The sequence below is a fragment of the Blautia sp. HCN-20427 genome, assembly GCF_037890365.1.
GTDB lineage: Bacteria > Bacillota > Clostridia > Lachnospirales > Lachnospiraceae > Blautia.
Map to the genome: position 1 here is coordinate 1 of NZ_JBBKBX010000019.1, position 57,671 is coordinate 57,671.

Annotated in this window: 48 protein-coding genes and 3 pseudogenes (1 of these 51 running past the window's edge); 6 read left to right on the top strand and 45 right to left on the bottom strand. The window is 44.0% G+C overall.

Features of this window, described 5'->3' with window-relative positions; genetic code table 11:
- Window positions 1-330: 330 nt before the first annotated feature.
- The 3 genes from WKT17_RS11810 to WKT17_RS11820 are packed head-to-tail and all read right to left on the bottom strand — an operon-like array spanning window position 331 to window position 3,540.
- Window positions 331-1,029, bottom strand: a complete 699-nt coding sequence (locus WKT17_RS11810; RefSeq protein ID WP_294542394.1) for a CvpA family protein — start codon at window positions 1,027-1,029, stop codon at window positions 331-333.
- A gap of 32 nt (window positions 1,030-1,061) precedes the next feature.
- A complete protein-coding gene (locus tag WKT17_RS11815) occupies window positions 1,062-2,234 on the bottom strand; it encodes a DUF5711 family protein (protein WP_173750259.1) in 1,173 nt (390 codons plus the stop codon).
- A 46-nt stretch (window positions 2,235-2,280) separates the two neighbouring features.
- A complete protein-coding gene (locus WKT17_RS11820; protein ID WP_173750258.1) occupies window positions 2,281-3,540 on the bottom strand; it encodes a LysM peptidoglycan-binding domain-containing protein in 1,260 nt (419 codons plus the stop codon).
- Between the two features lie 172 nt (window positions 3,541-3,712).
- On the opposite strand from WKT17_RS11820, the pseudogene yyaC reads away from it, so the two are divergent.
- Window positions 3,713-4,231: pseudogene (yyaC, locus tag WKT17_RS11825) on the top strand (spore protease YyaC); the annotation flags it as partial.
- A 26-nt stretch (window positions 4,232-4,257) separates the two neighbouring features.
- On the opposite strand, the gene WKT17_RS11830 reads toward yyaC, so the two are convergent.
- From WKT17_RS11830 to WKT17_RS11925, 20 genes and pseudogenes are all read right to left on the bottom strand, one after another.
- Window positions 4,258-4,965, bottom strand: a complete 708-nt coding sequence (locus WKT17_RS11830) for a phosphohydrolase (RefSeq protein WP_226853754.1) — start codon at window positions 4,963-4,965, stop codon at window positions 4,258-4,260.
- Window positions 4,966-5,083: 118 nt separating this feature from the next.
- On the bottom strand, window positions 5,084-6,022 hold the full coding sequence (locus WKT17_RS11835) for a transketolase family protein (RefSeq protein WP_173750290.1): 939 nt from the start codon (window positions 6,020-6,022) through the stop codon (window positions 5,084-5,086).
- Window positions 6,010-6,849, bottom strand: a complete 840-nt coding sequence (locus WKT17_RS11840; protein ID WP_173750291.1) for a transketolase — start codon at window positions 6,847-6,849, stop codon at window positions 6,010-6,012. The genes WKT17_RS11835 and WKT17_RS11840 overlap by 13 nt, the downstream gene beginning before the upstream one ends.
- Window positions 6,850-6,918: 69 nt before the next feature.
- The gene (gene fsa, locus WKT17_RS11845) at window positions 6,919-7,572 is read right to left on the bottom strand and encodes a fructose-6-phosphate aldolase (RefSeq protein WP_173750292.1); all 654 of its coding nucleotides are present in this window, start codon (window positions 7,570-7,572) and stop codon (window positions 6,919-6,921) included.
- Between the two features lie 231 nt (window positions 7,573-7,803).
- Entirely contained in the window at window positions 7,804-8,904 is a 1,101-nt protein-coding gene (locus tag WKT17_RS11850; protein ID WP_340272967.1) for a LacI family DNA-binding transcriptional regulator, read from the bottom strand.
- Window positions 8,901-9,500 carry a recombination mediator RecR gene (gene recR / locus WKT17_RS11855; protein ID WP_173750294.1) on the bottom strand — a complete coding sequence of 200 codons (600 nt, stop codon included), beginning with the start codon at window positions 9,498-9,500 and terminating at the stop codon, window positions 8,901-8,903. Before recR ends, WKT17_RS11850 begins: the two co-directional genes overlap by 4 nt.
- Window positions 9,501-9,530: 30 nt before the next feature.
- Window positions 9,531-9,887, bottom strand: coding sequence for a YbaB/EbfC family nucleoid-associated protein (locus tag WKT17_RS11860; RefSeq protein ID WP_340272970.1), 357 nt, complete (start codon window positions 9,885-9,887; stop codon window positions 9,531-9,533).
- Between the two features lie 11 nt (window positions 9,888-9,898).
- Complete coding sequence (gene dnaX, locus WKT17_RS11865) at window positions 9,899-11,551, bottom strand: DNA polymerase III subunit gamma/tau (protein ID WP_298060041.1); 1,653 nt, start codon at window positions 11,549-11,551, stop codon at window positions 9,899-9,901.
- Window positions 11,552-11,572: 21 nt separating this feature from the next.
- Window positions 11,573-12,652: a 6-phosphofructokinase gene (locus WKT17_RS11870; protein ID WP_173750297.1), complete on the bottom strand. Its 1,080-nt coding sequence runs from the start codon at window positions 12,650-12,652 to the stop codon at window positions 11,573-11,575.
- A 498-nt stretch (window positions 12,653-13,150) separates the two neighbouring features.
- Window positions 13,151-13,642 (bottom strand): annotated as a pseudogene (locus WKT17_RS11875) (TIM barrel protein); the annotation flags it as partial.
- A 37-nt stretch (window positions 13,643-13,679) separates the two neighbouring features.
- A pseudogene (locus WKT17_RS11880) lies at window positions 13,680-13,949 on the bottom strand (ATPase); the annotation flags it as partial.
- Window positions 13,950-14,120: 171 nt separating this feature from the next.
- Entirely contained in the window at window positions 14,121-15,770 is a 1,650-nt protein-coding gene (locus WKT17_RS11885) for a glycoside hydrolase family 53 protein (protein WP_340272973.1), read from the bottom strand.
- 22 nt (window positions 15,771-15,792) lie between these two features.
- Window positions 15,793-16,638, bottom strand: a complete 846-nt coding sequence (locus WKT17_RS11890) for a sugar ABC transporter permease (protein WP_173750299.1) — start codon at window positions 16,636-16,638, stop codon at window positions 15,793-15,795.
- Window positions 16,639-17,553, bottom strand: a complete 915-nt coding sequence (locus tag WKT17_RS11895) for a carbohydrate ABC transporter permease (protein WP_173750300.1) — start codon at window positions 17,551-17,553, stop codon at window positions 16,639-16,641.
- A 14-nt stretch (window positions 17,554-17,567) separates the two neighbouring features.
- A complete protein-coding gene (locus WKT17_RS11900; RefSeq protein ID WP_294459333.1) occupies window positions 17,568-18,794 on the bottom strand; it encodes a sugar ABC transporter substrate-binding protein in 1,227 nt (408 codons plus the stop codon).
- Between the two features lie 27 nt (window positions 18,795-18,821).
- Entirely contained in the window at window positions 18,822-19,943 is a 1,122-nt protein-coding gene (locus tag WKT17_RS11905; RefSeq protein WP_340272977.1) for a glycoside hydrolase family 53 protein, read from the bottom strand.
- 238 nt (window positions 19,944-20,181) lie between these two features.
- Entirely contained in the window at window positions 20,182-21,177 is a 996-nt protein-coding gene (locus WKT17_RS11910; protein ID WP_294459336.1) for a LacI family DNA-binding transcriptional regulator, read from the bottom strand.
- Between the two features lie 68 nt (window positions 21,178-21,245).
- Window positions 21,246-24,629, bottom strand: a complete 3,384-nt coding sequence (locus tag WKT17_RS11915; RefSeq protein ID WP_173749079.1) for an ABC transporter permease — start codon at window positions 24,627-24,629, stop codon at window positions 21,246-21,248.
- A gap of 10 nt (window positions 24,630-24,639) precedes the next feature.
- Window positions 24,640-25,344, bottom strand: coding sequence for an ABC transporter ATP-binding protein (locus tag WKT17_RS11920; protein ID WP_173749078.1), 705 nt, complete (start codon window positions 25,342-25,344; stop codon window positions 24,640-24,642).
- Between the two features lie 23 nt (window positions 25,345-25,367).
- Complete coding sequence (locus tag WKT17_RS11925; protein WP_173749077.1) at window positions 25,368-25,949, bottom strand: TetR/AcrR family transcriptional regulator; 582 nt, start codon at window positions 25,947-25,949, stop codon at window positions 25,368-25,370.
- 299 nt (window positions 25,950-26,248) lie between these two features.
- Between WKT17_RS11925 and WKT17_RS11930 the strand changes: the two genes are divergently transcribed.
- Genes WKT17_RS11930 through WKT17_RS11940 form a run of 3 tightly spaced genes read left to right on the top strand, consistent with a single transcriptional unit; the run spans window position 26,249 to window position 27,182 of the window.
- The gene (locus WKT17_RS11930) at window positions 26,249-26,701 is read left to right on the top strand and encodes a DUF6773 family protein (protein WP_291681153.1); all 453 of its coding nucleotides are present in this window, start codon (window positions 26,249-26,251) and stop codon (window positions 26,699-26,701) included.
- A 29-nt stretch (window positions 26,702-26,730) separates the two neighbouring features.
- On the top strand, window positions 26,731-26,958 hold the full coding sequence (locus tag WKT17_RS11935) for a putative signal transducing protein (RefSeq protein ID WP_291681154.1): 228 nt from the start codon (window positions 26,731-26,733) through the stop codon (window positions 26,956-26,958).
- Between the two features lie 44 nt (window positions 26,959-27,002).
- Complete coding sequence (locus tag WKT17_RS11940) at window positions 27,003-27,182, top strand: helix-turn-helix transcriptional regulator (protein ID WP_173749088.1); 180 nt, start codon at window positions 27,003-27,005, stop codon at window positions 27,180-27,182.
- A gap of 29 nt (window positions 27,183-27,211) precedes the next feature.
- On the opposite strand, the gene WKT17_RS11945 is transcribed toward WKT17_RS11940, so the two are convergent.
- The 21 genes from WKT17_RS11945 to dapF form a co-directional block, all read right to left on the bottom strand.
- On the bottom strand, window positions 27,212-28,375 hold the full coding sequence (locus WKT17_RS11945) for a ComEC/Rec2 family competence protein (protein WP_291681155.1): 1,164 nt from the start codon (window positions 28,373-28,375) through the stop codon (window positions 27,212-27,214).
- Window positions 28,376-28,548: 173 nt separating this feature from the next.
- Window positions 28,549-30,150 (bottom strand): xylulokinase, encoded by a 1,602-nt coding sequence (locus WKT17_RS11950; RefSeq protein WP_291681156.1) that lies wholly within the window; start codon window positions 30,148-30,150, stop codon window positions 28,549-28,551.
- A 77-nt stretch (window positions 30,151-30,227) separates the two neighbouring features.
- Window positions 30,228-30,386 carry a DUF2804 family protein gene (locus tag WKT17_RS11955; protein WP_226853558.1) on the bottom strand — a complete coding sequence of 53 codons (159 nt, stop codon included), beginning with the start codon at window positions 30,384-30,386 and terminating at the stop codon, window positions 30,228-30,230.
- 49 nt (window positions 30,387-30,435) lie between these two features.
- On the bottom strand, window positions 30,436-31,107 hold the full coding sequence (locus WKT17_RS11960; protein WP_173749072.1) for a V-type ATP synthase subunit D: 672 nt from the start codon (window positions 31,105-31,107) through the stop codon (window positions 30,436-30,438).
- Window positions 31,108-31,121: 14 nt separating this feature from the next.
- A complete protein-coding gene (locus WKT17_RS11965) occupies window positions 31,122-32,495 on the bottom strand; it encodes a V-type ATP synthase subunit B (protein ID WP_173749071.1) in 1,374 nt (457 codons plus the stop codon).
- Complete coding sequence (locus WKT17_RS11970) at window positions 32,495-34,261, bottom strand: V-type ATP synthase subunit A (RefSeq protein ID WP_173749070.1); 1,767 nt, start codon at window positions 34,259-34,261, stop codon at window positions 32,495-32,497. The genes WKT17_RS11965 and WKT17_RS11970 overlap by 1 nt, the downstream gene beginning before the upstream one ends.
- 20 nt (window positions 34,262-34,281) lie before the next feature.
- On the bottom strand, window positions 34,282-34,602 hold the full coding sequence (locus WKT17_RS11975; protein WP_173749069.1) for a V-type ATP synthase subunit F: 321 nt from the start codon (window positions 34,600-34,602) through the stop codon (window positions 34,282-34,284).
- Window positions 34,595-35,572, bottom strand: a complete 978-nt coding sequence (locus tag WKT17_RS11980; RefSeq protein WP_291681157.1) for a V0D/AC39 family V-type ATPase subunit — start codon at window positions 35,570-35,572, stop codon at window positions 34,595-34,597. The genes WKT17_RS11975 and WKT17_RS11980 overlap by 8 nt, the downstream gene beginning before the upstream one ends.
- 21 nt (window positions 35,573-35,593) lie before the next feature.
- Window positions 35,594-36,193: a V-type ATP synthase subunit E gene (locus WKT17_RS11985; RefSeq protein WP_291681158.1), complete on the bottom strand. Its 600-nt coding sequence runs from the start codon at window positions 36,191-36,193 to the stop codon at window positions 35,594-35,596.
- Between the two features lie 40 nt (window positions 36,194-36,233).
- Window positions 36,234-36,710: a V-type ATP synthase subunit K gene (locus WKT17_RS11990; protein ID WP_173749066.1), complete on the bottom strand. Its 477-nt coding sequence runs from the start codon at window positions 36,708-36,710 to the stop codon at window positions 36,234-36,236.
- A complete protein-coding gene (locus tag WKT17_RS11995; protein WP_291681159.1) occupies window positions 36,707-38,743 on the bottom strand; it encodes a V-type ATP synthase subunit I in 2,037 nt (678 codons plus the stop codon). Before WKT17_RS11995 ends, WKT17_RS11990 begins: the two co-directional genes overlap by 4 nt.
- Window positions 38,744-38,782: 39 nt before the next feature.
- Window positions 38,783-39,091: a hypothetical protein gene (locus WKT17_RS12000; protein ID WP_291681160.1), complete on the bottom strand. Its 309-nt coding sequence runs from the start codon at window positions 39,089-39,091 to the stop codon at window positions 38,783-38,785.
- A gap of 230 nt (window positions 39,092-39,321) precedes the next feature.
- Entirely contained in the window at window positions 39,322-40,566 is a 1,245-nt protein-coding gene (locus WKT17_RS12005) for an ABC transporter substrate-binding protein (protein ID WP_291681161.1), read from the bottom strand.
- A gap of 85 nt (window positions 40,567-40,651) precedes the next feature.
- Entirely contained in the window at window positions 40,652-41,704 is a 1,053-nt protein-coding gene (locus WKT17_RS12010) for an AI-2E family transporter (protein WP_291681162.1), read from the bottom strand.
- Window positions 41,705-41,750: 46 nt separating this feature from the next.
- Window positions 41,751-42,425, bottom strand: a complete 675-nt coding sequence (locus WKT17_RS12015) for an RluA family pseudouridine synthase (RefSeq protein ID WP_173749063.1) — start codon at window positions 42,423-42,425, stop codon at window positions 41,751-41,753.
- A gap of 1,105 nt (window positions 42,426-43,530) precedes the next feature.
- Complete coding sequence (locus WKT17_RS12020) at window positions 43,531-44,640, bottom strand: peptidylprolyl isomerase (protein ID WP_173749062.1); 1,110 nt, start codon at window positions 44,638-44,640, stop codon at window positions 43,531-43,533.
- An 86-nt stretch (window positions 44,641-44,726) separates the two neighbouring features.
- Window positions 44,727-48,281: a transcription-repair coupling factor gene (gene mfd, locus WKT17_RS12025; RefSeq protein WP_340272991.1), complete on the bottom strand. Its 3,555-nt coding sequence runs from the start codon at window positions 48,279-48,281 to the stop codon at window positions 44,727-44,729.
- Between the two features lie 4 nt (window positions 48,282-48,285).
- The gene (gene pth / locus WKT17_RS12030; RefSeq protein WP_173749060.1) at window positions 48,286-48,876 is read right to left on the bottom strand and encodes an aminoacyl-tRNA hydrolase; all 591 of its coding nucleotides are present in this window, start codon (window positions 48,874-48,876) and stop codon (window positions 48,286-48,288) included.
- Window positions 48,877-48,886: 10 nt separating this feature from the next.
- Window positions 48,887-49,840, bottom strand: coding sequence for a TIGR03943 family putative permease subunit (locus tag WKT17_RS12035; RefSeq protein WP_173749059.1), 954 nt, complete (start codon window positions 49,838-49,840; stop codon window positions 48,887-48,889).
- A gap of 36 nt (window positions 49,841-49,876) precedes the next feature.
- Window positions 49,877-51,010, bottom strand: a complete 1,134-nt coding sequence (locus WKT17_RS12040) for a CobW family GTP-binding protein (protein WP_291681164.1) — start codon at window positions 51,008-51,010, stop codon at window positions 49,877-49,879.
- Window positions 51,011-51,181: 171 nt separating this feature from the next.
- Window positions 51,182-52,021 (bottom strand): diaminopimelate epimerase, encoded by an 840-nt coding sequence (gene dapF / locus WKT17_RS12045; RefSeq protein ID WP_173749057.1) that lies wholly within the window; start codon window positions 52,019-52,021, stop codon window positions 51,182-51,184.
- A 135-nt stretch (window positions 52,022-52,156) separates the two neighbouring features.
- Between dapF and WKT17_RS12050 the strand changes: the two genes are divergently transcribed.
- Both WKT17_RS12050 and WKT17_RS12055 read left to right on the top strand, forming a co-directional pair.
- Entirely contained in the window at window positions 52,157-53,020 is an 864-nt protein-coding gene (locus tag WKT17_RS12050; protein WP_291681165.1) for an AraC family transcriptional regulator, read from the top strand.
- A gap of 53 nt (window positions 53,021-53,073) precedes the next feature.
- On the top strand, window positions 53,074-54,123 hold the full coding sequence (locus WKT17_RS12055; protein ID WP_173749055.1) for a threonine aldolase family protein: 1,050 nt from the start codon (window positions 53,074-53,076) through the stop codon (window positions 54,121-54,123).
- Window positions 54,124-54,141: 18 nt separating this feature from the next.
- On the opposite strand, the gene WKT17_RS12060 is transcribed toward WKT17_RS12055, so the two are convergent.
- Window positions 54,142-57,671 carry the 3' portion of a carboxypeptidase-like regulatory domain-containing protein gene (locus WKT17_RS12060; RefSeq protein WP_294542385.1) on the bottom strand. The gene runs 2,794 nt beyond the window's last position, so the window shows 3,530 of its 6,324 coding nt (coding positions 2,795-6,324); its start codon lies off the right edge, out of view; its stop codon occupies window positions 54,142-54,144.

Below are 57,671 nucleotides of genomic sequence, written 5' to 3' on the forward strand. Positions count from 1 at the left end.
ATTCTTTTTTCGACAGCCATACTAGATTATCACATCTGTATCGCTTTGTCAAGAACTTTTTAAAACTTTTTTCCATCGACCTAAGTCGCCTTTCTGTTGCTTTAAAGAACCCGCATCTGCTCGCCTGAGCGATAACCTCTGTTCTTTGCGAAAGCTATGTTAGAATATCATATCTGTCGACTATTGTCAACAACTTTTTTCATTTTCTTTTCCAACGCTTTTTTCTAAGCATCGGCTGGGTATTAATATATCATTTTCTTTCTTCTCTGTCAATAATAATAGCGGAAAAATTTTACAATTTCTCCGCTTATTTTTAACCTGCTTTTTCCTTTACCAAATTCCAGAAAGAAAATGCACTAATATATTGTTGTCATACAGCATTTCTGTCAATGGATTTGCCTGCAGCATCATAGCCGCTTCTTTCGCCCAAGCCGAATCCCAGAACAGCGTAATAATCAAAAAAATAATCCATACCACAAAAATCCCCTGCACTGCTCCCAGCACCGCACCGCCTGTTCTGTTAATCAAACTTAAAACAGGCAGAGAAAAAATACCATCCAGCAGACCGCCCAGAAGATTCATGACAATACTGATAATAACGGCCGTAAAAATCAAACTGACAGCCCCTATGGCCATCTGCGCAATGCTGCGGGAAAGATATTCCCAAAAGCTGTCCGCCAGCAGCTGATTATAACCTTCTGTATTATTATGCCCCACCAGAATTTTTGTAAGACTTTCCGGCAAAGGAAGACTCTGAATATACTGGTTCTGCTCTTCCGTATTTATTTTCTGATCCAGCTGCTCTTTCAACGCAGCAGAAATGCTCTCCTCACACTGTTCCTGTACCACCTTATAAACCGGTGTTTTTTCTCTCAGAAACTGGGTAATGTACGGGTTTAGTATAAATCCCAGAGCCAGTGCCAGAACAACGGAAAAAACAGAAAATGCCGTGCGGACCATTCCACGTTGAATCCCTTTAAAAATATACAGTACAGGAACTGCCAGTATCACAACACACAGCCAGTTCATAATCATCACCTTTCTTTCGTACTCTTTCTCTGCTATTTTAGTGTAATCGTATTAATTCCATTTTCCGAAATCATCATATAACGTTTGGAGGATACCTGGAAAAGATTTTTCACCGCGCCTTCCTCCATGGTTCCGTCAAACTTTTTAATGCCGCTTAAGTTGTACATCTGCACCTGGTCATCATGGTGCATAATGATCATTTCTCTGCTGATACTGATACTCTCATATTCCTGGTCAAATCCTTTTGAGAACCGCTTTCTTCCCGATGGGTCATAAAGTTCCATTTGGTATTTGTCCTTCTTGTCATCGCCTTTTAACACCAGTCCAAAGTATTTATCATTATAAAACGTACTGACAATCTCACTGTCCGTCTTTTCATTTACCTCTTCCTTCGGCGTTCCGGCTCCTCTGAAAACCGAATATCCATCATCGCGAATCGCCACTGCGGACTGGTTCGTCAAATAAATCAGCTGAGGTACCACTGTATTTTTATATGTAAACTCAGCCACAATATTATCCGTTTTGTTCTGTCCTTCATCTCCGAAATTGTAGAAAATAATCCTGCTGGATATATCACCATTATCTACAAAAAGATAACTGACAGCAATAATTTCTCCATCCGGAGAAACCGCCATGTCCAGCGGATAGCCGGGATTGTCTACTCTGGTCTGATTTTCGGCAATGGTACTTCCGTCTGCTGCATAATAGTTAATCCAGGTTTTTTCACCGTCCTCCAGGACTGCTGCCACAGCCCCTTTCTCTGTAATTTCTGCCTGGAGCACCGGAAATTTTGTCTCTACCGGACCTATGGGGCCGTCCTTTCCCAGAATGTACATGTCTGTTCCCTTTTTATCATAGATAACAGCTTTCTCGCCCCGGACTGCAGCGGCTGGATTGCTCATTTCAAATGTCTGATTCCACACCACCTTCTCCGATTGTGACAACAGGGAAGCGCCGTCATCTCCATATTTCAGAAGACCGTCTCCCAGCTGAATATAGCTGGCAGACTGCGTATCTTCATTTTCCGCTGAGGACACCACCTGGTATTTATGATACACATGATATTTGATTCCTAAAATTACAGCTACAGCCAGTAAAATCACTGCCCCGAAAATCAGCAGAGATTTTTTCACCCTGATTTGTGTGAAGCGTTTCCATTTGCCTGTATTCAGCTTTACCACTTTATCATTTTGTTTTAGATTCATAAATCTCTTCCTCAATGTATTTTTAGGCTAAGTATAACACAAATCTTTAAGGGAGTAAAATTTTTTGTCCCGGATAAATCAAATCTGTTTCCGACAGACTGTTCAGTTCACAGATTTCTCCTATTTTTTTTGTATTGCCATAGTTGCGGATACTGATTTTCGTAATGGTATCTCCGGGCTGAATGGTATAGGAACGGTGGGTTCCCACCGCAATTGTTTCGGTATCCGATACAGCCGTATCTGACGGCGTATCTGTGTCCTCTGCATCATCGGGAGTATTTTCCTGATGACTGCTGTCAGAACTCTCTGCCCCTTTTTCCTTCTGACCGGAATCTGTATCAGCTGCAGATGTTTCCCCGGATGTCTCTGCAGAAGTTTCAGTTTCTGTCTTTTTCTCTGTCTCCGCAACATTTTCCTTCGCGTCATCGCTTTTCCCGGTACTGTCCGCTGTGCCATTCACCGGTGTAACTTTCTGCTGCTCTTCCTTCTCCCGAGGTTCTTCCAGGCTCGCCATAACCTTCTCGGTGCTTCTCAGTTTCTGATAGTCATTCAGATACAGCACCCCAACAGCCAATACCGCTGCTGCCGCACAGACACTGGCGGTTCTGAAAAGCGGAAATTTCTGTTTTTGTTCTTCCTCTGCCGTCTTTTTTTCCACCTTTTTGCGGAATGTGGACACTGCAGAATCATCCACTTCCTCTGTTTTCCGTTCTGCCCTTTCATTCTGCGCAATGAGGAAATTCCGCATAGGCTCATTTTTCTCATAATACACGTAAAAGCCGGGCTGACGGGACATCCGGCCTTCTTCATAGCGGTAGAAGGCCTCTTCTTTTTCCAGCGGTTCCTGCACAAAGAGCACTTTGTCATTGCCGCCGAAATGATTGAGATGGGTCTGGCAAATGACCTCATGCAGTTCCATGGCGCAGCCGGGAATGGACAAAAACCAGCCTACCACTTCCTGTTCCGGAAAATATTCCTTGTTTTTCTCATACACATGATTCCAGATTTCCTGGGTAAAGGTCAGATGCTCCTCTGTCACCTCCATATCCGGCAGCGCTACCGCACTTTTAATGAACAAATAGGAGATTCCTTCTTTCCAATTGGCCTGTCCCAGCAGAATCGCCGCAATTCCTCTGTGCGAATTTTCAGAAGAGATTCTACAAAGGTAAGTATACGCATAATCTTCTATATAGATTTTCTGTGTTCCTCTGATTTCTCCTATCTGGCGTATATTATTGGGAATACGGAAAAATCCTTCATTCCCTTCGGGCTTTTGTTTTTCCTTTTCATAAACAATTTCTATCATAGAATCAGTCACCCCTTTTGGAAAGAGAATAACACACTTGTCCTGCGAAATTTATCATATTCCGGGCTCGATTCTATTTTTTTACCGACAAATTTTCTTAAAAATCCACAGGATAAAGGCAGAAAAAACGGACAGACTAAGACCATGAACGTCAGGAAAGGATAGAAATTGTATGCTGCAGACTAAAAATCATACTTACTATATAGAAAATAAAAGCACCGGAGCCGATACCCGGCTTGGCGCGATTCTCTTTGACCTGCTCACCTCCTGTGAAAAAAATTTCAGCGAACTGGTGATTCTCTGTATTGGAAGCGACCGCATTACCGGAGACAGCCTGGGACCTCTGGTGGGACACAGCCTGTCCAGATTTTCTTTACCCCATGCCCGGGTATACGGCACACTGGACCGTCCGGTACATGCCCTGAATTTAAACGAGACCGTGGAAATGCTGCAGCAGCAGCATCCTCACGGCCTCATCCTGGCTATTGATGCCTCTTTGGGCACCAGAAAACATCTGGGGTTTCTCACTATATCCCCGGGTGCTTTAGAACCGGGACTGGGCGTGCGGAAAAAATTAATGCCTGTGGGAGATATTTCCATCACAGGCATTGTAAATGTATCGGGAACTTTTGACAATTTTCTTCTGCAGACTACCCGGCTTGCCACAGTGGTACAACTGGCAGATTCCATTGTTTCCGGAATTCTGCTGGCCCATCATCAGTATTTTACGCCCCGCCGTTTTCCCGAAGAACCCTTTGTCCAGCGGCCTGTGGAACGGACTCTCAGCTTTGCAAAATTTGCGCCTCTGTCAGCCGCTGCCACCTCCTTGCCAAAAGGAAGAATGTAATCCGTATATTGGTAATCCGCACCAAAGACACGGCGCACCAGCCGCTTCATAAACAGATACGCGCCTCTCGGAAACCAGGCTTTGTAATAATACCGCCCGATTTCGCAGGTCCCGCAGTATTTGTCTGTCAGTGTAATAATCCAGGTCTCCCAGTGGGTGGGCGGTATGGGTGTCACCGGAAACATGTGCTTTACAATCATCTCCTCCTCAAGAGGGTTCAGCTTAAAGTATTTCTTTGCATTGTGCAGCGCCCGGTGGGGATGAGTCATGGCATGAACCGGGTCTCCCGTCTTCTTCCGGTGTCCCCGCCAGTCATACAGGAACAAATCGTGCAGCATTCCCGCCCGTGCCGCGCTTCTGGCATCTAAGTTAAAAAATTTGCAGATTCGGTAATTATAATATGCCACATTCAGACAATGCTGATAGCAGCTTGTCTCACAGTGATGTGGAAATTCCTTCATTTTCAGCACATAGGGGTGATGTACCAAATCTTTAATGTATTCGTAAAATTCTTCATTTCCAGGGTCTTTCACCGTATGTGCCCTCTTCATTCTCCCCTTATTTTTTCGTCTTGTCATACAGAATCTCCCCTTTTGTTGACCTTTTTTGTTGAGTTCGATTCTACCCTATTTTTCCTCATTTGTAAAGGGGAGACTGCACCACACAATACGCATGGCGCAGTCTCCCCGCAGGAACTTATACAAATTCTTTAATTTTCTTATAAATACCTTCTGCATCCAGTCCGTATTTTTCCAGCAGTTTTACTGCAGGACCAGATTCACCGAAGACATCGTTGACACCGATACGAAGCATTTTGGTAGGCGCTTTTTCAGAAAGTACTTCTGCCACTGCACCGCCAAGTCCGCCGATTACGGAATGTTCTTCTACGGTTACCACTTTGCCAGTCTCTTTGGCTGCTTTTACAACCAGTTCTTCGTCCAGAGGCTTAATCGTATGAATGTTGATAACTTTTGCGTCAATGCCGTCTGCTGCCAGCTTTTCTGCTGCCAAAAGCGCTTCATTTACACAGAGACCTGTGGCAAACACGGTTACGTCCTTGCCTTCTCTTAACACGATACCCTTTCCGATTTCAAACTTGTAGTCCGGTCTGTCATTGATAACCGGCACAGCCAGCCTGCCGAAACGCAGATATACCGGGCCATCGTGAAGGTAAGCAGCTTCTACAGCAGCTTTGGCTTCCACATCATCAGAAGGATTTAAAATCACCATTCCCGGAATGGTTCTCATCAGAGCCATATCTTCGTTGCACTGGTGCGTAGCGCCGTCTTCCCCTACAGAGATACCTGCATGGGTAGCGCCGATTTTTACGTTTAAATGAGGATAACCGATAGAGTTGCGAACCTGCTCGAAAGCACGTCCTGCTGCAAACATGGCAAAGGTACTTGCAAAAGGAACTTTTCCTGTAGTGGAAAGGCCTGCTGCAATGCCCATCATGTTAGCCTCTGCAATACCGCAGTCAATGTGGCGTTCCGGGAAAGCTTTCTGGAAAGTACCAGTCTTGGTTGCACCTGCCAGGTCAGCGTCCAGAACTACCAGATTGTCATATTTTTTACCTAATTCTACTAATGCGTTTCCGTAACTGTCTCTGGTCGCGATTTTCTTTACTTCTGACATAATGCTTCACCTACCTTTTCCAAATCTGCCATTGCAATTGCATATTCTTCATCGTTTGGCGCTTTTCCGTGCCATCCTGCTTCATTTTCCATAAAGGAAACATCTTTTCCTTTTACAGTCTTCATAATAATTGCAGTCGGTTTGCCTTTTACGGTCTTTGCTTCGTCAAAAGCTGCTTTTAACTGGTCAAAATCATTTCCGTCTTCCACGTTGATAACATGGAAATTAAATGCTTCAAATTTCTTGTCAATTGGGTATGGAGAACATACATCTGCGATGTTTCCGTCAATCTGCAGACCATTGTTGTCCACAATGGCAACCAGGTTGTCCAGTTTTCTGTGGCCTGCAAACATAGCTGCTTCCCACACCTGTCCTTCCTGAATTTCTCCGTCTCCCAACAGTGTATATACGCGATAGGAATCTCCGTCCATCTTAGCTGACAGGGCCATTCCCACTGCAGCAGAAATTCCCTGGCCTAAAGAACCGCTGGACATATCCACACCTGGAATGTGCTTCATATCCGGGTGTCCCTGCAGATAAGAGCCAAGATGACGCAGGGTCTTCAAATCTTCTACCGGGAAATAGCCTCTGTTTGCCAGAGTGGAATACAAGCCCGGCGCTGTGTGGCCCTTAGACAGTACAAAGCGGTCACGATCAGCTTTCTTTGGCTGTTCAGGGTCAATATTCATTTCTTCAAAATACAGATAAGTAAATAACTCGGCTGCAGAAAGTGAGCCGCCCGGATGTCCGGCTTTTGCAGAATGAACAGCAGTGACAATCCCTTTACGGATTTCATTTGCCGTCTTCTGAAGTTCTAACTTGTTCATTATTTTCCTCCTGAATGTTTTCGGTTCGATGTTATTATAACAGATGAGACCAGGTATGCCAACCTTGAATTATTCTCCAAATACAGCGATGTAGTCTTTCTGGAATTTTTCGATTCCGGCGTCTGTCAGAGGGTGCTGTGTCATTTTTTCCAGAACTGCGTACGGCACGGTCGCAATATCAGCGCCTGCCAGCGCACACTGTGTTACATGCATTGGATGACGTACACTTGCTGCAATGATTTCGGTTGGAATGTCAGCAACTGCAAACATTTCGGCAATGGTTTCGATAAGTTCTACTCCGTCTGTGGAAATATCATCCAGTCTGCCCAGGAAAGGAGATACATAAGTTGCTCCTGCTCTTGCCGCTAAAAGTGCCTGGTTCGCTGAGAAAATCAGGGTTACATTGGTCTTGATGCCTTCTGCAGACAGCACTTTCACAGCTTTTAAGCCTTCTACTGTCATCGGAATTTTTACCACCATGTTCGGGTGAATGGCTGCAATTTCACGTCCTTCTTTAATCATGCCTTCTGCGTCTGTTGTAGTAGCCTTTACTTCTCCGCTGATTGGTCCGTCCACGATAGAAGCGATTTCTTTGATAACTTCGTTAAAATCTCTGCCTTCCTTCGCAATGAGAGACGGGTTTGTAGTAACTCCACAGATAATGCCCATATCGTTTGCTTTTTTAATGTCTTCTACTTTCGCAGTGTCAATAAAGAATTTCATAATAAATACCTCCATTTGCCGCCTTTTTGCGCGCTTTTCTTTGTGATATTTACAGTGTACCCCTTAATTATTTACTCTGCAAGTGCCGCAGTTTTTATTAATCATTTTATTTATTAATAATTGCAGTTTTTATAAACAAATAGTCGGGTATTTTCTTTTATTTTCCATCTTTTCTGCTGAATCATATGGTTCACACACTACTATTATTATTAATATTTTTTCATTTTTTATTTAATTAAAATTCTTTTTGGCGCTCTGCTTTGCATAGGCTGTGGTCTTGCGGACAATGAGTTTTGGCTCGTACTCGATATGATACGTGCTGATAGGTTCTGTTTCGGAATACGCGCTGCCTGCGGACTCGATTTTCCGCATAATAATATCGCAGGCGTCTCTCCCCTTAAACGGGACAAAATGTTCAATGGTGGTAAGAGCCATGTGGGACATACCCGCAAAAATAATATTGTCACATCCAAGCACAGACACATCTCCCGGCACCTTATATTTTTCTTCCTGCAGAGCGTCAATAATACCAAAGGCTATCATATCGTTTAAGCCTGCAATGGCTGTGACCTCTATGCCCTCTGCCAGCAGTTCTTTTGTCAGATTGTATCCGATACGGTATTCGGAATCAATGCTGGGAAGCACCTCGTCCCAGTGGTCGTCCGCGGCTTTAATTGTCACAGACTCCCCAAGACCTGCCCGTTCAAATTCCCGCACAAAGCCCTCCACACGCCGGGAACGCTGTTCCTGCCGCTTGGTCAGAGGCGGGGCGATAAATGCTACTTTGCGGTGGCCCAACTCCAGCAAATGCCTGGCCATAAGCCGTCCCACCTTGGTATTGTCCTGATTAATGGCATCGACTTTCACTTTATCCCGGTTGCTGATAACCACCAGAGGAATTTTTTCTGCCAACTCCTCGACCTCTTCCATAAAGGCGTTGCTGGGATTGCAGGTATAAATAATTCCTGCAGGCGAAACGCTGTACATCATCCGAAGATACTGCTCTTCGATTTTCAGTTCCCGCTGCGTGTTGCATACAAAGACGCCGTATCCCTTTTCCTTTGCCACGGTTTCGATTCCCTGCAGAAGCATAACGTAATAAGGGTTGGTAAGCGTGGGACAGAACACTACAATCAGACGGCTATTTTTGCTGTTTTTCCGGTTTTTTCTTCCCGGAAGGGTATACCCCAGCTCCTGTGCCGCCTGCTCTACTTTCTGTATGGTTTCCTTGGAAAAGGACACGTTGTATTTCTTATTCAGTACCATGGATACCGTGGCCTGGGATACCCCGGCCGCTTTGGCAATATCCGTAGAGGTTACTTTTTTTCTCATAGTTCCACTCTGCCTTCCAGGGCTCTCAAAAGTGTGACTTCATCAATATATTCCAAATCTCCGCCTACCGGCACGCCGCTGGCAATTCTGCTCACTTTAATTCCCGTGGGTTTAATCAGTTTGCTGATATACATGGCTGTGGTTTCCCCTTCCAGGCTGGAATTGGTGGCAATGATGACCTCTTCAATATCGTCTTTGGTGATTCTCTGCATAAGCTCCTTTAACTTGATATCGTCAGGCCCGATGCCCAGCATAGGGGAAATGGCGCCGTGCAGCACATGGTAAACCCCGTCAAATTTCCCGGTTTTTTCATAAGCCGCCAAATCTCTGGTATTCTCCACCACCATAATAACTTTCTGGTTTCTTCGGGGATTCTTGCAGATAGGACAGATTTCCTGGTCTGTAAGGGTATAACAGCACTTGCAGTACTGTACATTGGCCTTGGCATTGACAATGGCGCCGGCCAACTGCTCTACCTGGTCCTTCGGCATGTTTAAAACGTGGAACGCCAGGCGCTGTGCGGATTTCGCACCAATGCCCGGCAATCTTGAAAATTCTTCTATTAATTTGTTAATATGACTGCTGTAATATTCCAACTCTTTTTCTCCTTTGGTCTGTGGCTTCCCTTAGAACGGGAAACCGCCGCCTAAGCCGCCCAGACCGCCTGTCAGTTTGGACATCGCTGCTGCGGATTCTTCTTCCATTTTGCGAAGAGCTTCGTTGGTGGCTGCCACAATTAAGTCTTCCAGCATTTCAATGTCGTCCGGGTCTACCACTTCCTCAGCCAGCCTTACTTTCAACACTTCCTTTTTACCGGAAACGGTCACTTCTACCGCCCCGCCGCCTGCTGCTGCTGTAAATTCCTTCTCTTCCAGGGCTTTCTGGTTTTCTTCCATCTGACGCTGCATCTTCTGCGCCTGTTTCATTAAATTATTCATGTTTCCCGGCATCATACCGCCTGGGAATCCTCCTCTTTTTGCCATGATAAATCCTCCTATTCATCCTCTTCCATATTTTCTACTGTAATTTCCATATGCACGTTCTGCTCCAGCAAATCGTCTACGGAAATCTCGGACAGGCCGCCCTGGCTCTTGCCGGACTCGCTGTCTTTTAATATCATTTTAATTTCTACATCTTTTCCTATTTTTTTCCTGACTGCGTTTTTCAGCATTTCCAGGTTCTCAGGATTATCTATGCAGGTCTGTGCCAGAAAATTCCGAAATTCCACATACAGCACAGGTTCTCCTGTATTGCCGTCGTATTTGGGGGTGGACTCCAAAAGCATTTGCTGCAGAAGTCCCCTGGTTTCCCGGATAATGGAATTCCAGTTTTTCCGTACATACTGCAAATCTTCCGGGGCTGCCTTTTCCGGCTTTTTCTCCGGCTGCGCAGTTTGAGAAAATCCCTCCGCCTGCATTCCTGCCCCAAAATCTGCCGGAATGTTCCCAGGATTAAAATTGCCCGGCGCACCTGGATTTCCCTGCACAAAAGCTCCGCTTTGCAGTTTTTCTTCCAGTACCCGCACCCGGTCATAAAGAGAATCCAGATTCGTCTCCATAACCGGCTGGCACAGCTTAATCAGCGCAATCTCCACCAGTACCCGCTTCTGGGACGCGTATTTTATCTGATTGGAAAGCTCAGAAAAAATCCGGATATAGCGCATCAGCGTCTCCGCATCTGCCATCTGGCTTTCTTCCTTCATGCGGGCCAGGGTTTCTGCCGAAGCGTCCACAGCTTCTTCTGCATTGTCCGAAGTGGCAATCAGAAGAAGGTTGCGCAGATACCAAATAAAATCTGTGACAAACTGCCCCATTTCCCTGCCCTGAATGATAATGTCTTCCAGGGTCTTAATGGCCCCTGCGGTATCCTGGGCAAGAATTTTGCGCAAAAGCCCGCTGAACACCTCTGTGTCCACAGCGCCCAGGTTTTCCAGTACCTTTTCATAGGTAAGCGTTTCTCCCAGATAAAAGGCAATACACTGGTCCAAAAGGGACAGAGCGTCTCGCATGGAACCGTCCGCTGCTTTTGCAATATAGCGGATGGCCTTTTCCTCCACATCATTGCCTTCTTTGTCCATGAGTTCCATCAGACGGGCGGAAATGGTATCCGCAGTAATCCTACGGAAATCATATCGCTGGCACCGGGACAGAATCGTAATGGGAATCTTGTGGGCTTCTGTGGTTGCCAAAATGAACATCACATAAGAGGGCGGCTCTTCCAGCGTTTTTAACAGGGCGTTAAACGCACCTGTAGACAGCATATGCACCTCGTCGATGATGTACACTTTATAATTTCCCTGTGTGGGACGGTAGGCCACCTCTTCCCGGATTTCCCGGATGTTGTCCACACCGTTGTTGGACGCCGCGTCAATCTCGATAACATTCATGGACGTACCTTCGTTAATGGCCCGGCATGTGGCACACTCGTTGCAGGGACTCCCGTCTACCGGATGCTCACAGTTTACCGCTTTTGCCAGAATTTTGGCAATCGTGGTTTTACCGGTACCTCTGGTTCCGCAGAAAAGATACGCATGTCCGATTCTATCAGCTTTTATCTGATTTTTCAACGTTGTTACAATATGTTCCTGCCCTTTTACGTCTTCAAAGTTCTGAGGGCGGAATTTACGGTAAAGAGCTGTATAGCCCATTTATAAAATCTCCTTTTTGCATTAATCTCCAAAACTGATACCGATACGCTTTGCATCTGCTACCAGCTGGTCGGTGGGAGATACCATTTTCAACTTGCCTGCACACTCTCCCAGAGGCACTTTTTTCACCTTGCCGTTAATCATGCCTACCATGTAGCCATAGTCCTCTTCCAGAATCAGCTTGGCAGCCTCAGAGCCCAGTCTGGTGGAAAGCACACGATCATAAGGACAGGGACTTCCGCCTCTCTGCATATGTCCCGGAATCGTAATGCGGACATCCAGATTCAGCTTTTTCTGCAGTTCATCTTCTAACCGGTAAGCAATGGATGGATATTTCTTTCTGTATTCTTCCTGTTTTTTCTTTAATTCTTTCTTTGTCAGCTTGGCGTCTTCTTTGGAAACAGCGCCTTCCGCGACTGCCAGAATGGTAAATCCTTTTCCAGCCCGGTTTCTCTTGTTAATGGCTTCCACAACTCTGTCAATGTCGTACGGAATTTCAGGAATCAGAATGATATCTGCACCGCCTGCAATTCCTGCATGAAGGGTAAGCCAGCCCACTTTGTGTCCCATAACTTCTACGATAAACACACGGCTGTGGGACGCTGCTGTGGTGTGAATACAGTCAATGGCATCTGTGGCAATATCCACAGCGCTCTGGAAGCCAAAGGTCATGTCTGTGCCCCAAATATCGTTGTCGATGGTTTTGGGGAGATGAATGATATTCAGTCCTTCTTCTCTCAACAGGTTCGCTGTTTTCTGTGTGCCGTTTCCGCCCAGAATAACCAGGCAGTCCAGACGCAGCTTGTGATATGTCTGTTTCATGGCCTCTACCTTGTCCAGACCTTTTTCGTCCGGCACACGCATTAATTTGAAAGGCTGGCGGGAAGTTCCCAAAATGGTGCCGCCTCTGGTGAGGATACCGGAGAAATCTCCGGAGGACAGCATTCTGTAATTGCCGTAAATCAGTCCTTTGTAGCCGTCATCAAATCCGTAAACTTCCAGTTCTTCCAGATTAGTGCTGAGCCCTTTTACCACGCCGCGCATGGTGGCATTTAAAGCCTGGCAGTCGCCGCCGCTTGTCAGTAAACCGATTCTCTTCATAAATTCCACTTCCTATTCTGAATTTTTATCTATGGGTGTTTCTAAGGTTCGTAATTTTCGTGCTGGAATTATTATATAATATTTTCGGGAGGGGAACAACTGAAAGTTTTTCTGCTTCATAATCACATAATATTCACTTTACCGAATATGAAAATGGCGAAGTGCTTATCGTAACACTTCGCCGAAAGCCTAATCGGTTTGAGCATGATATGCTTGATTAGGTCTGTTCTAATATTATATGCAGTCTAACTGCTCTTATATACTCAAATGTGCCTTCCAGTCTCCCGGCATATTCATTGCTGTAAGACTAAGCACACTGTCATGATTCTGAATCAACGTATCTAGTTCCTCTACAAATAATGACCACTCCCCAGCAGACGATTTCAGATATTTCATTGCCAGTAAAATCTGGTATAAACCATTATGTGCCGGTGAAGGTATCACTTTATCAGTATCCAGGATTTCTGGCGTAGTATGTATTGTCCGATTATATATTCTGGAATTATGAGCACACATATTTCTCAGTACAGAAACAGCCTGTACCCATGAAGCAAACATTTTCTGAGATGGATTTACGAAATTTCCTTTTTTTACTTTTTCCACGACTTCCGGACGTATATCTTTTAAATGTACATGTTTGATTCTTCCCACATATTTTCCGACCATCTCCAGAGGGTCTTCTCCGCAATAGGCAAAGTGTCCTGTGTCAAACAGAAGGTTTACATATTCCGGGTCTGTATGTTCCATCATGCGTTCCACTTCTGCAAAAGGTTTTGTCAAAAGGAGAGAAGAAAACCACTGATTGCAAATCTCTATTCCTCTCAGGCTTAAAGCCTTTTTCAAAACCTCTGGATTTTTCGGGTATTTGTTTCCCACTTCAGACCCTGTAAATCCTGCAAGAGCCATTTCGCTGACACACTGTTCAAAGGTGTTTTCACTTCCCAGCCCCCCTCTGACAGGTGGTTCTGACTGTAAGTAAAATCCCGGCAAACCAATCTTTTATCTATTGACATTTATGAGCTAAACTTTATTTCTTTTTCTGTTCCAAGGCCAATCCAATCAGCCAATCTGCCTTATCAGCCATGAACAGAGGAATGTTCAGTACATCATCATCCAGCTTCAAATTATCCAGGGAGAATCGAACACGGAGTTTCACCTTTTCCGGGAACAATTCCTTAAACTTTTTGAGGCTCTTGCTGGATGTATTGGCTTCGGATTGAACTTCAACAGGGAAAATATCATTTTCTCGCTGGATTAGAAAATCCACCTCATACGGAGGATTGCTCTGTGTCCAGTAGCTTTTTCAAAATAAATCGTTCCATAGGTTCACCCCTCACACTTTTATCAAAATAATTGTGTTTTATAATCACACTTTTATGTATAATGATAGCAAGAAAAGCTTTTTTCTGCGGTGCAAATGAAAAAGCGGCAAAAAGTCCCCTTTAACTTCTCGCCGCTTTCAAACAACTTATTTCTTTCTAAGCATTATATTGTCAATGTTGCACCAATCGCCTCCATTAGCTATACTATACACTCCAATTTCGCATTGTCCGTTTGTAACTTGAATATTGTCGATTACAACTTTATTCCAACCTAAATCACTCACTGGCAAAGTCTGAGTCAGCTCATCGCCACCATACTTTTTAGCATAAAGCTGATTTACCTTTTGCGCAGCATTCGTCATTACCCAGGCAGACAAGGTATAAGTTCCATCTTCAAGACCTGTTACTGTCTGATATACAGAGCACCCGTAATCTTCCTCATTCCAGAAGGTTAATTTATACTCTCCATCCATTCCTTTTGCTTCTGTCTTAACAGTTTCTGTACTGGTTCCGTCTTCCAGCCAAACCTTCCAACCAGTTGGAGTGTTTGTATATCCGTCAGTTTCAAATCCCGGATTTACCACTTGATTCTTTTCCGGTGCCTGAAAAACATCTATAGATTCCAACGCATTTCCTTCAAAATCAAACAGTGCCAGATTATCCCATGGATTAGATAAAATACCGTCATCTTCTATATATTCTTTTCCTGCCTCACTTCCCCAGTAGGCTCCTTCCACTGGTATCCATTCCGGTTCCCAATAAAAAAATCCAAGCCCACGGTTTCCCGGAACATTCAAAATAACAGATTCCAAATCATGGATAAAATCTTTTTGTCCCTGCACAGACGCCGGATAACCACCGATTACCTCATCATCCGGACTAAAAGAGCTTCCTAATCCATCACCATCTTCCAACGTAAAAGCATATGCTGTCTCAACAATCATTACATCCTTATCATAACGAATGCTAATATCATTTAAATTATACTGCAAATCCTCCATAGTTCCATGCCACATCGGATAATAGGTCAAACCGATAATGTCAAAATCCAAATCAAATCCGCAACTCGTTACTCCGTCAAACCACCAACGATATAGCGAATTGTTTCCTCCGTTATCCAAATGCAGAATAATCTGCGTTTGCTCCCCTACAGAATCTCTAACTCCTGTTATGGCCTGATTCAATAATTCTGCGAGCTGAGTAAAGTCTGTATAATTCCCTCCGATTTTCCCTTCATCCCATAGAATTCCCGACGAGGTTTCATTCCCAACCTGTATTATATCCGGAATGACTCCCTGACTCTTAAAATTATCCATTGTTGTTTTCATATAACTATATAAAGTTGTCTTCAATTCTTCATAAGATAAATCAGCCCATTCTTTTGGCTTTGACTGCGTTCCCGGATCTGCCCAATAATCGCTCAAATGAAAATCAATCAGAACCTTCATTCCTTTTTCTTTTGCACGCTTTGCCAATGTTAAAGTTGTATTAAAATCATTACTTCCTCCACCATAGCTGTTACCTTCGCTATCATAAGGATTCACCCATAATCTTAGCCTTACATAATTGGCACCATGATTTTTCATAATCTCCAGTGCATCATTTTCAACTCCATTATCGTAGAATTTTCCTCCAAGGTCTTCTATTTCTTTCAACATCGAAACATCTGCTCCTCGAATAAAATCCGAATAATCTTCATTGATCCGTTCTGCTTTTACTTCCTTACCTGTTCCGGATAAAAGAAACATTCCCAATACACATCCCAACAATATTTTATTCATTTTCTTTCTTCTCATAAACACTCTCCTTTTCCGCCCCTTATCCTTTCACCCCGCCTGCTGTTAAGCCATTCTGGATATACTTCTGCAGCATCATAAATATCAACATAATTGGAAGCGATGCCAGCACAGCCGCCGCCGCAAACAAGGTCCAGTGAGCCGCAAACTGATTTGTAATAAACGATTGCAGTCCTATGGCCAAAGTAAAATTGCCAGGCGACTGCAAAAATACGGAACTAATCACATATTCACTGTATGTTCCAATGAAGGAAAACAGAAAAATAACAACCAATTCCGGAGTAGCCAGAGGCAGCACAATTCTGAAAAAGGTGGTAAAGTGTCCTGCACCGTCTACAAAAGCCGCCTCATCCAGTTCTTTTGGTATCCCATCCATATAAGACTTCAAAAGCCATATATTAAACGCGCTGCCGGCTGCTAAAACCAAAATAATCGCTAAAAAATTATCTGCAAGTCCAAATTTGTAAATCAGTACATAGTATCCGGCCAAAGCCATACTGTTTGGAAATACCTGCAGTACCAACAAAGCCATAAGCCCCTTCGTTCTTCCCGGAAACCGCAGTCTGGAAAATGCGTATGCAGATAAGCTTGTCAAAACCAACTGAATCACGGCCACAATAAGGCAGAGTTTCAGGGAATTAAACACCCACAAGGCAAAATCTGTCTCTCTGAATAAACTCACATAGTTCTCTACACTCAGCTGTTTGGGGACGAGTGAAGTCATAAAAAAGCTGTCCCCCTTTGAAAAAGATGCCATGACAATCCATAAAGCCGGAAACAATACCATAATCAGCACTATCCAAATTACAATACGGCTAAGCCATAAAGAAATGTTTTCTTTCTGTGTGCTTTTACGTTTGCTCTGCATTTAGTCCACCTCCTTAAACGCACCGGACATATGTAGATTGACTAAAGTCAAGGTTCCAACAATTAAAAATGAAATTACACTCAATGTTGCCGACAATTCATAGCGGTTCGACCATGTAGTCATCTTATAAATTGTACTGGCCAAAATATCTGTACTTCCTGCAAACTGAGAACCCGTTCTTGCAGGACCACCTTGCGTAATCATATAGATATTTCCAAAATTATTAAAATTCGAAGCAAAGGTTGAGACAATGAGCGGAATAGACAGCTTTGTAAGAACCGGGAAGGTAATCCGGCAAAAACATTGCCACTTGGAAGCCCCGTCCATTTTAGCAGCTTCATAAAAAGTTGAATCTATGGACTGCAGACCTCCCAGACACACATTCAGCATATACGGAAATCCCAGCCAGAGATTTACCATAATAATTCCCACTCGCGCCCAGAATACATTTGTCATCCAGGGAATCCCCGGGATACCAAATATATGCAGCAAATTGTTGATGCCTCCATATTGTTCATTCAAAAGTCCCTGCCACGCCAGAATCGCAATGGTTGCAGGAAGCGCCCACGGCACAATCAGCAGAGATTTATAAATCTTTGCCTCACGCATACGGGGATTATTCAAAAGCACTGCCATCCCCATACCTATCAGATAAGCCCCCATCGTACTGATTGCCGCAAATACCAGAGTCCATCCCAGCACCGGGAAAAACACCTTACTGATGCTTCCCCGAATTACTTCCAGGTAATTGGCTATCCCAACCATATTAAAATCTTCCAGATGATACATATTATAGTTCGTAAAGGATATAAAAACGGTATATATAATCGGCACTACAGTAAAAACCAGTATAGAAATGATAGCCGGGGCAATAAATGCATATGCAATTTTCTTTTTCTTGCTGTTTTTGCGCATTTTGATTCATCTCCTTATTTTCCGGAATTCATCATTTCAATCCCTTCTGCAACCTGGGTTTCAATATAATTTCCTGCCTCTTTTGGCGTAACTTCTCCATTAAACATTAATTTCATGTTATCCGAAAACGGTGTCCACACCTGTCCCATTTCAGAGGCAGTAGGCATTGGCTCTCCATAAGAAATTTGTGTAATAAAACTCTCCGTTGCAGCATCTTTCTCTATTGATTCCTGCGCTGCAAGCTGCGCCGGAATCCTTCCGCCTGCTTTATACATATCCTCTTCTGAATTTTCCAACAAATACTGGTAGAATTCCCATACAATATCCTGGCTGTCTGACTTTGCACTTACAAAACCTACCTGTGTTCCTACCGGAGTCACAAAATCCTTTCCGTTTAACTTCGGCATAGGCGCAACCGCAAAAGGAGTCCCTGCACTGTTTAATCCTTCAATATCCCACGGACCTCCAATGTAGAAAGCGGTATTTCCATTCTGAAAATTACTTTTTGCAGTGTCACTCGTAATATCAGAAGTGACAAACTTGTATTCTGTCGCGAGTCTTTGCAGGAATGTATAGGCTTCTACCGCACCTTCGTTTCCCAATCCTATATCCGCCACGTCATAATTTCCATCTTTGTAGTTAAAAATATAACTGTCATACGCCCTCAAAAATCCCAAATCATAATAGATACTGGATGCTTCAAACTGAATCCCTCCATTATCTTTTGCCACCTCGAGAAGCTCTTCCCATGTGGCTGGTGCTTCTTTCATTTTCTCCGTATTATAAAAAAGCGCATTCGTTTCAACTGCAATGGGAACTCCATAGCGCTTTCCATCTGCATAGCAAGCCTGCACAGCCGCTGGGGTATAATCGGAATCCTGATAAATCTCTTCCGGAACTTCCTGTACCATACCCGCATCTATATATTGGGCAAGCTGGTCGTTTGCAATTCCATAAATGCCATCCGGTCCGTCTTCACTTTTAATCGCCTGCGCAAACTGCTGAATATCCGCGGTTTCATGGACAACTTCTACTTTATTTCCCGTTTCTTCTTCCCATTTCTTTGCATATTCCTGCAAAGTCTCAGCCTCATTTTCCAAATTTGTCCAAATGACAGCGGAATCTCCTCCCTTATCCGTTTCCTTTCTTTCTGCAGTTTCACTGTCCTTTCCACATCCTGCTAACACATTTGTCATTGCAAGAGTTCCAATTAACAGGCATACTACACACTTTCTTTTCATAACTTATTCCTCACTTTCTGACCTCGGTCATTTATTTTTATGAATATTTTTCAGCATTTCCAGAGCAGGTAACACATTTCCCTCATAGTCAAACAGAGCCTGATTGGCCCAGGTATTGCCCTCAGGCGCCATATCATTCATATATTTCTGTCCCTCTACAGAAGCCCATGTTGAATTTCCTCCCGGAATCCATGCGGGTTCCCAGTAAAAAAATCCCCGTCCCCTATTCTTTTTCACACGCTCAATGCACGCAATTAAGTCTTTTAAAAACTGTGCCTGTCCTTCCGGTGCAGGTTCATATCCACCCTTTTCTGCAAGTTCTTTTGAAAATACCAGACTGCATCCTTCCTTCTCCTCAAGGGTGAACCCATACGACGTTTCTGCCACCAAAACCGCTTTCTCGTATCGCTGACTGATATCCTGCAGATTTTCTTCCAGTTTTGTTAAATTTTCATGCCAGTATGGATAATAGGACAACCCGATAATATCATAGTCCAACCGATGTTTTTCCGCCTCATCAAACCATTCACGATAAAGTCCATTATCACCACCAAAATCTAAATGTAAAACAATTTCTATGTTACTGTCAACTTCTCTTACAGCCTGTATACCTCTCTCTAACAAGAAAAACATGGACTCATATTCTCTTTGGGGTTGCTGTTCTTCCAAATTTCGATAGGCTTTCAGCTGACCATCCGGCCATAAAAAACCATTTGTGATTTCATTTCCCACCTGAACCATATCCGGCAGTATGTCTCTCTTCTGCAACTCCTCTAATACCATTTTGGTATAGTCGTAAACAGCTGTACCCAGTTTTTTTCCGGATAACTCTTTCCATGCTTTAGGCTTTATCTGTTTTTTGGGATCCGTCCAAAAATCACTGTAATGAAAATCCAGGAAAAATTGCATTCCTTTCTCTTTAATTCTCTCTGCCATTTTCAAGACAGAAGCCAGGTCATTCGTTCCGCCTCCGTAAGGATTTCCCTTTTCATCATAAGGATTGTTCCAGATGCGAAGACGAATTGCATTGACTCCGTTTTCTTTTAAAATACCCAAAAGTTCTTCTTCTCTTCCATGGTTATAATATCGAATTCCCTTTTTTTCCAATTCCGAAAGCATGGAAATGTCCATTCCCTTTAAAAATTCCATCCTTACTCCTTTTACTTTTATTTTAGTTATTTTTTTATCTTTTTATTGATAAATTATTTATTAGTATATTAGCAACTTTTTACTGCTTTGTCAAGAATTTATATATTCTTTTTTCTTTTTTTACTCTTTTCAGGCATTTTACCCAATTTTCCTTTGCACAAAAAAGAAACCATTTCATTTGCCTACTAATAGCACAAATGAAACGGCTTCTTTTTATTATTTATCAGATATTCCGCTGTTATTCCGTACAACTGCGACGAAATACCGGTTTCCCGTTGATATATACTGTTTTTGTAATTTCTCTTTTTTTAATGATTCTTTCCGTAAGAAGGTCAAGTGCACTTTCACACATAGCCGGAACATCAATATGAAAAGTCGTTAATGGAGGGGATACATACTGAGCCACGTTAATATCATTAATACTAAAAAACTCTATACGTTTTGGAATCAGAATTCCCTTTTCGTTAAAAGCCTGCAACAGTCCTACTGCCAATGTATCACTTGCCACACACACAGCTGTAGGAAACTTCTCACCCAATTCTTCCAGCATCTTTTTCCCTATCCGATATCCTTCGTCTACGGTCAGTGCATCCGCTATATAAATATTTTTTTCCTCGTATATATTATAGTATTTCACGCTTTCAATAAACGACCATTCACGCACATCCATCACCCGTTCAAAGGAGTTAATATCGTAATCAAACGGACCTACAAATCCTATATTTCTATGACCCTTCTTATAGAAAAAATCTACTATCTGCGTCACGATAGAATCAAGATTCGGCCGAATAGAATCATACAAACTCTCGTCTGGAGATGTGTCCATAAAAATTCCCTGCCTTGTAATAGTTCTCAAAACGTCTATCTCCTTCTGAGAAAACCACCCAATTCCGATAAAAGCTCTGGTATCTTTAGGTACAGCTTGAATCCCCTGCTTTTTTGTAACGATTGTAAACTGCACATTTCTGATTTCAGCCTGTTTCTTTATCTCTTTATAAAGAGAGCGGTAATAGATATCTTCTAATTCCTCCTGATTCGATGCCCAAAACAGAAATGCCACCTTATCAATTTTAGGATAAACCACTTTCTTTTTATATTCTAAACGCTCTGCTGTCTCAAAAATAGCTTCTCTGGTTTCATCATTTACTGAAATTGTCTCATCGTAATTTAATACTCTGGATACCGTAGCAGTAGAAACCCCAACTTCCTGCGCAATATCTTTTATCGTTGCCATAAGTAACCTCCACACAATTTTCTAATAAATAATTTACTAATTTTTTTACTTTATGTCAAGATAATTTTTTATTCCACACTCTTCAACGATTCCACCATATCAATTTTCTTCAATTTAAAATACATCACGCAGTTTACAAACACGGAGAACACACAGGTCAGCGCTGCGCTGTACACAAAGCTGAGGGGTTCTATGATTCTGGTAAACATGACGTCATCAATTTCCACTGTGGTAATCACATACCGATGCAGCAAAGCCCCCAGTATCATGCCTACAATCACGCCGATAATCGTCAGCAGCACGTTTTCCCGGTAAACATAAGCGGACACTTCCTTGTCGTAAAAACCCAGTACTTTAATGGTAGCCAGTTCCCGCCGCCGTTCTGTAATATTGATATTGTTCAAGTTATACAGCACCACAAAGGCCAGTAATCCCGCAGACACAATCAACACCACAATGACAATGTCCAGACTTTCCAGCATATCATCCAGACGGCTCTGGAAATTGTAGGTATAAGAAACATTCAAAGCCGCACGATTATCCAGGATTTTTTCTCCTGTTTTTGTCAGCTGTTCCTTATCCGAGTCCTTCATTTTGAAGTAAATATTGTTGGAATCCATGGGTTTTCCATAGAGTTCTTCGTATGTATCCGGTGAAACATAGAGATAATGTTCCATATAGTTTTCACAGATTTCTGTAACTTTCAATTCTTTCTGTACGCCATTTTCCAATTCTACGGAAATCGTATCTCCCTTTTTCACATGCAGAAGTTTTGCTGCTTTTTCTGTGAGAAACACATCATCTTTCCCCAACTCATACGTCTTATGAGTTCTCCTGTCACGATAATGAAGAAACTTCTTATTTTCTTCCAGGCTCTGAGGCGCATACAGATATATCTCTTTCTCTGTTCCGTCCTTTTCTGCTGTTATTTTCTTCAGATATCCTTCCGAAACTGCTTCCACTTCTTTGTCCGTGCGCAGATATTCTTTTAACTCTTCTTTATCTTCCTTATCCGCATCCGTGTCCAGAATTACCATACCGTCATAAAGCTGCAGCTCTTCATATTGGATTTTAGCTATGGAAAAAATGGAATCTCTCAGCCCAAAGCCCACAATCATCAAAGCCATACAGCCGCCAATACCAAACACCGTCATAAAGAAACGCTTTTTGTAGCGAATCAGGTTGCGAATGGTGGACTTCCAGATAAAGCCCAGTCTTTTCCATATAAATGGTACTCTCTCCAGGAAAACGCGTTTTCCCTGCTTCGGTGCCGGGGGACGCATAAGCACTGCTGGCTGGGAAGCCAGTTCTTTATAGCAGGCCAGTGCTGCTGCCGCCACCGTACAGACCAGAGCCGCCGCAGTTGCCATAATGCCAAACTCCCAGTTATATGGAACTTCCACGTCCGGCATGTGGGTATACATAATTTTATAGGCAGTAACAATAATGTACGGAAAAACTTTTTCTCCGAATAGTACACCTAAAACACTGCCGCCCATAGTCGCCAGAAGCGCATAGTTTAAATACTTTCCAGCTATACTGAATTTGCCGTATCCCAAAGCCTTTAAAGTGCCTATCTGGGTTCTCTGCTCTTCTACCATACGGGTCATAGTGGTAAGACTGATAAGCGCTGCCACTACAAAGAACAAAATGGGGAAAACTGCACCAATGGCCCGCAGGCGGTCTGCATTGTCACCGTACCCGGTATATTCCGGCAGAACACTTCTGTCTTCTACATACCACTCTGCATCTTCTATATCTTCAATCTTGTCTTCCGCATCTTTGATTTCGTCTTCTCCGTCTTTTATCTTTTCGTCAGCCTCTTTTTGACCATTCTCATACTCTTTTCTGGCGTCTGCCAGTTTCTGCTCATTTTCTGCGATTTCTTTCTCGCCTTTTTCAATTTCTGCCTCTCCGGCGTAAATGCCACTCCAGCCTGCATCGATCTGCTGCTGTCCCTCGTCTGCCTGATTCTGTCCGGCAATTAGTTCCTGCTCACTTGCCGCAAGCTGAGCTCGGGCGCTTTCTATGGCAGCCTTTGCCTGTTCTAACTGCGCCTTTGCTGCTGCAGACTGCGCTTCTGCTTCCTGCTGCTTCTGATTTAACTCCGCTTCTGCTGCTGCAAGCTGTGTTCCTGCCTCATTCAATATAGGTTCCTGGGTAGAAATCACCTGCTGCAGCGCCTGTATCTGCCCCTGCACCTGAGCAATTTCTTCTTCGGAAAGCATACCGGAATCCAGAGATGCCTGCAAAGCTGCAAGCTGCCTTTTTGCTTCCTCTAACTGGGCCACACCAGCTTCATACTCTGCTTTCTTTCCGTTAAATTCCTCCCAGCCCGCTGCCAGAAGGGCTTCTCCTTCCTCTATTTGGGCCATTCCGGCTTCATACTGTTGATTAAATTCCTCTTCTTTGGCTGCAAATTCTGCTTTTCCCTCTTCCAGCTGTGCCCAGCCCTGAGAAATCTGTGTTTTTGCTGCATCTACTTCTTTCTGGCTGGAATAAAGCTGATTTCTGCCGTCCTGTACCTCTTTTCTGGCAGAAGCTAACTTATCTTTTCCTTCCTGCAGCTGTTTTTCTCCGTCCTCTATCTGCTTTTTGGCATCTGCCAGTTTTTCCTCTGACTCTGCTTTGCCATCTTCCAGCTCTTTCTTTGCCTTATCCAGTTCTTCCTGTGCATCCTCGCGGATTTCATCAGCCCGCAGTTTCCCCTGTTCATCTCCAATGGCTTCTATCCGCTTCTGTACCTGGGCCACACAATCGTCATATTCTTTCGTAAATGCGGTCAGTTCTTTTGCACCTTCCACGGAAACATAACACTCCGTATAAACGTCCAAGGCAAAATCCTCCGGCAGCACAGCCAGAAATCCATTGACCTCTCCGTTTCCCACAGTACTGCTGCCTCTGCTGAAAGACACATAAGAAGAGCTGCTGCCGCTTCCTACAATTTCAAACATATCTGTTTTAAAAGTATCTGTCACCGGGTCTTTGGTTCCGCTGATAAGCTGAATTTTATCCCCTACCTTTAAATCCGAAGCTGCCAGAAAATCCTGGTCTATGAAACATTCCCCTGCTTTTTCCGGCATTCTTCCTTCATCCAGGGTATACTGATTCATAGAATCCAGGATAGAAGAAACGTGAAGTACTTTCTGATTTCCCTTTGACTCCACCAGCACATCTGCCGAATACCCCGGCTCTGCTTTTTCCACACCTTTCACCTGACGAATGGCCTCGATGTTTTCCTCAGAGAGTCCCAGGGTTCCCATAACCTGAATGTCCATAAGCTGTTTCCGGTCAAAGTAAGCATCTCCCGAATACCGCATATCCGGTTCAGAGGCCCGAATACCGGAGAAAAATGCCACGCCCATAGCCACAATAAAGAAAATAGACAGGAATCTTCCCTTACTTTTTCGGATTTCCATATAGCAATCTTTTCTAATCGCCCGCTTCTTCATCACTCTTCACCTACCATTCAATGGTTTCTACCGGAACCGGATGCTCGTTCTGTTCCATGGAAGAAACCTTTCCGTTTTTGATATGAATGATGCGGTCTGCCATAGGAGCTATTGCAGAGTTATGGGTAATGACAATCACAGTCATCCCCATTTTCCGGCAGGTGTCCTGTAAAAGTTTCAGAATAGATTTTCCTGTATTGTAATCCAGCGCACCGGTAGGCTCATCACACAAAAGAAGTTTGGGATTTTTTGCCAAAGCCCTTGCTATGGAAACCCTTTGCTGCTCACCACCGGAAAGCTGTGCCGGGAAATTGTTCAATCGTTCTCCCAGCCCTACCTCCCGCAGTACCTGTGCCGCATCCAGCGGCTCTTTGCATATCTGCAGCGCCAGTTCTACGTTTTCAAGAGCTGTCAGATTCTGTACCAGATTGTAAAACTGAAATACAAATCCAATATCATCTCTCCGGTATCCTGTCAGTTGTCTGGAATTGTACTTTGCCACATCGCTGCCATCCACCAAAACCTGCCCCGAAGACGCGGTGTCCATGCCGCCCAGGATATTCAGTACCGTAGTTTTCCCCGCACCACTTGGGCCAACTACAACTACAAATTCGCCTTTTTTAATGGAAAAACAAATGCCGTCCACGGCCCGTATTTCCACCTCGCCCATCTTGTAAATCTTTGTCACATTTTCTAACTTTACATAATCTTCCATGCTTTCTCCTCGCTGTACTTCCTTTATGAAACCTGGGTCGCTCCTTGAATCCCTTTTATCAAAAGCTGTCCCGTAAGGGCCGCCATTCTCTCCGGACTTTGGGTAAAGTCCTGTTCAAACCAGTATCTCACAATACCCAACGCGCCTGCTGTGCAATACTGAAACTGTACCTGAAACTCCAGGGAGTTCCGGTCAAAACTTTTCGGATACGCAGTGAGATACCGCTCAAAAATACTCTCCAATAAATTTTTCCCACTGGAAACCATACTCCTTGCCCTCAGCAGCAAAATGCAGCTTTCCCTCTGCTCATATAGATACCGGAAAGCCTCTGCCGTCACATCTCCCACATGGTCCCGCAGTTCATCCGGAGTATACTTTTCTGCCATGTGCTTAATATCCCGACACATGTTTTCTTCTATTTCAGACAGCACGGAATACACATCTGTGTAATGAAGATAAAAAGTATTTCTGTGTATATGCGCCGCCTCTGTCAATTCCCGAATGGAAATTTCGTTTATCTCTTTTTTCTTGGACAATGAAATCAGAGCCTGAAGAATACTGGCCTTTGTCTTCTCTGTCCTTTTATCTGTGGTTTCTCTTTCCATTATGTAAAACGCTCCATAAGTTCCTGTGCAAATGCACAATTTCTACATTTTCATATTACTGTGAGAAGGTTGGGTTGTCAATGCGGCAAGTATTAAATAAATATAAATTATTTCTATGGACAATCAAAATCCCGATTCTGTTATACGCATATCCTTATAATGTCAAGTATATTTTAAAAATGCAAAATATACTTGACATTATATTATTTGAGGCGTATGCTGAAATCAGAAGAAGAGGGAAACCTCCATCATCATTTAACTTTATTCTATCATTCCTACCAAAAGAGAGGAGGATATCTATGAAACAATTTTTCGATGAACGACAAACGCAAACAGCAGAGCACCTGGGAACCATCAGTTTTTATGTAATTTTTCTGGTATCCATCACTGCTATTCTAATCCAACTGACGTTCTTCTCTGCTCCCTTGCAAAATGTACTTGGAGAAACCGCTGCAGTTTTAACTGGCGGTCTTGTGTATTTGAGCGGCTGTATAAAGAATGGCCTCTGGAGTTCCGACAAGACCAAAAGTTCCTGGCGGGAAAATCTCATTCTCAGTCTGGTATGCTCTGGGATTTTCAGCATTTTTTATGGATTTGCCATAAGCCGCAAAGCAAGCGCTGATACTGCTATCGGCAAATACGTGTGCTTTTTCTTTATCGGAATCACCCTAATTAGTTTTATAGTAACTACACTTTTGGGGGCTGGTGCCCGAAAACAGGAACGAAAACAGGAAGAAAAGTATTCCGATTAACTGCTATGGACAGAAAGGAGGCTTTTATAATGAAAAATGATGAATTGATTCCTCTGTATACCGCAAAAGACAATCTGGAAGCTGCTATGATTGCCGATGTTTTAGAAACAAATGGAATTGCTGCTGTCATGCAGGACGAAAGCAGCATGGGAGTTCTAAACCTTTACGGCGGATTTTCCAAAGCCGGAATTTTCATTTATGTGACAAAAGAAAACTATGAAAAAGCAAAAGAACTTTTAGAAGGTATGGGATTTTGAGAAAAAAAGAAACAACGGAAAAAAAGACGGAAAAAAATATAAAAATGAAAATAGCCAGAATGGAAAAGAATCTTTCGCAGATACAACTGGCTGAGCGGGTTGGGGTTACCCGGCAGACCATCGGTATGATAGAAGCCGGGGACTTTAACCCTTCTTTAAAACTCTGTATTGCTATCTGCAAAGAACTCGACTGTACATTAAATGATTTATTTTGGGAAGAATAGCCCAAAAGCAGGCTGTCTTCCCTCTTTTCTTATGGCTTACAGCTTCCGCAATCTGTATAGCCGCTTTCTCTCAGCATTTGAATATCTCCTTTATAATAAGCCCGGTTTTCCTCGTTCATGTTCTTCACAGAGGTGCAATCCGGCCTGTGAATTTTCTTTGTATGGATATTGAGGATATAATCGCAATTCTGTGCGTCACTATTATTCAGTATATCCGGATTTTCTCCGCTTTCCTCCTGTCCGCCGGAAGCCCCGCGCTGTCCCGGCGTATAATCATTGCAAGGCTCCTGTTCAAAGGAAATGCTGTTTCCGTCACTGTGCAAAATAATGGTTCCCTGCTTATCTGTCCGGAAGAGCGGCACTTGCTCTTCCTTAATCAGAGACACGGTATCCTGCCTGGGATGTCCATAACTGTTATCTGCCCCGCAGCTTATCACGCAATAAGACGGAGATACCTGTTCAAAAAATCTCCGACTCACATGGGAACCATGATGATTCATCAACATCACATCTGCTTTAATCTCCGTACCAGCGTCCAAAATTTCTTTTTCGCTTTCCAAACCTATATCACCGCCGATAAAAAAGCGATTCTTTCCATTTTCCAGAATTATTCCCACAGAATCCTGGTTTTCGTCTTCATGTCCATACGACACAGGGGAAATGATACGGAATTTTGCTGCCCCAAAAGCAAACTGTTCTCCCACCTTCGGGTGCAGTGCTTCATAGGATTTCTCCTTCACTGCCTTTTCATAAGAACGGTAAATAGCGGAATCTGTCTCATAGTCCGGTGTAATCAGCGTATCCACCGGAAAATTATACAGCGCACCGATAGCCCCCGCTAAATGATCTTCATCAAAGTGAGAAATCAAAATATAATCCAGCTTTTCGATTTTCTGCTCTTTCAGATAATGAACTACAAAAGACGAACTTTCCCTCGCTCCTCCATCTATCAGCATGTAATGTCCCTCTGACTCTGCCAGAATGGCATTGCCCTGTCCTACATCCAGATAATGTACTGTCAGTGAAGCATGTGCCGAATCCGCCTGCGCTTCTTCCTGTGTCTGTATCGGTTCTTCATTCTGCTGCGCAGCGTCTGCCTCTGTGCTGCTGATATCCATAGCATTGCACCCGGTAAGGGAAAACAGCAGTATCAGCATATATACCAGAAGATGTTTCCATTTTCGTTTTATCATATTTTTCTGCCCTTTCTTTTTAGTTTTACAGAACATACGTTCTTGCATTGCATATACTATCACAGATTTTGCGCTTTGTAAATAGCAAAAAAAGGCAATCCTGCCCGCCAAAATACCCCTTCTCTCTAAAAGGTATTCTTGCCTGCAAGGATTGCCCTTCCAAACCACTTTTCTTATTTCAGATTGTCCACGGCCGCTCTCTCAATAGCCAGCCCTGCTTTATATCTTACCATAAATTCATCAAAGCCCTTCACATCTCTTTCGTCCGGCTGCACTTCTGTGCCTTTCTGTCCGGCAAAGACTTTATTGCCCAGATACTCTTCCAGACTTTCGCCCTCTTCTTTATTTACCAGGTAAGAAGCCAGTACAGCAATTCCCCAGGCACCGCCTTCTCCCGCTGTTTCCATTACGGACACCGGTGTATGAATCGCACCGGACAGTAAATTCTGTCCCACGCCTTTTGTCTTAAACAGGCCGCCATGTCCCAGAATTTTGTCCAGTTTCACGCCTTCTTCTTTCAGAAGAATATCCATGCCTGTTTTCAGTGCGCCCAAAGAAGTAAACAGATGCACTCTCATAAAGTTTGCCAGATTGAACTTGCTTTCCGGTGTGCGGACAAACATCGGACGCCCCTCTTCAAAACCGGTAATATGCTCTCCCGAGAAATAATTATAAGACAGAAGACCGCCGCAGTCTGCATCTCCTTCCATCGCTTTGCGGTAAAGGGTTCCGAAAAGCGGATTCATATCCACTTTCATCCCCATGCTTTCTGCAAATTCCTTGAAAATACCCACCCAGGCATTTAAATCAGAAGTACAGTTATTGCAGTGTACCATTGCCACCAGGTTTCCGGTAGGTGTCGTCACCAAATCAATTTCAGGATATACCCTGGACAACTCTTTTTCCAGAACTACCATAGCAAACACCGAAGTTCCCGCAGACACATTTCCTGTGCGCCGGGCCACACTGTTGGTTGCCACCATTCCGGTTCCTGCATCTCCTTCCGGCGGACACAGCGGTACACCTGCTTCCAGTTCGCCCGTAACGTCCAGCAATTTGGCACCTGTCTCTGTCAGACGGCCTGCCTCTTCACCAGCCACCAGCACCTTAGGCAGAATATCGGCCAGCTTCCATGGAAATCCATAGGATGCAACCAGTTCATCAAACTGTTCCGTTCTCTTTTTATCATAATTGCGGATATTCATATCCACCGGGAACATACCGGAAGCTTCCCCAACCCCCAGTACCTTTTCTCCAGTTAATTTCCAGTGTACATAGCCCTCCAGAGTCGTCATAAAGTCAATGTCTTTTATATGCTCTTCTTTGTTGAGAATTGCCTGGTATAAGTGTGCAATGCTCCACCTCTGAGGTATGTGATAGGCAAAAAGCTGCGTCAGTTCTTCGCTGGCACGCTCCGTCATGGTATTTCTCCAGGTTCGGAATGGGACCAGCAAGTTTCCTGCCTTATCAAAAGGCATATAGCCGTGCATCATAGCACTGAATCCCAGTGCAGCCAATTTTTTCACAGGCACACCGTATTTCTCCTTTACATCTTTTACCATATCCTGATAACTGTCCTGAATACCTTTCCAGATAGCTTCCTCGCTGTAGGTCCAGATATTGTTTACCAGCTGATTTTCCCACTCATGACTTCCGGACGCAATCGGTTCATTCTTTTCATTCACCAGAACTGCCTTAATTCTGGTGGAACCAAGCTCAATTCCAAGTACTGCTTTTCCGTTTACTACCGTACTTTTGTTTGCTTCTGCACTCATGTATATAGCCTCCTTGTAATTACGAATTCTTCTATCTTCTATTATACATACTTGTACGGTTGTAACGCTACTTGTTTTTAATACCGATTACACACTTTCTCCGCAAAGCACATCATATCCTTCACCACAATCTCTTTCCCGTCGTCCAGCACAGCTTTTCCTCTCATTTTTCCGAAAACCTGGTGCTGGTTCGACTCGATAACATTAAAAACATAGAAAAACCCCGTTCCTGGCACTCTTTCTCTCGAAATTTCATACCAAAAACAAGGCTTCTCTTATTGCAGCTTATTTCACTGCATATTCTTTTTCTTTATAATGATGTGCTTCTTCCAACATCATATCCTTCACCTTCATCAGACGAATCTGCGTACTTCTCTCATTTTCGTCCAACTTCATGGTGATATATTTGATATTTCGCTGCGTCTCCGGAATAATGACGTGTTCCAGAGCATTTACACGCCGCCTGGTCTTCTCGATTTCCGCTGCCATCAGCTGGCAGGATTTTTCCACTTCTGCAAGCCTTAACATATCCGGCAGAATATCGGCCAGGGATTTTACCGCGCCGTCCAGGTCGCCGGAAGTAAAAGCAAAACCATAAGAATAAATATCATTGGCGTCTGCGGTTCTGGTCTTGGTATGAAACACCGGAATATCCACACTCATGACATTTTTCTTGTCTGCTTCCAGATAGACTTCCTGCTTGGGGGCCATTAAGGCCGTGTTTAAAATCTGCTCAGACATACCTGCCTTTGCAATCACGAAATTCTTATTCGCCGACAAAATCCCTTTTTCCACTTTCTGGCGAAGAGCCATGTTTTCTCTTACCAGGTCCAGAAACTGACGCATCAGTTCATCTCGCTTATCCTTTAAGAGTTTATGGCCCTTGACGGCAGTTACCAGCTTCTTTTTCAGGCGGGTGAGTTCCATTCGGGTAGGAGTTACCTGCGTAGATGCCAAAGTATCACCTCTTTCTAGTATTTGCCGTAATATTCGTCTAAGAATTTATCGTCAATACGTTTCAGTTCGCTTCTCGGCAGAATGGAAAGCAATTTCCAGCCGATTTTCAGTGTTTCTTCGATATCTCTGTTTGCCATATATCCCTGAGAAACGTATTCCTTCTCAAAGGCGTCTGCAAATTTTGCATAGATAATATCAATATCAGAAAGCGCTGCTTCACCCAGAATGACCATAAGTTCTTTCGCCTCTTTACCACGGGCATACGCTGCGAAAAGCTGGTTCATGGTATTGGAATGGTCTGCACGGGTCTTTCCTTCGCCGATACCTTTATCCTTCAGGCGGGACAGGGAAGGCAGTACGTCGATAGGCGGTGTCACACCTTTTCGGTACAGTTCACGGCTTAAGATAATCTGTCCCTCTGTGATATAACCTGTCAGGTCAGGGATTGGGTGGGTCTTATCATCTTCCGGCATGGTCAGAATCGGAATCATGGTAATACTTCCCTTTTTGCCTTTCTGACGTCCGGCTCTTTCGTACATGGTTGCCAGGTCTGTATACATATAACCCGGATAACCACGGCGTCCCGGAACTTCTTTACGGGCTGCGGATACCTCACGAAGAGCGTCCGCGTAGTTGGTAATATCCGTAAGGATAACCAGAACGTGCATATCCTTTTCAAATGCCAGATATTCTGCAGCAGTCAGTGCCATTTTCGGTGTGGCAATACGCTCTACCGCCGGGTCATTCGCCAGGTTGATAAAGAGAACCGTTCTGTCAATAGCGCCTGTCTCTTTAAAGCTTTCTACGAAAAAGTTGGATTCCTCAAAAGTAATACCCATAGCTGCAAATACAACGGCAAAGTTTTCTCCTGAACCGCGTACCTTTGCCTGTCTCGCAATCTGCGCTGCAAGCTGTGCATGAGGCAGACCGGAAGCGGAGAAAATCGGCAGCTTCTGTCCACGAACCAGGGTATTCAGACCGTCAATGGCAGAAACACCTGTCTGAATAAACTCTTCCGGATAACTTCTGGCAGCCGGGTTCATCGGCAGACCATTGATGTCTCTTCTCTCGTCCGGCAGGATTTCCGGACCGTCGTCAATAGGACGTCCCAGGCCGTCAAAGACACGTCCCAGCATATCCTCAGATACGCCAAGTTCCATGCTTCGTCCCAGGAAACGCACCTTACTGTTGGACAGGTTGATACCGGTAGAACTTTCAAAAAGCTGTACCAGCGCATTGCTTCCGTCAATTTCCAGAACCTTGCAGCGGCGAGTTTCACCGCTGGCCAGTTCGATTTCTCCTAATTCATCATAATGTACATTTTCAACGCCGCGTACCAGCATAAGAGGGCCGGCAACTTCCTGTATGGTTCTATACTCTTTCGGCATTAGAAGTCCTCCTTCCCTAATACATTGGCAATTTCTTCTGAAAGCTGTTTTAAGACAGCTTCATACTCGTTGTCCAAATTGTCTTCTGTTACATATTTAAAACGTCCGATTTTTTCACGAACTTCCAGTTTTACAAGGTCCTGAATACCCGCACCTTTTTCCAGTGCTTCTGCCCCCTGCTCATAGTAAGCCACTACCAGTTTCATCAAAAGATGCTGCTTTTTCAGAGAACTGTAAGTATCCACTTCATGGAAAGAGTTCTGGTGCAGGAAGTCCTCACGGATAGAACGGGCTGCTTCCATTTTCAGGCGGTCACCTGCGGAAAGCGCGTCCATACCAACCATTTTTACGATTTCTTCCAGTTCTGCCTCGTCCTGCAGAAGGCTCATCATTTTCTGACGTCCCTCCATCCAGTCCGGCGCTACTTTTTCATTGAACCATTTTTCCATGTTGTCCAGATACAGAGAGTAGCTGGTCAGCCAGTTAATGGCCGGGAAATGTCTCTTATAAGCAAGAGACGCGTCCAGCCCCCAGAATACCTTGACAATACGAAGAGTTGCCTGGGAAACCGGCTCGGAAATATCACCACCCGGAGGAGATACGGCGCCGATAACGGAAAGGGCGCCTTCTCTCTTATCCTTCCCAAGAGAAATCACATGACCGGCTCTCTCGTAGAACTGAGCCAGACGGGAACCCAAATATGCAGGATAACCTTCTTCACCCGGCATTTCCTCCAGACGTCCCGACATCTCTCGAAGAGCCTCTGCCCAACGGGAAGTGGAGTCTGCCATCAGCGCTACGGAATATCCCATATCACGGAAATATTCTGCAATGGTAATACCGGTATAAATAGATGCCTCACGGGCTGCAACCGGCATATCGGAAGTATTGGCAATAAGCACAGTTCTCTCCATCAGAGACTGGCCTGTTTTCGGGTCTTTCAGTTCCGGAAACTCGTTCAATACGTCTGTCATCTCGTTTCCGCGTTCTCCGCAGCCGATATATACAACGATGTCCGCTTCCGCCCATTTTGCCAGCTGGTGCTGAATAACGGTTTTTCCGCTTCCGAATGGTCCCGGAACGGCTGCCACACCACCTTTGGCAATAGGGAAGAAAGTATCAACAACACGCTGTCCCGTTACCAGAGGCATTTCCGGCGGAAGTTTTTTCAGATAGGGACGGCCTTTACGAACCGGCCATTTCTGCGCCATGGTAAGTTCTCTGTCACCATTTTCTCCTGCAATCACAGCCACCACTTCGTCTACGGTAAATTCTCCCGCTTTAATCTCTTTGACAGTACCTTTGACGCCATAAGGAACCATGATTTTATGATTGACTACGATAGTCTCCTGTACCGTACCGATAATGTCGCCGGCTTCTACCGCATCACCTGGTTTTACCGCAGGAACAAAGTCCCATTTCAAATTTCTTTTCAGAGAAGGAACTTCCACACCTCTCTTTAAATTGGTGCCGGAAACCTTCATAATATCATCCAGAGGTCTCTGAATACCGTCATAAATACTGGTAATCAGACCTGGTCCAAGTTCTACGGAAAGAGGCTCCCCTATGGATTCTACCGGTTCTCCGGGTCCAAGTCCCGAAGTTTCCTCGTATACCTGAACAGATGCCTCATCTCCATGCATTTCTATGATTTCACCAATCAGACGCTGATTACTTACACGAACCACGTCGAACATATTCGCGTCACGCATGCCTTCTGCAATAACCAGCGGTCCTGCTACTTTTTTAATCGTACCCTTGCTCATGGTCACGTATCACCTGCTTTCTAATTATTACTGAACAGAATGTCAGAACCGACTGCCTGTTCTACAGAGTCTTTCACTCCCTGCACTCCGTCGCCTGTATTTCCGAATACACCGGGAATCCGGATAACAGCGGGCAACAGTCTTTCCTGAAATTTCTCTATTATCTGTCCGCACTCGGCTGCCGCAGCTTCCGTGATATAGACAATTCCATATCCGCTGTCGGCCAGAGCTGCTAATCTTTCTTCTGTTTCCCTGCGGTTTGCCACCGGGAAAATTTCAAGACCCAGTGCGGCAAATCCGTAAATACTGTCGTAATCACCTACCACTGCAATCTTATACATACATTTCCCTTACCCTTTCCCGGATAGCCTCCTCGGAAAAACCATTCTGTTTTCCGGAAAGAATAATCCGCACGGTTTTTATTTCATTCTCCCTTGCCAGCAGGTACGCTACCAGCGGTCCTACGGAAAAGGATTCATATTTCTGGGGCTGCATAGTGCGCATCATACGGTTGTCGCACCATCTCTCAAATGCGGAAGATGATTCTGCAATAGCTGCTGCACCTTCTGCATAAACAGTTCCTGCCAGATAGTCCACAATAGCCTCCATGCTGCTGCATGCCGCCTTTGCCAGACGTTCCACATTCAGCGACTTGCATGGTGCCATTGCACGTTTCATAAATTCTATTGTCTTTGCGGTTTTCTGTGAACGCACAGCAATCTTAATATCCGCAATGGCTACCATAGATTCCGCATAATCCCGGATAATGCTGTCTGTCGCCCGCTCTCCTGCATGGTACACAGCCTCAAGAGCCGCCTTATCCACAATCACATCACACAACTGCCCGTCTCCTGTATGAAGAAGGGTTTCATAAGCTTCCTTTGCCGCGCTCGCCATATATTCAGGAAGTCTGGAAAATTCTTTGCTGCGGATAATATCCAGCATTTCATCCGGTGAAATATTGGTATCCTCATAGTAAATTTTCCGGTTCCTTCCATTCTGGGAAGTGCAGGCTTCTTTAACGGCTGCCTTTAAGTTGTGAAACAGATTGGGATAGGAAAAAACGTCAAACACAGACATATCCACATGCAAATCCCGAATAGTCTCCCACGCCTTTTCCTGCTCACGGTCTAAAATTGCCTCTGCCTTTGCAGGCGTATCTGCGTCTCCCCAGCCCTTTTCCTGCAAAAGCTGAATACATTGCTGCTCTGTACTGCAGGCCAGAAGCTGTTCAATCACTGAAGCGTCAAACAACGCTGTTTCCAACGCCCGGATTCGCGCAACCGCATAGGTATATTTCGTACTAGACAAGTCCATTCCTCCTTTTTGCGGTTATGCTTCTAAAAATAATAAACGGTGAACTTTGTCAGAAAGTTCGTCTCTTTTGGAACTGAACATAGCCTCAAAGGTACAGTTTTCTTCAATTCCTCCATATATAAGAACAAATCCGCCGCATACCTTTCTGCTTTCCTTTGAAAGTGTCAGTACGCCGCCTTTCTCTCTTGCTATCGCCTGAATCTCTTCTTCAAAGCCCTGAGGCAGTCTCTTTAAATCTGTGTCAGAAAAACAAATTTCCCCTTCCTGTGCCAGCACAAACTTATGCAGCATTTTTCTGAGAAGGGCAAAATAGGTTTCATCATCTGCGTCCAGCAAGGTTTGATATGCACTGTCCAGCACCTCTTTGATGATTTCCTGTTTTGCTGTAAGGAGTGCTTTTCTTCTCTGTAAATCACAGGAAGAAACAGCACGTTCCTCAACCGCTTTCACCTCTTCTTCTGACTTTTGGGAGATTTCTCTGCACGCAGCTTCTGCCTCTTCTTTTCCCTTTTCCTTCACTGCATTTGCCTGTTTTTCAGCATCTGCAAGGATTTCTCCGGCAGCGGCTTTTGCTTCTTCAAGAATCTGGCTTTTCATTTTTTCTAATCCAGTCATTCTTCTGCTCTCCTTTACGATTTCTGCAATAAAAACTCAATTAAAACTGAAGATTTGTTACAGCCAGAATGGAAATCAGAAGCGCCAGGATTGCATAAGTCTCAACCATTGCAGGGAAAAGCATAGCTTTACCGAACTGTTCCGGTTTCTTAGCAACAATTCCGATGGCTGCTGCAGATGTCTTGCCCTGAGATTTTCCGGAAATCAATCCAACAATACCGATAGGAAGACACGCTGCCAGTACCAGAAGCCCCTGCTGCGGTGTTAATTCCAACATTCCGCCGCCTAAAAGTCCGATTTTAGACAGTGTAATAAATCCAACCAGAAGACCATAAATACCCTGTGTACCCGGCAGAAGCTGCATAATCAATACTTTTGCAAACTTGCTTGGGTCTTCTGAAACAACCCCTGACGCAGCCTGACCTGCAATACCAACTCCGATTGCAGAACCCGCACCTGCTAAAAATACTGCCAATGCTGCACCTAATAATGCATAAACAATTCCTAAATGACTCATAAACTTTTTTCCTCCTTAATATCCACATACTTTGTATTGAACTTAAACGGGTGAAAGGCTTTTCCTCCACCCTCATAAAATTTGCCGAAAAATTCAACAAACTGCAGACGGTTCGTATGAACGTAGGCGCCTAAAATATTGATGGCCATGTTAAAGGTATGTCCGAATACAAAGACTACCAGGAACACAACTACACCTAAAACGCCGTCTCCCCTCATACTGCCCATCTGGTTAATAACCGAAGCAATTACACCGGTTGCCAGTCCCAGCGCCAGAAGACGGGAATAAGAAAGCACATCGCTAAGCCAGCCTGTTACATTATAAATATCGTAAGCACCAAGGGCCAGACGAAGCCCGAAGTTCTTACTGGAACGTCCTGACATAAACAGAAGTCCCAACGCACCTGCAATAGCAAGAATCTTTCCTGCGCTTCCCACAAACGGTGGGAAAATGCTGGGGTCTACCTGCGCAATAGAGGCAAAAATAGAACTGGGCAGCAACAGTAGCAGTAATCCGATAAGGAATACATACCACAACACCACATCGCAGAAAAAGTCCAGAACTTTCTTGTCTCTTAAAAGCATATACCCCTTAATGCCCAGTCCCACAAACAAATGAATCAGACCAAATGCCATGGAATACATCAGCATACGCATGGGCTCATTTAAAGGAACAAACCAAAGCGCCTTTACAAGACCGCCTTCCGGAACCTCCACATGGAAAAAGGTTCGTGCCACTACATCTATGGCATCTCCAAAATATCCGCCAAAAAGGATACCCCATATTAAAGTAGAAACCCCGCAGTACATAAACATCTTAATGGATTTTTTCAAAGACTGTTCCATACGCGGGAACTTCTTCAGTATCACAAAACAGCCCAGGAACATCACCAGCCCATACGCTGCATCGGACAGCATCAATCCAAAGAAAAACACATAGAAGAAGGACATCAGCATTGTGGGGTCTATTTCTCCCTTTTTGGGAAGACCATAGGACTCCAGAACACCTTCCACGGATTCTGAAAATCCATTGTTTTCCAGAAGCACCGGCATCTCTTCCTCTTCCGGGATTTCCTCTGTCTCAAAGCTTAAATCAAAGTCCGCATTTAATGCTTTTTCCAGCGCGGGTACTGCCTTTGCTGGTACATAACCTTCTGCCAGAAACGTTTTCTTTGACTGGGGAAGTTGTCCCAGTATCTGATATTTCTCGGCTCTTGCCCGGAAATAGTCTGAAATCAGTTTGAATTTCTCCCGTTCAGAAGCATAGGAAGCAATTTTATTGCCACATTCTTCCATCTCCTGCTGCAAAACTGTAATTTGCTGCTGCAGGTCTTCTTTTTCCCTGGCCGGAATCTTGCTCATACTCTGAGACGGCCTGGCAAATCCACTCTGCCGAAGAATTTCTTCCACTTTTTCCACATCTTTTTTCAGGCAGACCACCGCAAGATACACCGTATCTCTTTCCGAAGATAAAATAGAAATATCCACTCCGGACACCTCCGGCGCCTGCTCTAAAATCAGACTGTAAATATCTTCCAGTGTCAAGCTTCCTGACATCGAACCAATGAGCACTGCCGCAGTTTCCGTTCCCTGGAAATCTCCGGGAATATCCAGATTCATCCACGGACGCAGGGCCTCTATCTGATTTTCCAGCTTCTGCACATTGGCTTTGCACTCTGCCGTCTGCTTATGCAGTTTGACCACTTGCGCCGCCATATCCAGAACTTCCTTTTCCCTATGGGCAGTTTCAAGATATTTGCTCTTTTCTATCAGGTCTTTGCCTTCCAGACTGGCAAACATGGATACCTTTTCCGGTACATACTCCTGAAGAATATTCAGCGCCGTGTCCGCCAAAGCTGCATTTTTCTCAAATGCGCTCCGATCTTCCTGAGTATTTACTGTCTGAAAACCCTCTTCTTCACTTTCAAATCTGGAGATTTCCATAACACCCATGGACTGAATTTTCTCTAAAATGGCTTTTCTGTCCTTTTTCAGCGCGCAGATACTGACTTTTTGCATCTGCAATACTGCCATATTCGCATCACTCCTTATTTCCTGTTTTTGTTGGCAGTCTTATATCAGACTTTCAATAACAGCCTGTACTGCCTGCTTTTCTTTTTCTTTTGCAGTCCTTTTTATTTCTGCAATTTCCTTTTCTGCCGATTTCAAAGCTTCTGCAAGCCTTCTCTCTCCGGCAGCCTGCGCAGCTTCTCTATTTGCTTTCGCCTTCTCCTGCGCATTCTCAATCATAGTGGCCTTCGCCCGCTCCGTTTCCTGTTTCGCCTGCTGGAGAATCTGCGCGCCCTGACTTTTGGCATTAGCTGCAATCTCCTCCGCTTCCTGTTCAGTTTTCCGGATTTCTTTGATTGTTTCTTCTACCACAGTATCACCACCTTCACATAGTTTGATATTACTATGAATTATGCATTTTGTCAATTTAATAACGAATTTTGTCGTCTCAATCGCCAATATTATTGGTTTCATCCCTGTTTCCAAAAGACAAAAGGAGAGATTGTGTTGATTTTGTACAATCTCTCCTTTTGTCTTTTGTGTGTTTTAACAAATTATCTTGTTAGCAATTCACTTCTTTTATTCACTTTCACATCAGCGCTTTATTCATATAAATAATTAGCGTATTCTTTAGAATCCACATTGGAACTGTCTATCCACTGATAGCCCGTATTGATAAACTTATCATTTGGCAGCCCCATATCAGCCCGGATACCGGAAATAATCGTAGCATATCCCATTCCATAAGCGTTCTGCACAAAGGTTCCAAGCTCTGTTCCGTTTTTCACTGCATTCACCTGCTTTTTACCTGCATCAAATCCCAACACGGTGATTTCTTTCCCGGAAGCTGCTACGACATCCAGAACGTCATTGGCTGCATACTCATTTGTACAATAATAGCCCTTCACTTCCGGATACAAAACCAGAACAGCCTCTGCCATTTCCGACATACTGTTTTCTTCGTTTTCATGAGAAATATTCACAATCTCAATCTCGGGATAGTTCTTTGCAATTTCTTCTGTAAATCCCTTTTCCCTATCCTGACTGCTCTTGGAAGTTTCTGCATGAGCCATAATCGCTACCTGCCCTTTATTTCCAATAGCTTCCGCCATCTTTTTGGCTGCTTCTGCCCCTGCCGCGTAATTATCTGTAGCGCACACTGTATTTACCAGTTCACTTTCCACACCTGAGTCCAAAATCACCACGGGGATTTCATTTCCCATAGCCTCTTCCAGCTGTGCGCCGCAGGATTCCATATCTATGGCTGACAGACATAAAACCGTAGGATTTTCCGCCAGAACTGCGTCAATGGTATTAATCTGGCTTTCCACATCCAGCTCATCTGCAGGTCCTTCAAAGGATAGTTTAACCTTATCATCTCCTTTGTATCCCATTTTTTCATTCAAATCTTTGACTGCAGCTGTCATTCCCTTTTTCACAGTCGCCCAGAAATTGGATTTGGTATTTTTTACCACGACTGCAATATGACTTCCCGGTTCGGGATTTAATTCTTCCAGAGCCGTATAGTCTATGGTCCCGGCGCTTTCTTTCAGCACTTTCATTGTCATATCTTCTGCCATATCACTCTCTTCGCCTGCAGCATCCTGGCCTTCTTCCTCTGTCGGGTTTTCCATTTCACTGCTTTCCGAATTCTTATCCGCTTCTTCTTTTGCCTCTGTATCGCTGTCTTCTGCTTTATCTTCTGTCTTATTTTCTTCTGTCGTCTTATCCTCCGTCTGTGCCTGAACGGTATTTTTCCCATTTTTATCGGATTCAGATTTGCCGCATGCACTGATGCTTCCCATAGTCAGCATGGCACATAAAAACATTACCACTACTTTTTTCATGACTTTACCCGCCTTTTACAACAATTTATCTTTGGATTTAAAAACTACGTTTCCATTATACACGAAAGCCATTATTAGTCCATAGCTATTGCTTTTTGTTTATAAAATTTTTTGAAATTCCGTAGATAAGAAGCGCAGACAGAGGTCCCAGAAGAAAACCGAAACCACCGTACAAAAAAATCCCCAAATATACGGACAGCAGTACCAGCAGGGGCGAAACTCCCATATGATTCCCAATGAGCCTGGGTTCCAGAATCTGTCTTACCACCGCTGTCACCCCATATAAAACCAGAAATCCTACCCCCTGGAAACTGTCCCCCAGAAGCATCTGAAAAATCCCCGCCGGAACCAGAAATAATCCCGTCCCCAAAACCGGAAATGCATCGAGAATCCCCAAGACCAGTCCATAACCCAAAAAGTGTCTGACTTTTAAAATCCAAAGACCACCGATACATAACAGACAGATAACAGCCATAATCTTCAACTGCGCGTGCAGATACTGCCCTACTCCCCGAAATACTTCCTGCGCCAGGCGCTTCATGTTCCTGAAAAAGTCCTGTTTTTCCAAGAACCCCCTGATTTTCTCCCGTTCCTGAAGGAATAAAATTGAGGACACAACAGCCACCATCAACATCCCGACGATTATCACACAGCAGCGGACAGATTCCATGGCCGTGTCCATTCCTTTTCCGTCCCGCAGAAAATAATTCCCTATATTTTCTATTTGTCCGCAAAGATACGCGCTGCTTTTCTCTGCTGAAATCCCCGTCATGTGTTCCACACCTTTGCAGCACTGCTCCAGCAAATCCTCTGCGTAATTTTTTATCACGGGATAATACCGCAGACAGTCCCCGATTTTCCCGGTAAGATAATCCGCCCCTGCCAAAAGTCCCCATACTCCCGTACATACAGCCAACAAAATCAACACTCCGCCAATGCCGCTTTCTGTCAAATGCAGAGTTTTTCCAAATTTAGTTTTTGCCATACCATAAGCCACCGGATGTATTATCTCAGCCAGAAGAAAGCCACAAAAAAAGGGGAGCATAACAGGAAAAACATATTTCATTCCCAGAAATACGCCCGCAATTACTCCCACTGTCATTAAAAATTTTTTCCGGTTCATCTTCGGTTCCCCCATACTTTCATTTATCCTGTTATGAATAGTATGAGAAAACAGAACCTTCCTATACTATAGGAAAATTTCCAACCGGTGTTACCTGAAATTCCATTTTTTTCTTTGTTGCCGGATGAAAAAAAGAAAGCTTATACGCGCACAGCGCAATCTGCTGCCACTGGTCCTTTTCCTTTTCTTCAAGGTTATATTTCGTATCTCCAAACAGAGGCATTCCTGCGTAAGCCATCTGTACACGAATCTGATGATGCCGCCCTGTGTGAAGATGAATTTCCACAAGGCTTCCCTCTTCCGTTTCCTTTAAAACGCAATAATCCAGTTCCGCCCTTTTGCTGGACGAAGTTTTCTTTTCCACAACTCTGGAGGTATTTGTTCTGGAGTCTTTTTCCATTTCATTTACCAGACGACCTTTTTTTTCTTCCGGCTTTCCCTGCACATAAGCCAGATATTTCTTCTCCATTTTCCCCTGCTGTATCTGCTGACTGAGGTCTGCTGCGCTTCCTTTATTTTTTGCAAATACAAGGATTCCCTGTACCGGCTGGTCCAGACGGTGGATAACCGCCAGATAGGTTCCCTGCCCTTTGCCTGCAAGATAATTTCTTAAAGCGCTCTCCATATCCATGCAGCCCGGCTTTCTGGTCTGTACCGGAAAACCGGCCGGTTTACAGCATACAACCACATCTTTATCTTCATATAATATATTTTCTTCTATTTTTATAGTATTCATCATAACCCCGTAATTTTGTTTTTTCTTTCTATTTTACCACAGAAATCGAACAACCGCTATATCTTCATCTTTTCAGATATAACGGTTGTTCTAATGTTCTGCGTTATTCAATTTTTTATTCCTTTCTCTCCAAACTTCTAAATTGACATTTACAAGTTAAGAATTTACGTTTTTCCCTTTCCCCTGTCTATAAATTCTATATGAATTTACTGAAAGTTTTCTATCAATCTATCTATGCGGATAATAAAAAGTTTCTGAACAAATAGTTCGGGCTATTTGTTTTCAAAGATTTTCTTTATACATTTCTTTTGAATATAACGTATCTTTTCAGATTCACGGAATACAACAGGTTTATTTCAACGAATACAACTCATTATACTACTTTTTCGCTATACTTTTAAATGATGTATAAATACTTTTCTCTTTTAAAATATATTTCTTTACATATATTTTAAAACCTTCTTATTATTTTTGTGGTAAACATTCAATATGAGGACACCTTTGATATTTACCTGAAACCTTTTCCTTTATCTATATACAGATATGTAAGGATTTTTTCTTTTTATCATCTTTTCAGGTCTTTCTTAGGGGAGTTATGCCTTACCACTCTCATATTGATAATTAGATTCTTCACATCCCATTGGACTGAACCTCCTTACCGTATTCAAAAACCCTTTCACCTTTCCATTACTTTTGTCCTTGGTACTTTTTCATTATTTTTATCACTTATTTTGTATTCTCCGTACACCTAAAGTTTTTTGAATAATGATTCTTCTTTTGTACCTTGTAGCCAACTTTAAAATTGATTTCTCGTTTCAAATTTTAAATTGGATATGAAGTAGTGTTTGTAAGGTGTTTTGTTTTTTGTTGATTTTATAATACACCACTCGCCTATATTTGTCAATATATTTTTTGTAAAAAGTTTTATTTTTTTATTATTTACTAATGCATTTTATTTAAGCTGTAAATTAATTATATTTTTCAGAATTGTATATTCAATTTTATTTTTTCATGACAGTAACTGCAAAAGAAGCCGTTATACACATTTCTGTGTACAACAGCTTCCCTTTTCCTATAAGTCCTCTGCATCAGACAACCGTTTATGCTACTCTGCTGCCTCTGTATTTGTTTCTCCGTCCTCATTTGTGCTGTCGGTTGTCTCAGGCTGCTTAATAGTATACTGATCATTGTCTGTGAGCTTTACTTTTTTCCACTCTTTCTTATCCACAGTGAACTTGGTCTCTTTTTTCCAGTCTTCCAGTAAGTCACTATAAGTTTCCTGTTTCCGCTGGTTTACAATACTCTCTTTTTCCTGGTCTGTAGCTTCACGATCCAAAACACTGTCCATCCTTACCACATAATAACCGCTCTCGCCTTCTACCACTTCTCCATAAAGAGTGCCGTCTGTCAGGGTCTTTGCAGCCTCTTTCACCTTATCATCCAAAAGACTGTCATCCTCACCGAAAGTAGTATCCACAGCGCTGAGGTTTTCATCCACCTCTTTAGCCAGTGCATCCATATCCGCAGAAGCCACATCCCCGGAGGCTTTGACCTTATCAAGAACAGCCTGGGCCTGGGCTTTCTTCGCCTGTTTTTCCTCATCGGTAATAGGGGTAGTGGTTCCATCCTCATTCAGGGTATCACTGATATCCACTTTACAGTAGGTAATTTTGCTCTGTGCAGCCTCGGAATCTTCCACATTCGTATCCACATCTGCCGTCATTGGCTCATACATACGGTTCTGGTAAGTATACAGTTCCAGAAGTGTTTCCACATCAGACTGTGTAACTGCCAGTTTTTCCAATGTTGCCTTATCATTGGCTTCTGTAAAAGCCTTTGCCGCTGTTTCGATTTCTTCCTGCTCCTCTTCGGAAACAGTCACATTATAGTCTTTTGCATGCTGCTTCAAAAGAATCATACTCTCTAACTGGTCTACCACACTTTCCTTTGTGGTATCTGCATATGTCTTTCCATCGCCTGCATCCTGCTCCCACATTCCTGTTGTACTTCCGCCCATCATAGCATAGTAGGATATCATCTGCGCCTGATTCATACGAAGCATCAGGTTCGCAGTTCCTATGGTTACAGTGTCCTCTCCTCCGGTAATCAGCGGTTTTGTTCCATCTATTTTATCACTGCCGCAGCCTGCAAGCGCTGTCATACTCATAGCGCCCGCCAGAACTGCACATGCAACTCTTTTTGAAAATCTATTCATATGTTCCTCCCTGTGTGCAATATCTTTTTCCATTATAGACGCTTTTTTCGTAGGGAGCAAGGGAATTTTCACGGAACAATGTGAATTTACTCTGTTTCCTCTGCCACGGATTGGAAATCTTTTAAAATACTGCCCAAAAGTTCCAGCACATCCAGCGTTTCCTTGGGTCTGCGTCCTTTTAAAGAAACCAGAAAATATGGCGTTTCCTCCAGTTTCATCTTGAGGTTATTCTTGTATTTTTCCAGAATAGGCGGGAATCCTGCCGGATTGATTTTGGCCCTCTCAAACATGGAAATCTTTACTTCTTTTCCGGTCTGCTTGATTTCCTTAATGTAAACCCTATGAGCCAACGCTTTCAGGCTTGCAATGGAAAGCAGATTCTGCACTGCTTTGGGCGGCTCTCCAAAACGGTCCATGAGTTCTTCCAGCATATCCTCGTACTCTTCCTCAGATTCAATCCCCGCAATCCGCTTGTAAATATCCAGCTTCTGATATTCATTTGGAATATAAGAAGGGGGAATGTAAGCATTTAATTCCAGGTCAATGGCAGTTTCAAAGTCTTCCTGCTTTTTCAGGCCTTTCTCTTCCCGCACTGCTTCTTCCAGCATTTTGCAGTACAAGTCATATCCCACAGCCTGCATATGTCCATGCTGCTCTGCTCCCAGAAGGTTTCCGGCGCCGCGGATTTCCAGATCCCGCATGGCAATTTTAAAGCCGCTGCCCAAATCTGTAAATTCCCGGATAGCATGAAGGCGCTTCTCTGCTACTTCTTTGAGCATTTTATTCTTCCGATACATCAAAAAGGCATAAGCCGTCTTGTTGGAACGCCCCACACGCCCCCGCAGCTGATAAAGCTGGGAAAGCCCCATCTGATCCGCGTCGTGAATAATCATGGTGTTGGCATTGGAAATATCCAGACCTGTTTCGATAATAGTGGTGGAAACCAGAACGTCAATCTCTCCGTTGATAAATCCATACATGATTTTTTCCAGCTGATGCTCATGCATCTGCCCGTGGGCAAAAGCCACATTGGCTTCCGGTACCAGCTTTGCCACCCGGTTTGTCACTTCGTCAATGTCATTGACGCGGTTGTATACATAATACACCTGACCGCCTCTGGCCATTTCCCTGCTGATAGCCTCCCGCACCATTTCCTCATTATACTCCATGACAAAAGTCTGGATTGGCATACGGTCCATGGGAGCCTCTTCCAACACACTCATGTCCCGGATTCCAATAAGACTCATATGCAGCGTCCTGGGAATGGGCGTTGCCGTCAGGGTGAGCACGTCCACATTTTCTTTCATTTTCTTGATTTTTTCTTTGTGGGTGACACCGAAACGCTGTTCCTCGTCAATGATTAAAAGTCCTAAATCTTTGAATTTAATATCCTTGGAAAGCACCCTATGGGTTCCAATCAGAATATCCACCAGACCTTTCTGCAAATCTGTAATGGTTTTCTTTTGCTGGGCCGGAGTTTTAAACCGGCAAAGCAAATCCACACGCACAGGAAAATCCTTCATTCTCTGAACAAAGGTATTGTAATGCTGCTGAGCCAGAATGGTGGTGGGTACCAGATAGACTACCTGCTTGCCCTCCTGAACTGCTTTGAAGGCAATACGGATGGCCACTTCCGTTTTTCCGTATCCCACGTCTCCGCAGATTAGACGGTCCATAATCTTTGGACTTTCCATATCTTTTTTTGCAGCTTCAATGGCCAGCAGCTGGTCTTCGGTTTCTTCATAGGGAAACATTTCTTCAAATTCCCGCTGCCAGACGGTATCCGGTTCATACTGAAATCCTGTCTGGGCCTGTCGGGCTGCATACAGTTTCACCAAATCTTTGGCAATATTTTTCACCGCACCCCGGACCTTGGTCTTGGTTTTCTTCCACTCCTGTCCTCCCAGACGGTTGAGCTTGGGTACTTTTGCGTCTGCTCCGGCATATTTCTGCAGCACGTCCAGCTGGTTGGGAAGAATATACAAAGTCGTATCGCCGGCATACTCGATTTTAATATAATCCTTGGTTACCCGGTCTACGGTAATCTTTTCAATGCCCTTATAGACCCCAAGTCCGTGATTTTCGTGCACCACATAGTCGCCAATGCTCAGTTCTGCAAAGTTCTGAATTTTTTTACCGCTGTACTCCGTCTTTTTCCGCCGCTTTTTCTTTGCCTGACCGAAAATATCGGACTCTGTAATCATAACAAATTTTACAAGGGGGTATTCAAAGCCTCGGCGCATACGTCCAAAAGCTGTCATAATCTCTCCGGGGGCAATGACCCGGTTCATATCCTCTGTAAAGAAGCTGTTTAATCCCTGTTCCCGCAAGTCTTCTGCCAGACGAGCCGCTCTGGTACGGGAACCGGAAAGCAGCAGAACCTGATAGCCGTTTTTCCCAAATTGTTTCAAGTCCTTTACCAGAAGTTCAAAACTGTTATTATAGGGGCTTACCGACTGGGCGGAAATATGAAACTGCTCCTGAATATCCCATTCTCCCTTTTTTTGCTCAATGGTACAGAGAGACACACCGTTTTTCTTGTTCAGCTTATGAATGGTCTCTTTACAGCTAATGAGCAAATCCGCCTGTCCGGACAATAGATAGCCCTTTTCCAGCCTGTGCTCCATGCTCTCCCGAAATTCCGTTTCCACAGCGTTTCCCTGCTCAGCCAGACGATTGGTTTCGTCCAGAATTACCAGCGTTTCCTCTGTTGTAAAATAGTCAGTAAATGTCACCGCATCTTTATAAAAATACCGCAAAAAATGCTCTGCCACAGAAAAATCTTCAAATTCCTTCAGACAGTCCACAGCCTCGTCCACGCTCTGTTTCAGTCTGGCTCCCTCTTCTGTTAAAAAGGCATCTCGAAACTTTTTCACTGCGGCGGTTTTCTCTTTTTCAATCCGCTCCAGTCCCTCTTTCAGCACCTGGGGACTTAATACAATTTCTGAAGCGGGATAAATCGTAATTTCCTCCAGATTCTCTATGGAACGCTGACTTTCTGCGTCAAAACTACGAATAGAGTCAATCTCGTCTCCCCACAGTTCAATACGCACGGGATTATCCTCTGTAAGCGGAAAAATATCAATGATTCCTCCCCGAAAACAAAATTGTCCGGGGGCCTCTGCCTGGGCGCAGCGCTCATACCCCATACCAAGCAGCTTTTTCTTCAGATTTTCCATATCCAGAGGGCTGTCAGCGCCAAAGTGCAGCGTGTGTTCCTCCAGGACGGAAAGCGGCAGCAGATAATCCATACAGCCGCCCATGCTGGTAATAACCGTCACTCCTTTTTTTTGCAAAAGAGCCGCCAAAACCTTCATCCGCTCTCTGGTCAGCAGATTGCCGTGAATATCTGCCTGAAAGAAAATCAAATCTTTTGCCGGATACAAATATACGTCCCTGTCATAGAGACGGTAATCCTCATATAATTCTTTTGCCTTTAAATCATTCTCAGCGATGATAAGACAGTTCTTCGCGCACGGCCTGCCATCTTTTCTTAAACCTTCTAAAAGCCCATATATCATATGGGCTTTCTGGGATTCCACGCAGCCCGAAAGCTGGAGGATACCTTTATGTTGGGGAATCCGCGCTTTCAGTTCCCCGTATTCGCTGAGTTTTTCCAAGGGCTGCATGAATACTTGCATTTGCTTACTCCTGTGTCTTTTTCTTTTTTCCTGCGCCGTTATAATGATTCATGGCCGCTTCTATCCCCTGTTCCAGAATCATTTCCACGGCATCGGCAGCTTCTTTTATCGCCGCATCTACCACTTCTCTGTCCTTTTCAGAGAATCTGCCCAGCACATGGTCTGCCAAATCCCAACCCTTGGGCTTGGCGCCTACGCCTACCTTTACACGGTAGAAATTCTGTGTGCCCAGCCGGGCAATCATACTTTTGATTCCATTATGTCCGCCTGCGCTGCCTTTTTTACGAATGCGAATCTGCCCCGGCTCTAAATCAATGTCATCGTAAATGACAATGAGTTCCGTCTCCGGGTCCAGTTTATAATAATTCACAAATTCCGCAATGGAATCCCCGCTTAAATTCATGTAGGTCAGGGGTTTGACTGCAAGAACCTTTTCTCCCGCAATTCTTCCCTTTCCGTACATACCTTTATGAGCAATGCCGCTTTCCGGAATATTGTGACGCTCTACAAGTTCGTCTATGGTGTCAAACCCCATGTTGTGACGGGTTTTTTCGTACTGTCTGCCTGGGTTCCCAAGCCCTGCTATTAAAAACATATGAGACTCCTTAGTTAAAATATACCAGTTCCTGTTTCAGAGGTTCTACCGGTTCCACAGACAAGGCGGTCAAAACAGGTCCTTCTTTGTGATAAGATTCTACGTATTCGTAGTCCACAACGGCTGTAACCTTTACCCATTTTCCTGTTTTCAGATGTCTGGCCTCCGGGCTTTTACACACATAACCGATAAAACTGGTGTCATCGGCACAGCAGGTCATGGCCATTCTTCCCGGCACAAACACATCTTTTGCAAATTCTCTGGATTTCAGTACCATTGCGGTAAAGGATACGGTTTTTCCTTCGTAAGTTTCCGGGTGATCCATGGCGTCAACAAACCAGATACCGTAATCCTCATCCATAATTTCGATAACGTCTGCGTCCACGTCAAAGGGCATTTTTTCTGCAAAAATGTCTTCGATTTCGCCTTCCTCATCTTCAAAAATAATCTCTGCACCCTGGTTTACCACTTTCACGCTTCTTCTGAAGGAAGCCAGCGGCATGTCCATGGAGGCGCGATTAAACAATACCATGTCTGCATTCCGCACCATTTCCACGAAAAGAGATTTCATGTTATTCATATATACCTGGAATGTACTGGCGTCTACTGTAACGATGTGCTGTACAATACCCCAGTCTTTTGGAAGCTGCATTTCTTCAAATTTGCTGACCTGCCACATACCGTTGTACTCAATGATGACACGTTCCGGGCTGTAAAAGGCATCGTAGGCCACCAGCCTTTCCGGGGTCAGCTCTTCCAGACTGTTCAGCACTTCCACAGAAGTTCTGCTTTTTTTCAGCTGCTTCTCATCAAATTCCACTTCTCCCTCTTCGCAGAGTATCAGAAGGGTTGGGCCGTCTATCTGGAAATAGTCCTGCGCTATGGTAAAATCCAGAAATGTGGATTTGCCGCTTTCCAGGAACCCTGCCATAAAATATATGGGAACTCTGATTTCGTCTTCCATTTTCCTGTCCTTTCTGTTGTTACTGTCTTCTAAATATCAGATTCCGAATAATTCGGCCAGCTTGGCTTCATCAATTTTAGAACCAATCACACAAAGTCTGCCTGTGTAATCCGGGGAACCTGTACGGATATCTGCTTCTCCCGGTACCATATCGAAGTAAATCCAGGCGCCGTCCTGTCCGGCAACCATACCTTTGGCTCTTAAAATCATACCATAGGAAGCATCATTAGAAAGTGTATCCAGAATTTTTTCGATTTCTTCACGGCTAAAGGCTTTTACTGTTTCTCTGCCCCAGCTTGTGAAGACCTCATCCGCATGATGATGTCCGTGGTGATGGTCATGATGGTGGTCATGGCCGCAGCCACACTCTTCATGGGCGTGAGCATGCTCATGGTGGTCATGGTCATGGTTATGACCACAGCCGCATTCTCCGTGGGTGTGGTGATGCTCATGCTCATGGTGAGCATGGTCATGGCCACATTCACATTCTTCATGGTCATGGTGGTGTTCATGATGACCGCCGCAAACCGGGCAAACTTCCTCTTCCAGCAACTCTTTCTCCAGAGAGCGGTTGTTTTCCATGGTGTCCAGAATCTTTGTACCGGAAAGCTGTTGGATTGGAGTAGTGATAACCGCTGCAGTCTGATTCAGAGAACGAATCATTTCTACGGCTGTCTTTACCTTGTCATCTGTAGCTTTTGATGTATCGGTACGGCTTAAAATTACAGTACCCGCATATTCAATCTGATTGCTGAAGAACTCGCCGAAATTCTTCATGTACATTTTGCACTTTGTCACATCTACAACGGTTGTAAAGCTGTTTAATTTTATGTCAACTTCATTTTCTACCTTCTGAACGGCTTTGATAACATCCGAAAGTTTTCCTACACCGGAAGGTTCAATAATGATTCTGTCCGGGCTGTATTTCTGAATCACTTCTTTCAAAGCCACCCCGAAATCTCCTACCAGAGAACAGCAGATACAGCCGGAATTCATCTCACGGATTTCAATTCCCGCTTCTTTTAAGAAACCGCCGTCAATACCGATTTCTCCAAATTCATTTTCAATCAACACGACCTGTTCGCCTTTGTATGCCTCGCTGAGCAGTTTTTTAATTAAAGTTGTTTTTCCTGCTCCGAGAAAACCGGAAAAAATATCAATTTTTGTCATGTTCCATTTCTCCCTTCTGTTTTTATAGATAAAACATTGCAAAAGGGGACGAAAATCCGTTTCCGCCCCTTGATACCGATTAATATAAAACCTCTCGGTGGTTAGTATAACACAGGTCTAGCAAAAATAGCAAATAAATTCCGCAAAGTTCCCTTTATTCTTTCCATGTTTTTACATGGTAAAGAAATCTTCAAAAAGTTCTATTTTGCAGACTCTTTTCACACTTCCTATCATTTTCACATTCCAGTTCTCATCAATCTGGGTCCAGAGTTTTCCTCCCGGTGTGTGCACCATAACATCCGAACTGATAAGCCCCAGCTTCAATGCTGCGCCTGCAGCCGCACAGCTGCAGGTAGCGGAAGAAAGTGTATAACCTACGCCGCGTTCAAAAATTTCTATCTGAATGTTATTTTTATCCAAAATTTTGACAATCTGGGTGTTTGTTCTCTCCGGAAAATAATCCGCACCTTCGGAATACTTCCCTATACGGCACACCTTTTCTCTGGAAATTTCGTCCGTAATCATAACACAGTGGGGGTTGCCAATGGATACACAGGTGCAGTCATATTCTTCCCCACCAAAGTTAAAGTATTCATGCACAGCCTCCCTTTCCGGTCCGGTAAGCCCCAGTCTGCGGCTGCTGAAGGAAAGCTGTCCCATACTCATCTGAATTCGGTTTCCTTCCCTGTTCAGATAGCGAAGTTCCACTTCACCGCTTTTTGTATATAACAAAAAACGTTCTTTCTGCATAGCACCGGTCACTTTTAGATAATGGGCAAAAATACGGATGGCATTGCCGCCCTGCTCTGCCTCTGAACCATCTGCATTGTAAACCTTCACATACATCTTTTCTCCATCCATATATGGGCCCGCAACAATTCCATCTGCACCAATACCAAAATTTCGATTACAGATTTTGGATATTTTTTCCTGATTCAACGTTTCTTTATTTTTCTGGCAGTCAAAAACCAGATAATCATTCCCCAAACTGTGATATTTATAAAATTCCATAGTTACCTCCGGATACCTTCTCCTTCTATTAGTATATCTTCTCTATATAGTTTTAGTGTATCAGACACTTTTGTGTTATAATATCCGTATAGTGTTATAAACATTGCAAATAGTGCTGTTTCACAGGAGGAATTTATGGATACTTATGAAAAATCCGGTTATCTCAAAGAAAATTTTCAATATTTCCATCTGCATACCCGAAAAATGCAGGAGTTTCAATACCATTATCACGATTTTCACAAGGTACTTTTCTTTCTTCGGGGAGATGTAACCTACCACATTGAAGGCCGGATGTTCCGGCTGCTTCCTGGTGATGTAGTGCTGATACCCGCAGGGGAAATTCATAAGCCCGTGCTGAACAGCGCACAGATTTATGAACGCATTATTTTATACCTTTCGCCGGAATTTCTCACCTCTGCCGGCAAAGGGAAGGCGGACTTAAACCGCTGTTTTCATCAGGTAAACGGACATCCCGCAAACGTCATGCGGATTCTTCCCGCCTGGCAAAATGACCTGACCTCTGTGTGCGCCCGACTGGAAGAGGAACTGGCGGCTCCCCCTCTATTCGCCGGACAACTCCGCAGAGAATATCTGGCTGCAGAGCTTCTGATTCTGCTGAACAGAGCCTCCCTGAATCACTGCAGCATTTATCCTGAAAACACCTGCAAAAATGAAAAAATCACATGGATTCTGGATTATATTAACAGCCATCTGGCCTCTCCTTTATCCATTGATGACCTTGCTTCCCGTTTCTTTATCAGCCGCTATCATCTCATGCATTTGTTTAAAGCCTCTACGGGGTACACCATAGGAAATTATATCAGCACCAAACGGCTGCTTTATGCCCGCTCTCTGATTCGCAGCGGCATCTCGGTCACAGACGCCTGCTATGCCAGCGGATTTCAAAACTACTCTACTTTTGCCCGGGCTTACAAGAAGCAGTTTCAGGTAAGTGCGAAAAAGTATCTTTCCGACTGTACTTTTTCTGTCCATAAGTGATTTTCTGTGTTAGAATAAGGATAAAGTTTCACGCAGGAAGAGAGGATTTTATTATGTATAGTTTTCAGAATGATTACAGTGAAGGCGCACACCCAAATATTCTCCGGGCCTTAGAGACGATTAATTATCACCAGAACCATTCCTACGGTCTGGACGCACACTCCGATGCTGCCCGTGACCTAATTCAGGAAGCGTTGGAAGATTACAGCACCGATATTCACTTTATTGCCGGAGGAACTTTGACTAACCTGACCTTTATTTCCCACATTCTGCGCCCTTATGAAGCCGTTATCAGTGCAGAAACCGGTCACATCAATACCCATGAGACAGGCGCCATCGAGGCAACAGGACATAAGGTTTATCCCGTTCTCACAAAAGACGGAAAGCTGACCCCTGATTTAATCCGTCCGGTTCTGGATTTGCATGAAAACGAGCACTGGGTAGAACCGCGTCTGGTTTATGTGTCCAACCCCACCGAAGTAGGGACTGTGTATACCAAAGACGAACTGGAAGAATTATACGCTTTCTGCAAACGCCATCAGCTTTATTTCTATATTGACGGCGCACGTCTTGCTGCGGCCCTGGCTGCAGAAGAAATCACTCATCTGACTTTCCCTGACATGCCCAAACTCTGCGATGCCTTCTATATAGGCGGGACAAAAGTCGGAGCCATGTTCGGAGAAGCTCTTGTATTGGTAAACGAAGATTTTAAAGAACATTTCCGGTTTAATATGAAACAGCACGGCGCCATTCTTGCAAAGGGCTGGATGATTGGCGTACAGTTTGAGGAATTATTCAAAGACAGTCTTTATATCCGCCTTGGACAGAGAAGCATTGCGCAAATGCATCCAATAAAAGCCGCTTTTGAAAAAGCGGGGATTCCTCTTCTGTGCGAAGCGCCTACAAACCAGATTTTTCCTGTCTTCCCTGACGAACTGGCAGAACAAATCAGCAAAAAATATCTGACGACCTTCCAGTGCAAACCGGATAAGTCACACACCTGCCTGCGCTTCTGCACTTCCTGGGCCACCAGCGAAGAGGCCGTCAAGGATTTTGTGAAGGATTTTGAAGAAATGGTAAAGATGTATCGTCCAAATAAATGAGAAGATAAGGAGACTGCTTCATGCGGTCTCTTTTTTCTTTCTCCTTGCAAGAAATCCAATGACACCTGCTATCATTACTACAGTTGCAATAGAACCGTAGAACAGCGGTTTGTTCATATAATACTGAATCAGCAGGTTTGGAGTCACCAAAATTTTCATAACTACCGACTGTGCCTTGTCCTTTTCTTTGGTTTCTCCCAGCTGGTTGCCCGCTTCGTCTTCCGAGGTAATTTCAATCTCCTGCCAGCTGTTTGCGCTGGGAACAGTGGTTTTGATAATACCGTTTACCTCTCTTAATTCATCTGCGCTATATACAGTTCTCTCGCCGTCAATGCAGACAGTAACTCTGGCAAGAGCCAGATTATCTTTGACATCTGCTGTCATATGCTTCTCTGCCTGGCGGTACTGCCCGCCATCTTCCACGCCGGATACCACAACCGTAGGTGCCGTCTTATCTACCGTAAATTCGATTGGAAGATTTTTATTGCTCTTCTTCACACTGGTATTGTTCATAGTATTGTTGGCCCGGTCACGGGTATTGAAGATAACGTTGTAATTACCTTCCTGTGAAAAATTGGCTGCTGAAAGGATATAATGGTTTTCTTTCCATTGTGTATCGCTTCCGGTACTTTTTACGGTATAATCCTGATTTTCCTTCAAAATTGTCAGTTTCCCGTCCCTATCAACGGTAATCTTGCCGGACTCAATGGTGTCTATATTGTATTCCATTACACCAAGTTCCTGTTCTTTCCTAATGTAAGTGTGATTTTTTGTGCTGAGCCAGCCGCCTTTGTCTTCCCGGGTCGCATCATCTAAGACATAAACAGAGCCGTAGCGGTTGACAGAGAACAGCACTGATTTTTCGGTTTCATTTCCCGCCTTATCCACAGATTTCGCAGTGAGTGTATAGAGGTCATCCATCTTTTCTTCTCTTGCAAAATCGTTCATTTTAATACTCTGTCCGTTTTCAACGGCACTGACAACCTTTCCAATATCTACCTTGCCGTTATTAGCTCCTGTTACGGTGATTGTTACATTCCCGGCATCGTAGTTTGCATCTGTAGCCTTCACTCCCGGCGCAACTACATCGTTATTGGCCGATTTATCTTTGATATCTGTAATCTCAACCTCCGGTTTTGTTAAATCCACTGTAAAACAGTCCGGTGTGTAATCTGCTGCCTGATTTCCTGCCATATCCGTATAATCTATGTCAAAGGTATAATCGCCGTCGGCTGCATAGCGTACAGTTGCCGTATGTATATCTCCGCTGTCTGAAAAGCCGCTGATGGACGGCGGGGAAATTCCACATCCCTGTAATGCGGCTGTTACTGCTGTGCGGACATCTGCAGGATTAAAATTATGTTCTCGAACCGTCACAGTCGCAGTGCGGGTTTCCTTAAAGTATCTGCCATTTCTTGCACTGCTATTGTCATAGGAAACCGTAAGCACCGGATTGGTCTTATCAATGGTAAACGCATCTGTCTTTCCGTATTCTCCGCCGTTTCCTGCCAAATCCGTACAGCCAAGAGTAAAGGTATAATCACCATCGGCAGGGAAAGATACCTGGCAGGTGCTTGCAGCGCTGTCGGAAATCCCCATATCACTGCTGCTGCTCCAGCCGCTGATGTTTGCCTCTGTTCCATCTGTATTGGTAATATTGAATCTTACATTGTTTGCATCAAAGTTTCTGTCCGTGACCGTAACAGTCGCAGTTCTGGTATCTTTGTAATATTTGCCGTTGGAGGGATTATTCAAATCCCATGCAACAGAAACCGTTGGATTCGTTACGTCAATTTTCAGTTCTGTAATATCACTGTTTCCCTTGTTGCCGGAGAAATCCTGTGCAAAAGCCTGTACCTTTACATCATTGCTGTTATACTCACTTGCAGGAACTGTAATCACCTGACTAAAGGTTTTGTTGCCCTGTATCCTGTTTCTGCTGTTGTCCAGAAGCTCAATTGTTTCACTGGTATTTACATTGCCTGCAGCGCTGACGGTATACCAGACTTTTTCCAGACCAGAATAAGTATCTCCCACTGTTGGGTCTTCTACGTCAATCTGAAGGGTCACGTCTTCATGAAAGATACCATTCTGCGACTGGCTCAGATTCGTAATGGCAACGACCGGACCCGGTTTAGTGCCGTCCGCAATCATACCATCGGAACTAAAGAACTGGTAGTTGCCTGCATAGTCCGTTACCTTAGTGTACACAATAAACTGCTCATCCGGATTTACGGAAAATCCTGCATAATCCGGTCTGTCTTCCGATGCAGAAGACCAGCCATTGTAAGCTTCCAGTTCGTCTCTGGTCATCTGGTCCTGTACCCTTGTGTACTGTACAGGAGCAACCGGGGACGTATGGTCTGCACCAGTTACCTCTGTATCTACCGCAGACGGACTGAAGAGACCAAAAGTAATTTTCTCCAGTAAGCTTTCCCAGAATCCCAAGCCTTTGATTTTCACAGTACCGGTCGGATTCGTCTTGTCTACGGTAAAGCAGCCCGGCCCATAGGAAACAGCATTTCCGGCAAGGTCTGTATAGACGATGCTGTGGATATAGTTGGCATCAGAACGAAAAACATACATACTGGTGTAAGTATCTACATTCTTGTTCCATACATCCAGGCTGTTCGTTTTCTCCAATGCTGTATAATCCGGTATTTCTTCGCCCTCACCTACTTTATCTGCCGTAACCTTTACCTCAATAGGCACGTCTTTATCTGCATAGGCAAAGTTATGTTCTTTGATTTCTACCTTGGCTGTCATTGGTTTTCCACTGTAGAAACGGCTTTGTTCACTTTCTGCCACGCCTGCTGTGCCATCCGCATTGCCATATGCAACACTAAGTTCCGGCGCAGTTTTATCAATAACAAAATACGTACTGTTGTCCTGTTCTTCCTCCCAATCACCCTTGTCTGCGCAGTGAACGTCAAAATCGTATTTGTTATCCCCATGAAAACGGATTCTCATTTCAATGATTCTGTCATCTGTATATTGGGCTGCATTCTGTCCTTCCTGAGAGTCTTTTACAGACTCAACGGTAATGCCCTCAATTGCCCCCATCGAAGAAAGCGTATACTGTGCAGACTTCTGTTCCCCTTCTCTTTGCAGGTCAAACCAAAGTTCTTTGATGCTATTTACATCTACATTTCTTTCTCTTACTGCTACAAGGACTGTCCTGTCCCGGTTATAATACGGAGCATAATCCTCTGTAGCTTTTGTTTCATATTTCACGGATACTTCCGGTTTCGTCATGTCAATTTTCAGATGCTGAAAGGCCTGATATTCATTCCCCGAGTTGTCCACGGCTGTTACACCCACCCATATGTCATTAGAGTTCCATTTTTTACTAATAGTGATATTTCTCTGAAGCACTTCATTTTGAAGTTCTTCCAGCGTATATTTCTTTCCTTTCTCTGCATTGTACAAAGAAACTCTTTCTGCTTTTTCCAGATTTTCTCTGCCTACAGCCACCTGATAGTAAATTTCCCTCAGACCTGAAACAGTTTTATCGGCCGGATGGTTATTATCCGTAACAGATACATGCA

Excerpts from the sequence above, each read along its gene's own strand:
- WKT17_RS11810 (WP_294542394.1), bottom strand. The coding sequence starts at position 1,029 with ATGAACTGGCTGTGTGTTGTGATACTGGCAGTTCCTGTACTGTATATT.
- WKT17_RS11815 (WP_173750259.1), bottom strand. The coding sequence starts at position 2,234 with ATGAATCTAAAACAAAATGATAAAGTGGTAAAGCTGAATACAGGCAAA.
- WKT17_RS11820 (WP_173750258.1), bottom strand. The coding sequence starts at position 3,540 with ATGATAGAAATTGTTTATGAAAAGGAAAAACAAAAGCCCGAAGGGAAT.
- WKT17_RS11830 (WP_226853754.1), bottom strand. The coding sequence starts at position 4,965 with ATGACAAGACGAAAAAATAAGGGGAGAATGAAGAGGGCACATACGGTG.
- WKT17_RS11835 (WP_173750290.1), bottom strand. The coding sequence starts at position 6,022 with ATGTCAGAAGTAAAGAAAATCGCGACCAGAGACAGTTACGGAAACGCA.
- WKT17_RS11840 (WP_173750291.1), bottom strand. The coding sequence starts at position 6,849 with ATGAACAAGTTAGAACTTCAGAAGACGGCAAATGAAATCCGTAAAGGG.
- fsa (WP_173750292.1), bottom strand. The coding sequence starts at position 7,572 with ATGAAATTCTTTATTGACACTGCGAAAGTAGAAGACATTAAAAAAGCA.
- WKT17_RS11850 (WP_340272967.1), bottom strand. The coding sequence starts at position 8,904 with ATGAGAAAAAAAGTAACCTCTACGGATATTGCCAAAGCGGCCGGGGTA.
- WKT17_RS11860 (WP_340272970.1), bottom strand. The coding sequence starts at position 9,887 with ATGGCAAAAAGAGGAGGATTCCCAGGCGGTATGATGCCGGGAAACATG.
- dnaX (WP_298060041.1), bottom strand. The coding sequence starts at position 11,551 with ATGGGCTATACAGCTCTTTACCGTAAATTCCGCCCTCAGAACTTTGAA.
- WKT17_RS11870 (WP_173750297.1), bottom strand. The coding sequence starts at position 12,652 with ATGAAGAGAATCGGTTTACTGACAAGCGGCGGCGACTGCCAGGCTTTA.
- WKT17_RS11885 (WP_340272973.1), bottom strand. The coding sequence starts at position 15,770 with ATGAGAAGAAAGAAAATGAATAAAATATTGTTGGGATGTGTATTGGGA.
- WKT17_RS11890 (WP_173750299.1), bottom strand. The coding sequence starts at position 16,638 with ATGCAGAGCAAACGTAAAAGCACACAGAAAGAAAACATTTCTTTATGG.
- WKT17_RS11895 (WP_173750300.1), bottom strand. The coding sequence starts at position 17,553 with ATGCGCAAAAACAGCAAGAAAAAGAAAATTGCATATGCATTTATTGCC.
- WKT17_RS11900 (WP_294459333.1), bottom strand. The coding sequence starts at position 18,794 with ATGAAAAGAAAGTGTGTAGTATGCCTGTTAATTGGAACTCTTGCAATG.
- WKT17_RS11905 (WP_340272977.1), bottom strand. The coding sequence starts at position 19,943 with ATGGAATTTTTAAAGGGAATGGACATTTCCATGCTTTCGGAATTGGAA.
- WKT17_RS11910 (WP_294459336.1), bottom strand. The coding sequence starts at position 21,177 with ATGGCAACGATAAAAGATATTGCGCAGGAAGTTGGGGTTTCTACTGCT.
- WKT17_RS11915 (WP_173749079.1), bottom strand. The coding sequence starts at position 24,629 with ATGAAGAAGCGGGCGATTAGAAAAGATTGCTATATGGAAATCCGAAAA.
- WKT17_RS11920 (WP_173749078.1), bottom strand. The coding sequence starts at position 25,344 with ATGGAAGATTATGTAAAGTTAGAAAATGTGACAAAGATTTACAAGATG.
- WKT17_RS11925 (WP_173749077.1), bottom strand. The coding sequence starts at position 25,949 with ATGGAAAGAGAAACCACAGATAAAAGGACAGAGAAGACAAAGGCCAGT.
- WKT17_RS11930 (WP_291681153.1), top strand. The coding sequence starts at position 26,249 with ATGAAACAATTTTTCGATGAACGACAAACGCAAACAGCAGAGCACCTG.
- WKT17_RS11935 (WP_291681154.1), top strand. The coding sequence starts at position 26,731 with ATGAAAAATGATGAATTGATTCCTCTGTATACCGCAAAAGACAATCTG.
- WKT17_RS11940 (WP_173749088.1), top strand. The coding sequence starts at position 27,003 with ATGAAAATAGCCAGAATGGAAAAGAATCTTTCGCAGATACAACTGGCT.
- WKT17_RS11945 (WP_291681155.1), bottom strand. The coding sequence starts at position 28,375 with ATGATAAAACGAAAATGGAAACATCTTCTGGTATATATGCTGATACTG.
- WKT17_RS11950 (WP_291681156.1), bottom strand. The coding sequence starts at position 30,150 with ATGAGTGCAGAAGCAAACAAAAGTACGGTAGTAAACGGAAAAGCAGTA.
- WKT17_RS11965 (WP_173749071.1), bottom strand. The coding sequence starts at position 32,495 with ATGCCGAAAGAGTATAGAACCATACAGGAAGTTGCCGGCCCTCTTATG.
- WKT17_RS11970 (WP_173749070.1), bottom strand. The coding sequence starts at position 34,261 with ATGAGCAAGGGTACGATTAAAAAAGTAGCAGGACCGCTGGTTATTGCA.
- WKT17_RS11975 (WP_173749069.1), bottom strand. The coding sequence starts at position 34,602 with ATGTATAAGATTGCAGTGGTAGGTGATTACGACAGTATTTACGGATTT.
- WKT17_RS11985 (WP_291681158.1), bottom strand. The coding sequence starts at position 36,193 with ATGACTGGATTAGAAAAAATGAAAAGCCAGATTCTTGAAGAAGCAAAA.
- WKT17_RS11990 (WP_173749066.1), bottom strand. The coding sequence starts at position 36,710 with ATGAGTCATTTAGGAATTGTTTATGCATTATTAGGTGCAGCATTGGCA.
- WKT17_RS11995 (WP_291681159.1), bottom strand. The coding sequence starts at position 38,743 with ATGGCAGTATTGCAGATGCAAAAAGTCAGTATCTGCGCGCTGAAAAAG.
- WKT17_RS12005 (WP_291681161.1), bottom strand. The coding sequence starts at position 40,566 with ATGAAAAAAGTAGTGGTAATGTTTTTATGTGCCATGCTGACTATGGGA.
- WKT17_RS12010 (WP_291681162.1), bottom strand. The coding sequence starts at position 41,704 with ATGGGGGAACCGAAGATGAACCGGAAAAAATTTTTAATGACAGTGGGA.
- WKT17_RS12015 (WP_173749063.1), bottom strand. The coding sequence starts at position 42,425 with ATGAATACTATAAAAATAGAAGAAAATATATTATATGAAGATAAAGAT.
- WKT17_RS12020 (WP_173749062.1), bottom strand. The coding sequence starts at position 44,640 with ATGAATAGATTTTCAAAAAGAGTTGCATGTGCAGTTCTGGCGGGCGCT.
- mfd (WP_340272991.1), bottom strand. The coding sequence starts at position 48,281 with ATGCAAGTATTCATGCAGCCCTTGGAAAAACTCAGCGAATACGGGGAA.
- pth (WP_173749060.1), bottom strand. The coding sequence starts at position 48,876 with ATGTTTTTAATAGCAGGGCTTGGGAACCCAGGCAGACAGTACGAAAAA.
- WKT17_RS12035 (WP_173749059.1), bottom strand. The coding sequence starts at position 49,840 with ATGGAAGACGAAATCAGAGTTCCCATATATTTTATGGCAGGGTTCCTG.
- WKT17_RS12040 (WP_291681164.1), bottom strand. The coding sequence starts at position 51,010 with ATGACAAAAATTGATATTTTTTCCGGTTTTCTCGGAGCAGGAAAAACA.
- dapF (WP_173749057.1), bottom strand. The coding sequence starts at position 52,021 with ATGGAATTTTATAAATATCACAGTTTGGGGAATGATTATCTGGTTTTT.
- WKT17_RS12050 (WP_291681165.1), top strand. The coding sequence starts at position 52,157 with ATGGATACTTATGAAAAATCCGGTTATCTCAAAGAAAATTTTCAATAT.
- WKT17_RS12055 (WP_173749055.1), top strand. The coding sequence starts at position 53,074 with ATGTATAGTTTTCAGAATGATTACAGTGAAGGCGCACACCCAAATATT.